This window comes from Collimonas sp. OK412, from assembly GCF_900112135.1.
In the GTDB taxonomy this organism is placed as follows: Bacteria; Pseudomonadota; Gammaproteobacteria; order Burkholderiales; family Burkholderiaceae_D; genus Collimonas; species Collimonas rhizosphaerae.
The window spans coordinates 167,232-224,113 of the sequence record NZ_FOLC01000002.1; the positions used below are offsets into that span (position 1 = coordinate 167,232).

The 56,882-nt window shown below is 58.5% G+C and carries 57 protein-coding genes and 1 pseudogene (2 of these 58 cut by a window edge); 31 read left to right on the forward strand and 27 right to left on the reverse strand.

Annotated features, from left to right (window positions below; genetic code table 11):
- Together BM062_RS03295 and BM062_RS03300 are read right to left on the reverse strand one after the other, a co-directional pair.
- Positions 1–298 carry the 5' portion of a DUF2848 domain-containing protein gene (locus BM062_RS03295; protein ID WP_092393094.1) on the reverse strand. It extends 389 nt beyond the left edge of the window, so the window shows 298 of its 687 coding nt (coding positions 1–298); the start codon lies at positions 296–298; its stop codon lies off the left edge, out of view.
- A gap of 58 nt (positions 299–356) precedes the next feature.
- Positions 357–1,643 (reverse strand): MFS transporter, encoded by a 1,287-nt coding sequence (locus BM062_RS03300; RefSeq protein WP_092393097.1) that lies wholly within the window; start codon positions 1,641–1,643, stop codon positions 357–359.
- Between the two features lie 594 nt (positions 1,644–2,237).
- Between BM062_RS03300 and BM062_RS03305 the strand changes: the two genes are divergently transcribed.
- From BM062_RS03305 to BM062_RS24925, 7 genes are all read left to right on the forward strand, one after another.
- Positions 2,238–4,724 (forward strand): type VI secretion system Vgr family protein, encoded by a 2,487-nt coding sequence (locus BM062_RS03305; protein WP_092393100.1) that lies wholly within the window; start codon positions 2,238–2,240, stop codon positions 4,722–4,724.
- Positions 4,721–5,506, forward strand: a complete 786-nt coding sequence (locus tag BM062_RS03310) for a DUF4123 domain-containing protein (RefSeq protein ID WP_092393102.1) — start codon at positions 4,721–4,723, stop codon at positions 5,504–5,506. The genes BM062_RS03305 and BM062_RS03310 overlap by 4 nt, the downstream gene beginning before the upstream one ends.
- A gap of 15 nt (positions 5,507–5,521) precedes the next feature.
- Positions 5,522–6,067: a DUF3304 domain-containing protein gene (locus BM062_RS03315; protein WP_175500864.1), complete on the forward strand. Its 546-nt coding sequence runs from the start codon at positions 5,522–5,524 to the stop codon at positions 6,065–6,067.
- Positions 6,068–6,190: 123 nt separating this feature from the next.
- The gene (locus BM062_RS03320; RefSeq protein WP_092393108.1) at positions 6,191–6,745 is read left to right on the forward strand and encodes a DUF3304 domain-containing protein; all 555 of its coding nucleotides are present in this window, start codon (positions 6,191–6,193) and stop codon (positions 6,743–6,745) included.
- A 118-nt stretch (positions 6,746–6,863) separates the two neighbouring features.
- A complete protein-coding gene (locus BM062_RS03325) occupies positions 6,864–7,412 on the forward strand; it encodes a DUF3304 domain-containing protein (protein ID WP_092393111.1) in 549 nt (182 codons plus the stop codon).
- A 104-nt stretch (positions 7,413–7,516) separates the two neighbouring features.
- On the forward strand, positions 7,517–8,059 hold the full coding sequence (locus BM062_RS03330; RefSeq protein WP_092393114.1) for a DUF3304 domain-containing protein: 543 nt from the start codon (positions 7,517–7,519) through the stop codon (positions 8,057–8,059).
- 2 nt (positions 8,060–8,061) lie between these two features.
- Positions 8,062–8,286, forward strand: coding sequence for a hypothetical protein (locus BM062_RS24925; protein ID WP_139219978.1), 225 nt, complete (start codon positions 8,062–8,064; stop codon positions 8,284–8,286).
- Here BM062_RS24925 and BM062_RS03335 read toward each other — a convergent pair.
- From BM062_RS03335 to BM062_RS03345, 3 genes are read right to left on the reverse strand one after another with little or no spacing between them, the layout of a single operon-like run.
- The gene (locus tag BM062_RS03335; protein ID WP_092393117.1) at positions 8,283–9,179 is read right to left on the reverse strand and encodes a hypothetical protein; all 897 of its coding nucleotides are present in this window, start codon (positions 9,177–9,179) and stop codon (positions 8,283–8,285) included. The genes BM062_RS24925 and BM062_RS03335 overlap by 4 nt on opposite strands.
- A complete protein-coding gene (locus BM062_RS03340; protein ID WP_092393120.1) occupies positions 9,176–10,126 on the reverse strand; it encodes a hypothetical protein in 951 nt (316 codons plus the stop codon). Before BM062_RS03340 ends, BM062_RS03335 begins: the two co-directional genes overlap by 4 nt.
- A complete protein-coding gene (locus BM062_RS03345; RefSeq protein WP_175500865.1) occupies positions 10,107–12,452 on the reverse strand; it encodes a type VI secretion system Vgr family protein in 2,346 nt (781 codons plus the stop codon). Before BM062_RS03345 ends, BM062_RS03340 begins: the two co-directional genes overlap by 20 nt.
- On the opposite strand from BM062_RS03345, the gene BM062_RS03350 reads away from it, so the two are divergent.
- A complete protein-coding gene (locus tag BM062_RS03350; protein WP_175500866.1) occupies positions 12,451–14,049 on the forward strand; it encodes a T6SS phospholipase effector Tle1-like catalytic domain-containing protein in 1,599 nt (532 codons plus the stop codon). The genes BM062_RS03345 and BM062_RS03350 overlap by 2 nt on opposite strands.
- Positions 14,050–14,061: 12 nt before the next feature.
- On the forward strand, positions 14,062–14,319 hold the full coding sequence (locus BM062_RS03355) for a PAAR domain-containing protein (protein ID WP_092393126.1): 258 nt from the start codon (positions 14,062–14,064) through the stop codon (positions 14,317–14,319).
- A gap of 90 nt (positions 14,320–14,409) precedes the next feature.
- On the opposite strand, the gene BM062_RS03360 is transcribed toward BM062_RS03355, so the two are convergent.
- The 4 genes from BM062_RS03360 to BM062_RS03375 all read right to left on the reverse strand — a co-directional run bounded on the left by BM062_RS03360 (position 14,410) and on the right by BM062_RS03375 (position 17,828).
- Positions 14,410–15,261 (reverse strand): IS3 family transposase, encoded by an 852-nt coding sequence (locus tag BM062_RS03360; protein WP_254784885.1) that lies wholly within the window; start codon positions 15,259–15,261, stop codon positions 14,410–14,412.
- A gap of 8 nt (positions 15,262–15,269) precedes the next feature.
- On the reverse strand, positions 15,270–15,623 hold the full coding sequence (locus BM062_RS03365; RefSeq protein ID WP_092393132.1) for a transposase: 354 nt from the start codon (positions 15,621–15,623) through the stop codon (positions 15,270–15,272).
- 199 nt (positions 15,624–15,822) lie between these two features.
- A complete protein-coding gene (locus BM062_RS03370) occupies positions 15,823–16,773 on the reverse strand; it encodes a LysR family transcriptional regulator (RefSeq protein WP_092393135.1) in 951 nt (316 codons plus the stop codon).
- 65 nt (positions 16,774–16,838) lie between these two features.
- Positions 16,839–17,828 (reverse strand): flavin reductase, encoded by a 990-nt coding sequence (locus BM062_RS03375; protein ID WP_092393138.1) that lies wholly within the window; start codon positions 17,826–17,828, stop codon positions 16,839–16,841.
- Positions 17,829–17,978: 150 nt separating this feature from the next.
- On the opposite strand from BM062_RS03375, the gene BM062_RS03380 reads away from it, so the two are divergent.
- From BM062_RS03380 to BM062_RS03400, 5 genes are all read left to right on the forward strand, one after another.
- Complete coding sequence (locus BM062_RS03380; RefSeq protein ID WP_092393141.1) at positions 17,979–18,782, forward strand: TatD family hydrolase; 804 nt, start codon at positions 17,979–17,981, stop codon at positions 18,780–18,782.
- Between the two features lie 22 nt (positions 18,783–18,804).
- Positions 18,805–21,216 carry a DNA internalization-related competence protein ComEC/Rec2 gene (locus BM062_RS03385; RefSeq protein WP_092393144.1) on the forward strand — a complete coding sequence of 804 codons (2,412 nt, stop codon included), beginning with the start codon at positions 18,805–18,807 and terminating at the stop codon, positions 21,214–21,216.
- Positions 21,217–21,535: 319 nt separating this feature from the next.
- Complete coding sequence (locus BM062_RS03390) at positions 21,536–22,894, forward strand: amidase (protein ID WP_371326545.1); 1,359 nt, start codon at positions 21,536–21,538, stop codon at positions 22,892–22,894.
- Positions 22,895–22,986: 92 nt separating this feature from the next.
- Positions 22,987–23,826, forward strand: a complete 840-nt coding sequence (locus BM062_RS03395; RefSeq protein ID WP_092393150.1) for an alpha/beta fold hydrolase — start codon at positions 22,987–22,989, stop codon at positions 23,824–23,826.
- A 62-nt stretch (positions 23,827–23,888) separates the two neighbouring features.
- On the forward strand, positions 23,889–26,324 hold the full coding sequence (locus BM062_RS03400; RefSeq protein ID WP_092393153.1) for a penicillin-binding protein 1A: 2,436 nt from the start codon (positions 23,889–23,891) through the stop codon (positions 26,322–26,324).
- A 75-nt stretch (positions 26,325–26,399) separates the two neighbouring features.
- Here BM062_RS03400 and BM062_RS03405 read toward each other — a convergent pair whose 3' ends face one another.
- Complete coding sequence (locus BM062_RS03405) at positions 26,400–28,046, reverse strand: isovaleryl-CoA dehydrogenase (RefSeq protein ID WP_092393156.1); 1,647 nt, start codon at positions 28,044–28,046, stop codon at positions 26,400–26,402.
- A gap of 210 nt (positions 28,047–28,256) precedes the next feature.
- On the opposite strand from BM062_RS03405, the gene BM062_RS03410 reads away from it, so the two are divergent.
- From BM062_RS03410 to BM062_RS03470, 13 genes are all read left to right on the forward strand, one after another.
- A complete protein-coding gene (locus BM062_RS03410) occupies positions 28,257–30,365 on the forward strand; it encodes a DNA polymerase III subunit gamma/tau (RefSeq protein WP_092393159.1) in 2,109 nt (702 codons plus the stop codon).
- Between the two features lie 86 nt (positions 30,366–30,451).
- Entirely contained in the window at positions 30,452–30,772 is a 321-nt protein-coding gene (locus tag BM062_RS03415) for a YbaB/EbfC family nucleoid-associated protein (protein WP_014006791.1), read from the forward strand.
- A gap of 106 nt (positions 30,773–30,878) precedes the next feature.
- Positions 30,879–31,475, forward strand: a complete 597-nt coding sequence (gene recR / locus BM062_RS03420; protein WP_175500867.1) for a recombination mediator RecR — start codon at positions 30,879–30,881, stop codon at positions 31,473–31,475.
- 180 nt (positions 31,476–31,655) lie between these two features.
- Positions 31,656–32,693, forward strand: coding sequence for an ABC transporter substrate-binding protein (locus BM062_RS03425; RefSeq protein WP_092393162.1), 1,038 nt, complete (start codon positions 31,656–31,658; stop codon positions 32,691–32,693).
- Between the two features lie 98 nt (positions 32,694–32,791).
- On the forward strand, positions 32,792–33,601 hold the full coding sequence (locus BM062_RS03430) for an ABC transporter ATP-binding protein (protein WP_092393165.1): 810 nt from the start codon (positions 32,792–32,794) through the stop codon (positions 33,599–33,601).
- 54 nt (positions 33,602–33,655) lie between these two features.
- Positions 33,656–34,507, forward strand: a complete 852-nt coding sequence (locus BM062_RS03435; RefSeq protein ID WP_092393168.1) for an ABC transporter permease — start codon at positions 33,656–33,658, stop codon at positions 34,505–34,507.
- Between the two features lie 563 nt (positions 34,508–35,070).
- A complete protein-coding gene (locus tag BM062_RS03440; RefSeq protein WP_092393171.1) occupies positions 35,071–37,899 on the forward strand; it encodes a xanthine dehydrogenase family protein molybdopterin-binding subunit in 2,829 nt (942 codons plus the stop codon).
- Positions 37,896–38,447 carry a (2Fe-2S)-binding protein gene (locus tag BM062_RS03445; protein WP_092393174.1) on the forward strand — a complete coding sequence of 184 codons (552 nt, stop codon included), beginning with the start codon at positions 37,896–37,898 and terminating at the stop codon, positions 38,445–38,447. The genes BM062_RS03440 and BM062_RS03445 overlap by 4 nt, the downstream gene beginning before the upstream one ends.
- Entirely contained in the window at positions 38,447–39,724 is a 1,278-nt protein-coding gene (locus BM062_RS03450; RefSeq protein WP_092393177.1) for a c-type cytochrome, read from the forward strand. The genes BM062_RS03445 and BM062_RS03450 overlap by 1 nt, the downstream gene beginning before the upstream one ends.
- Before the next feature lie 90 nt (positions 39,725–39,814).
- Entirely contained in the window at positions 39,815–40,816 is a 1,002-nt protein-coding gene (locus BM062_RS03455; RefSeq protein WP_092393180.1) for an XdhC family protein, read from the forward strand.
- A gap of 19 nt (positions 40,817–40,835) precedes the next feature.
- A complete protein-coding gene (locus tag BM062_RS03460) occupies positions 40,836–41,165 on the forward strand; it encodes a DHCW motif cupin fold protein (protein WP_092393183.1) in 330 nt (109 codons plus the stop codon).
- 130 nt (positions 41,166–41,295) lie between these two features.
- Positions 41,296–41,961, forward strand: a complete 666-nt coding sequence (locus tag BM062_RS03465) for an energy transducer TonB (protein WP_092393186.1) — start codon at positions 41,296–41,298, stop codon at positions 41,959–41,961.
- Between the two features lie 73 nt (positions 41,962–42,034).
- Complete coding sequence (locus tag BM062_RS03470) at positions 42,035–42,412, forward strand: VOC family protein (RefSeq protein ID WP_092393189.1); 378 nt, start codon at positions 42,035–42,037, stop codon at positions 42,410–42,412.
- 50 nt (positions 42,413–42,462) lie between these two features.
- On the opposite strand, the gene BM062_RS03475 is transcribed toward BM062_RS03470, so the two are convergent.
- Positions 42,463–43,383, reverse strand: coding sequence for a LysR substrate-binding domain-containing protein (locus tag BM062_RS03475; RefSeq protein ID WP_092393192.1), 921 nt, complete (start codon positions 43,381–43,383; stop codon positions 42,463–42,465).
- Between the two features lie 157 nt (positions 43,384–43,540).
- Between BM062_RS03475 and BM062_RS03480 the strand changes: the two genes are divergently transcribed.
- Positions 43,541–44,275 (forward strand): isochorismatase family protein, encoded by a 735-nt coding sequence (locus BM062_RS03480; protein ID WP_092393195.1) that lies wholly within the window; start codon positions 43,541–43,543, stop codon positions 44,273–44,275.
- Positions 44,276–44,308: 33 nt separating this feature from the next.
- A complete protein-coding gene (locus BM062_RS03485; protein WP_092393198.1) occupies positions 44,309–45,205 on the forward strand; it encodes a pirin family protein in 897 nt (298 codons plus the stop codon).
- A gap of 173 nt (positions 45,206–45,378) precedes the next feature.
- Here BM062_RS03485 and BM062_RS03490 read toward each other — a convergent pair whose 3' ends face one another.
- The 4 genes and pseudogenes from BM062_RS03490 to BM062_RS03505 form a co-directional block, all read right to left on the reverse strand.
- On the reverse strand, positions 45,379–45,651 hold the full coding sequence (locus BM062_RS03490) for a DUF4242 domain-containing protein (RefSeq protein WP_092393200.1): 273 nt from the start codon (positions 45,649–45,651) through the stop codon (positions 45,379–45,381).
- Positions 45,652–45,976: 325 nt separating this feature from the next.
- On the reverse strand, positions 45,977–46,609 hold the full coding sequence (locus tag BM062_RS03495; RefSeq protein ID WP_092393203.1) for a class I SAM-dependent methyltransferase: 633 nt from the start codon (positions 46,607–46,609) through the stop codon (positions 45,977–45,979).
- A 65-nt stretch (positions 46,610–46,674) separates the two neighbouring features.
- Positions 46,675–46,839, reverse strand: a pseudogene (locus tag BM062_RS25865) (NADP oxidoreductase coenzyme); the annotation flags it as partial.
- A 5-nt stretch (positions 46,840–46,844) separates the two neighbouring features.
- Positions 46,845–47,597 carry an SDR family NAD(P)-dependent oxidoreductase gene (locus BM062_RS03505; protein WP_092393206.1) on the reverse strand — a complete coding sequence of 251 codons (753 nt, stop codon included), beginning with the start codon at positions 47,595–47,597 and terminating at the stop codon, positions 46,845–46,847.
- A 157-nt stretch (positions 47,598–47,754) separates the two neighbouring features.
- Between BM062_RS03505 and BM062_RS03510 the strand changes: the two genes are divergently transcribed.
- On the forward strand, positions 47,755–48,333 hold the full coding sequence (locus BM062_RS03510; protein ID WP_092393209.1) for a TetR/AcrR family transcriptional regulator: 579 nt from the start codon (positions 47,755–47,757) through the stop codon (positions 48,331–48,333).
- 671 nt (positions 48,334–49,004) lie between these two features.
- On the opposite strand, the gene BM062_RS03520 is transcribed toward BM062_RS03510, so the two are convergent.
- The 4 genes from BM062_RS03520 to BM062_RS03535 form a co-directional block, all read right to left on the reverse strand.
- On the reverse strand, positions 49,005–49,511 hold the full coding sequence (locus BM062_RS03520; RefSeq protein WP_092393215.1) for a hypothetical protein: 507 nt from the start codon (positions 49,509–49,511) through the stop codon (positions 49,005–49,007).
- 300 nt (positions 49,512–49,811) lie between these two features.
- On the reverse strand, positions 49,812–50,213 hold the full coding sequence (locus BM062_RS03525) for a cupin domain-containing protein (protein ID WP_092393218.1): 402 nt from the start codon (positions 50,211–50,213) through the stop codon (positions 49,812–49,814).
- A gap of 78 nt (positions 50,214–50,291) precedes the next feature.
- Complete coding sequence (locus BM062_RS03530) at positions 50,292–51,119, reverse strand: AraC family transcriptional regulator (RefSeq protein ID WP_092393221.1); 828 nt, start codon at positions 51,117–51,119, stop codon at positions 50,292–50,294.
- 285 nt (positions 51,120–51,404) lie between these two features.
- Positions 51,405–51,830, reverse strand: coding sequence for an SgcJ/EcaC family oxidoreductase (locus tag BM062_RS03535; RefSeq protein ID WP_254784886.1), 426 nt, complete (start codon positions 51,828–51,830; stop codon positions 51,405–51,407).
- 220 nt (positions 51,831–52,050) lie between these two features.
- Here BM062_RS03535 and BM062_RS03540 point away from each other — a divergent pair, with 220 nt between their 5' ends.
- A complete protein-coding gene (locus BM062_RS03540; protein WP_092393227.1) occupies positions 52,051–53,481 on the forward strand; it encodes an IS1182 family transposase in 1,431 nt (476 codons plus the stop codon).
- A gap of 190 nt (positions 53,482–53,671) precedes the next feature.
- Here the strand turns inward: BM062_RS03540 and BM062_RS03545 are convergent, their stop codons facing one another.
- The 8 genes from BM062_RS03545 to BM062_RS03575 form a co-directional block, all read right to left on the reverse strand.
- Entirely contained in the window at positions 53,672–53,995 is a 324-nt protein-coding gene (locus BM062_RS03545) for a hypothetical protein (RefSeq protein ID WP_092393230.1), read from the reverse strand.
- Between the two features lie 198 nt (positions 53,996–54,193).
- Entirely contained in the window at positions 54,194–54,613 is a 420-nt protein-coding gene (locus BM062_RS03550; RefSeq protein ID WP_092393233.1) for a hypothetical protein, read from the reverse strand.
- A 98-nt stretch (positions 54,614–54,711) separates the two neighbouring features.
- Positions 54,712–55,086 carry a hypothetical protein gene (locus BM062_RS03555; protein ID WP_092393236.1) on the reverse strand — a complete coding sequence of 125 codons (375 nt, stop codon included), beginning with the start codon at positions 55,084–55,086 and terminating at the stop codon, positions 54,712–54,714.
- Between the two features lie 133 nt (positions 55,087–55,219).
- Positions 55,220–55,441, reverse strand: coding sequence for a DUF6678 family protein (locus BM062_RS26215; RefSeq protein ID WP_371326546.1), 222 nt, complete (start codon positions 55,439–55,441; stop codon positions 55,220–55,222).
- Complete coding sequence (locus BM062_RS26220; RefSeq protein WP_371326538.1) at positions 55,368–55,535, reverse strand: DUF6678 family protein; 168 nt, start codon at positions 55,533–55,535, stop codon at positions 55,368–55,370. The genes BM062_RS26215 and BM062_RS26220 overlap by 74 nt, the downstream gene beginning before the upstream one ends.
- Before the next feature lie 541 nt (positions 55,536–56,076).
- On the reverse strand, positions 56,077–56,337 hold the full coding sequence (locus tag BM062_RS24930) for a hypothetical protein (RefSeq protein ID WP_139219981.1): 261 nt from the start codon (positions 56,335–56,337) through the stop codon (positions 56,077–56,079).
- Positions 56,338–56,470: 133 nt separating this feature from the next.
- Complete coding sequence (locus tag BM062_RS03570) at positions 56,471–56,749, reverse strand: KTSC domain-containing protein (RefSeq protein ID WP_092393241.1); 279 nt, start codon at positions 56,747–56,749, stop codon at positions 56,471–56,473.
- Between the two features lie 41 nt (positions 56,750–56,790).
- Positions 56,791–56,882, reverse strand: partial view of a TAXI family TRAP transporter solute-binding subunit gene (locus tag BM062_RS03575; RefSeq protein WP_254784887.1) — the 3' end only. It continues 1,207 nt past the right edge of the window; 92 of the gene's 1,299 nt are visible here — the last part of the coding sequence; its start codon lies beyond the right edge, outside the window; its stop codon occupies positions 56,791–56,793.

The following is a 56,882-nucleotide window of genomic DNA, read 5'->3' on the forward strand; positions in this document are numbered from 1 at the left end:
CGGAAGCGATGCTGACATACAGCTCGCCGCCGGCGGCAAAAACAAAGGTTTCCACTTCGCCCGAGGAATCCGGGCCGACCACCTGCACCTGTTCCGCCTGGGTCAGCTGGTTGCTGGCGACGCGGTAATACAGCGGCACCGCGCTTGGGCGCGAGATGCCGAGCGCAGCCAGTTCCTCTATGTGGTGTTCGATGGCGGCATGGTCGCGCCCGGCCCAGCCGGCGACGATCAGGGTATGGATATCGGTGTCGAGCTGGCGCGCGCCTTGCGCGCTGTCGACTTGAAATGAGATGTGCATGAGATGGTTCCAGCTTTAAAGAAGGCAGCCGGCAGGAAAGCCGGCGCCAGTTAGAAAATCAGCGAACTTTTTTGATGAACAGCAAGACCAGGATCGTTGCGCAGAATTCCAGTGCGGCGACGAAGTACAAACCTGAAGCGACGCTGCCGGTAGAGGTTTTCAGCGAGCCGATCAGGTAGGGCGCGGCGAAGCCGGCCAGGTTGCCGATCGAATTGATCAGCGCGATGCCGCCGGCGGCCGCGGTGCCGGTCAGGAACGCAGCCGGGATCGACCAGAACACCGGGAACGCCGCCAGGATGCCGATAGCCGCCAGCGTCAGCGCACACAGCGCCAGCACCGCGCTGCCGATGAAGAAACCGGTCAGTATCAGGCCGATGCTGGCCACCAGCGTCGCCAGCGCGCAGTGCAGGCGCCGTTCACCGCTGCGGTCGGAATGGATGCCGTTCCAGATCATGGCGATGGTGCCGGCGAGGAATGGAATGGCGGAGATCAGGCCGATCTGCAGGTTGCCGACGATGCCGATTTCCTTGATGATCGACGGCGACCAGAAAGCGATCGTGGCATTGCCGCTGACCACGCAGAAATACACCGCGGCGCAGATCCAGACCCGGTAGTTGCGGCAGGCGTCGCGCAGGGAAGCATGTTTGTTGTCGTGGTTTTCGGCCGCCAGCGCGCCGCTCACTGCCTGCTGTTGAGCCGGGCTCAGCCAGCCGGCGTTGACCGGCTTTTCCGGCAGGTACAGCAGCACCATGATGCCGGCCAGCACCGACGGTATGCCTTCCAGCAAGAACAGCCATTGCCAGTTGGCGTAATGGCCGACGCCATCCATGGCGCTCATGATGAACCCGGCGATCGGCCCGCCGACCACGCCGGCGATGGCGAACGAAGTCATGAACAGGCCGTTGACGCGGGCCCGCTTGGCGGCCGGGAACCAATAGGTGAGGTACAGCACCACGCCGGGGAAAAAGCCGGCCTCGAACACGCCCAGGAAAAAACGGATGACATAAAACATGGCCGGCGTCTTGACGTACACCATGGCCATCGAAGTCAGGCCCCAGAGGATGGTGATGCGCGCCAGCGTCTTGCGGGCGCCGATCTTTTCCAGCAGCAGGTTGCTCGGCACCTCGAACAGGAAATAACCGATGAAAAAGATGCCGGCGCCGAGGCCGTAGATCGCTTCGCTGAACTGCAGGTCCTGCAGCATCTGCAGCTTGGCGAAACCGACGTTGACGCGGTCGATCCACGCCAGCACGAACAGGAATACCAGGAACGGAATCAGCCGCCAGGCGATTTTCTTGTAGGTCGCTTCCAGCGCGTCCGGCGCCAGGTTGAGGTTGTTGCGCATGTGATGTCATCCCGAAATGAATGTGCTCCGCCGTGGCTGGCGAAGGATGGCGCGGCGTTTCTTTGACGTCCGTCACCGGCGGCCAGGACCGGCTACCGGATGAGGCGAGTATGCGTACCGGGCTGGCGGCTGTCCAACAAGAAATTGTCAGCGCAATTGAATGGAAAATCTTATGAGCAAAAGTGGGGCGCTGCATTTGGCGTTTGCCGCATTTTGGCCGCGGTGCGCACTGCGGCGGTGCCTTATGGGTTTTCTTAAAAATAGGCCGGCAGTGTTTTAAGCAATTTTTTTGTTTTTGTGATGCTGGCTTCTGATTCCGTATTGCACCGGTTTTCAGGCAGCGGCTCTTGTCTGGCCGTATGAGACAACGTAGCGCAACAAACCAGCAGGTGGGCACGGCCGACCAAGCGGAAACCTCCGAGTCTGTTATTTTTATAACAGTTTCTTAATTGTAATTAGATGTTAGTTTGTCAATATTATTTCCTTGTGCCACAATCCTCCGCACTTCAATCAAGTGCGAGCCGCGCAACGGCGCAGCCCCGCTGATGTGGTCCGGCATGGGATTTCAGCAGCAGACAAAAAACAAGGACGACAATGACGCAAGAGTTCATTTCCTCGTGGAACAGGGGCCTCGGCCAACACAACCGCCTCCTGAAACTCGATACCCTGCTGGGACAGGACGTACTGCTGCCGCAGCGCCTGGTTGCCGAAGACCGTTTGGGGCGCGGGTATGAATATACCGTTGATGCTTTGTCCCTGGACCGCAACATCGCCCTCAAGCAATTGATCGCCCAGCCAGTCACCCTTTGGCTGCAGCAAGCGGACCAGCGCAGCTATCTGCCGGTCCACGGCTATGTGCAGCGCGTCCGCAAGCTCGGCTGCGACGGCTTGCTGACGACGTATCAATTGACCTTCCGCTGCTGGCTGCATTTTCTCAAGTACCGCAAAGACAGCCGCATCTGGCAAGACCGGGACGCGACCGACATCCTCTCCGAAGTGTTTAACCGCCATCCCCAGGGCCACGGCCGTTACCGTTTCAGGCTTAGCCGCCCGCCCGCGGCGCGTTCATATTGCACCCAGTACGAGACCGACTGGCATTTTGCGATGCGGCTGATGGAAGAAGAGGGCTGGTACTGCTATCACGAACAGCAAGAGGACGGCAAGGACCACATGCTGATCATCACCGACTCGGCGCGCCGCTTGCCTGCCCTGGATCCTGCCGTGGTCCGTTTTCACCGGGCCGGCAGCCGGGACGAGGCCGACAAGATCATCCGATGGAGCGGCGAGCGCCAGATGCGCAGCCGCAAGCTGGAAACGGTCACGACTGACTACAAGGCGCCGCGCCAGCCCAAAGGCAGCGCCAGGCGGATCACGCCGGAACACGGCAACATTCCCGAGCAGCTGGAAGTCTACGAATACACCGGCGCCTATACCCATGCTCAGCAGGCGCAGGGCGACCTGCAGGCGCAGAACACCGTCGAGGGCTGGGAGTCGCAAGCCAAGCGTTATTTCGCCTGGTCTGCCGTGCGGCGGATGGCGGTCGGGTCGTATTTCAGTTTCGAAGGCCATGCCGACCATGTCGAGGCCACAGACGAGCAACGGCAATTCATCGTCATCGGCCTGCATTGGTATGTCGAAAACAATCTGCCTTTGTCGGGCATGGCGGACGATGCGCCTGGCAGTTTGCGGGAACAGCTCGTCGCCATCAAGGAACGCGCCGGCGCCGGCCAGGCCGCAATCAACAGCGGATTTTGCATCAACCGGATCGAAGTGCAGCGCCGCAGCGTCGAATATCGCAGCCCAAGGGAGCATCACAAACCCGTCATGCATACCCAGACCGCCGTAGTGACAGGGCCGGAAGGGGAGGAGATCTTTACCGACGCGCTCAACCGGGTGAAGGTGAAGTTTGTGTGGGCGCATGGCGTCGCTTCTTGCTGGATGCGTGTCAGCTATCCAAACGCGGGCGATAACTACGGCGGCGTCTACACCCCGCGCATCAACATGGAAGTGATCGTCACTTTTTTGAACGGAGATGTGGACCGTCCGCTCATCACCGGCCGTCTCTATAACGGCGATCAAACGCCGCACTGGCATACCGACGGTAAATTGTCGGGATATAAATCCAAGGAGCATAAGGGGCAAGGATATAACCAGCTGGTGATGGACGACAATGCCCGGCAAAACCGCCTGCAGCTGTACAGCACAAATACCCACGCTCAGCTTAACCTCGGCTATCTGGTCGGTCAGCAAGGCAATACCCGCCAGGCATTCTACGGCAGCGGCTTTGCGCTGAACACCAATGCATACGGCGCCGTCGTCGCCGGCCAGGGCCTCTACCTGAGCACCTACGGCCGGCCCGGCGCCACCGGTTCCCAGCTGGATGTGCGGGAAGCGCACCAGCAGCTGACGACCGCCCGGCGCCTGACCAAAACCTTGTCGGACGCGGCTGCCAAAGCCGGCGCGCCCGCCCTGGAAGCGCAAGACGCGCTCGAACAATTCATCGACGCCACCCAGGAGCAATATGCCGGGCAAGGCCAGGAACAGGCCAACTGTTTCCGGCAACCCGTCTTGCTTGCGGCGTCTCCGGCCGGCATCGGCCTGGCCACGCCGAGCAGCACGCATCTGCACAGCGGCGACCACCTGACCGTGTCCAGCGGCCAGGACACCAACCTGGCGGCAGGCAACAACCTGGCTGCCAGCGTCAAGCAACAGATCAGCCTGTTTGCCAGTCAAGGCGACATCAGCCATATCGCTGGACGAGGCAAGGTGGCAATCGAAGCGCATGACAACGCCATCAGCCTCGTCGCCAAAAAGGTGATCGAGATGATCAGCGCGGAAGACTGGCTGCGCTTCAAGGCCAAGAAGGGCATCAGCTTCAATGTGGGCGGCACCGAATACACCATCCAGCCGGACGGCCACCGCTGGTTTACGCCGGGCGTGGTGGAGCATCATGCGATCAGCCACGGCACCTTCCCGCCGCAGAGCAGGTCGGCGGCTATGCCTGTCTTGCCAAAAGATGTGTGTCTGCCGTGCACGTTTAAGGCGGGCAGGCAGGCCAGGCTGGTTGCGCGGTTAACATGATGCGCCATTATTCCCTGATCGATGGCGGCTTGGTGTATGACGCGATATGCAATCACCCGTTGTTTACGGACCCCGCGGTCAACTGGTGTGCGCCGCTGCTGCCCACCGAGAAACGCTGCCTGGCCGGACCGATACTGATAGACATGGCGCTCGTGGACGCAGCAGGAGCGGAAGCTAGATCTGCGGTCGATGCCGTACTTGGCGGTTTCCCGGGGCGGCTGCATTGCTCAACGCTGCAAAGCCAGGCCGACCTCGCCACGTTGGCCGGCCATCTGCAACGGTTCACGTGTTTCTACGACCAGGATGCCGTACTGCTGGGGCTACGCTTCGCGGACGCGCGAATCCTGGTGCATCTGCCCGCCATCATGACGCCGCAGCAGTGGGGCGAGATGACCGGACCGATAGAGCAATGGAGCACGCTTGACCGGCGCGGTGAGGAAGTCGTCTTGATGTTGCCGGAAGATCGCGCCAGCCTGATCCCGGAAGACAAGCAGTTTGCCTTGAGCGGCGAACAAATGGCGACTTTTGCCGTTGGCGCCGAGCCCGATATGTTGCTTGAGCAGTTGGTAGGCACGAAGCACGCCACGAGAGGCCATTTGTATGACGATTGGCGTCTGGCGTGCGAGTGCGTCGCGATATGGCAAGAAAGCGGTTCCGATAATCAGGAGGTCTTATTAAGTTTCGCCCGCAAAATATTCAGCTCGAAAGGCCGGGCATTGCAGGAAAGAGACTGGGTGTCGTTTCTTGCGCATGCCGGACCGCAAGAGATTTCAGATTCGTGATCCGAGGATATGCACATGAAGAATAACCACATGAAATCCCTTTCATTGCGCTGGTTGTTATCGACGCTCATAGCCGTCCTTTCGAGCGGCTGCGCTGGCGCTGGATCAAACCGATTGGTGGCGGAAGGGAATATTGGCACCACCGTTTCGGCAGTGTCTCACTATGGCAAGGGTATTGGAATTGGAGACTTCTATATCAACGGCCAATGGGGCGGGGTTTTATATGATGGTTGGGGTGGTGGAGGTGCGACGGTATGTTGTGTCAGCCTGCCACGTACGACCAACGCGCCCACCATGGTGACGGTGAAATGGGAGACCTATCGCACGGCAGTCGCTGAGGAACGCTGGCATGAAGCTACTATACCAGTGCATTTTTCAGTTCCTCCCGGCGACGGCGACGGCTTGAAGGTCCATTTCCTGCCCGGACATCGAGTAGAAATTTGGTACGCACGAATTGGTCTATGGGACCCAGAATACCCTGGTCCTCCATATCCGCGCCCTCCAGCTCCAGATTATGTTCCGCTTCCTGATGAAAAACCTGAACCGGTCAAGGGGAAATAAACATGGCGAATGCAAAGTCCTGTCTCGAACCGGCCCAAGTAGTCTGTCCACGTCCGTTGCCGACCGATTGTGGAAAACATTGCGACTTCAATTTGAATGTCGGCATTTTTTAAGGGAAATTAGATGAAGAATCGTTTCTTTAAATCTGCATTATTACGATGGTTGCTGCCGACGTTCTTAGCCATCCTGCTCAGTGGCTGCGCTGGTGCCGGATCAAACAGATTGATGGCGGAAGGAAAGATTGCCACCTCCATTTCGGCAGTGTCGCACTATGGTAAGGGCATCGGAATTGGAGACTTCTATATCAACGGTAAATGGGGTGGGGTTTTATATGATGGTTGGGGCGGCGGCGGCGCGACGGTGTGTTGTATCAGTCTGCCGCATACGATCAACTCGCCCATCATGGTCACCGTGAAATGGGAGACCTATCGCACGAGAGTCGCAGAGGAGCGCTGGCACGAGGCGACTGTACCCCTGCATATTTCAGAAGCTAAACCAGGAACTGGTTACGACATGGTTGTACATTTCCTACCAGGTCACAACGTTGAAGTTTGGATCGCAGATGAGGGTACTGGTAGCCCTAACTATCCTGGACCAGCGTATCCGCGCGGCCCAGTCCCAGATTATGTTCCACTCTCCGACGAAAAACCTGAACCGGCAAAGGGAAAATCAATATGACGAATGCAAAGTCCTGCATCGAGCCTGCCCAAGTAGTCTCTCCATGTGCGTTGCCAATGGATTGCGAAAAACATTGTGATTTCAATTTAAACACTAGCATTTTTTCAAGGAAAACCGGGTGAAAAACAATTTCTCTAAATTTGCGTTATTGCGTTGGTTGTTGCCAGCACTCCTGGCATTGATGTTAAGCGCCTGTGCTGGCGCCGGTTCAAACCGGTTGGTGGCGGAAGGGAAGATTGGCACCACCATTTCGTCTGTGTCGCATTACGGCAAAGGGATAGGTATTGGTAACTTCTATGTCAACGGCAGCTGGGGTGGCGTGCAGTATAACGGTTGGGGCGGTGGTGGAAAGACGGTGTGCTGCGTAAGTCTGTCGCGCGCGACTAACCCCCCCATCATGGCGACCGTGAAATGGGAAACCTATCGCGTGGCGGTTAATGAGAAACGCTGGCATGAGGCTACCGTACCAGTACATTTTTCAGAGAATGAAGTGGGTTATTTATATATTCATTTTTTCCCTGGGCATCGAATTGAAGTCTGGTCATCGGCAAAATATGGGCCGGGCAATCCAAAATACCAAGGTCCAGCTTATCCAAGTGGTCCGGCTCCTGATTATGTGCCACTACCCGATGAAAAACCTGAACCGACCAAGGAAAAATCAATATGACGGATGCAACGTCCTGTATCGAGCCTGTTCATATGTGTTGCCGATGGATTGCGGAAAACATCGCGACTTCAATTTGAGCACTGACATTTTTTAAGGGAAATCAGATGACGAATAGTTTCTTTAAATTTGCATTATTGCGTTGGTTGTTGCCGACGCTCATAGCCATCCTTTTGAGCGGTTGCGCTACTAGGGGCGTCAACGGCATGGCGCCGGAGGGACAGACTCCAGTCTCAATATCTTCAGTCGTGCATTACGGAAAAGGCATCGGCATTGCGGAGTTTTATGTCAATGGCAGACGGAGCGGCTCTCAATATGACGGCTGGGGAAGCAGCGGTAATTCGTGTTGTCTTAATTTACCTGATAAGCCAAGTATGCCGTTGATGGTGACAGTCAGATGGAAAACTTATCGCACGAACTTCAAAGAAGAGCGTTGGCATGAGGCTACCGTACCGGTGCATTTTTCGGTTCCTCTCGGAGATGGGGATGGCATGAAGGTTCATTTTTTGCCGGGGCACCGAGTTGAAGTTTGGTACGCCCGAATTGGTCTATGGGATCCCGAATATCCAGGTCCGCCATACCCACGCCCTCCGGCGCCAGATTACGTTCCGCTTGCCGATGAAAAGCCAGAGCCAACGAGGAGAAAATAAACATGAGCAATGCCAAATCATGCTTAGAATCGGCCCAAGTAATCTGCCCACCTGCGTTACCGCTCGAATGTGGAACATATTGCGACTTCAATTTGAACATCGGAATTTTTTTTGATGGCACCGACAACAACAAAGAGCGGGATATGGAAGCATCGGCACAGAGCAATGTCGCACGCCTATCAGATGCATATCGTCATCTGCCGATAGAAGGTTTTTTTCGCTACTAGAGGCAATGCTCGTCAATAGCACGCATTGCATACCATTCTCTCTCGCTGGGCGGCCCGCCTAATACGTGTGCAAATACCCATAAACGCTCTCCAAAATTGCCGTCTTCATCCAGTTCAATACGTAAGGCGTTAGCAAAGGCGATGCGATGATGTGCTCCTTCTGAGAGTGCGGCTACGGGGCCACTTAGCCGCACGTGCGTGCCAAGAAAAACACGCTTCTTTTTTTGATCGACGATGAAGGCTTCACAGTTGGGGTAGGCATCAGCGTGGACGATGAGAATGACATCCATGCATTGGTGAATGCGATCGACTCTGATCCAATAGGTGGCTTGGGTGTCAAGGCTAGGGACGGGTGACCATCCGATGGCTTTTTGAAATGGAGCGGAAAGTGGAAAAGCGTGGTTCATGCCGGAAGATTGGCTTTTGAATTCGGCGATGACCTGGGCGTCGTGGGGTTTGGTGAGGGTGTCGTGTGTGACTTTACCTGTGGGTTTAAGCCTGGGATCGTCGTAGTTTTCTGTGTCCCACCCCCACCATCCGGGTAGCCAGTCTGCTGTGGAGGGATTGGCTTCCACTTTGTGGGAGTCTTTGTCCACAAACGGACGTGCTGCGCTCAAATCGATCTTGAATCTTTGCCAGATACGGGATGATGGAGCGCCATCAGGGCGGTCACCAAAAAAGCTCTCGCCCAACGAAAATGGACGGTTATCACCCTCGAAACGCATCCCTTCGAGCTCAAATTTTTTATTGGGATGAAAAACACGGATATTGATTTCATACTTGGACAGCTTGCTGCACGGAACATCCACGACACAACCCCGCTGGTCTTCATGCGGGGTACTCATACGCCGTGCCAGAAGTTTGGGCATAGCTTTTGACGCGCTGCCAGTCATGGTTTCTCTCCCTGTTTGAAATAGACTTTTTTACGGCGTAGCCTTTCGTCGGCTTCCCATTCGAGTTGTTCCACGGAGGCGTAATCTCCATCAGAGAACCCTTCGCGTTCTGGGAATATGATTTTGTCCTCGGCGCCTGGCGGAGGGGGATAGGTGGAATACTGCGGATACTTGCGCATCAAATACATCCATCGCGGCCATTTGTCTATTTGGTTGATAGGCCCCACCATAAATTGATAGGTCCTGGGAACATTAAGCGCCTCGGCACTTAATTCTCCTGAGCGGTATTCTTCCCATTTTGGATTGAATACATAGTCGCGATTAGGGCCCTGGTGACGGACAATCACTTTGTCGCCCAGAATTTCATGCAGGGCATCTCTTTCGTTAATTGGAATAAATTGCTTATTGCCCTCTTCTTCCAGCTTAATTTTATGGAGCACATAATTTTCGTCCCGGTATCCGGTAAACCATACTTTAACGCTGTCACCATTTGGCAGATCATTCCTCTCGGGAAAGCTATAGGATGTCATAACCGCTGGCGTCCGCTTTCCCTGCTGATCAAGCAAGAAAATCGTGATGTAGCTCTTCCCATACAAGAACTGTGGATGAGGGACAAAGGTATAAATTTCATCCTTCATCTTGAGAATCCCATTCTCAGGAATCGTAATAGCGTAATTGGTGTTTTCATCCGCCGGTTCAATGCCGTCTTTCTGATCGAACAAAATGACAACGGGGCCGAAGTAGTCATGGGGAACAAGTACAAACAAGGGTTTTTTCATAGGAAGTCCAATCATGCCGCGATATAAGTTGCTGTCATAAAAACGCCATACCAGGGCAGCCGTCACGATGATGCCCAACAGGATGTGCCATTTGCGCCATTTGGTGGGGTGTTTACCCACCGTGAGATGGGTGCTGTCGCTCTGTGTATTACCAACCGTGAGATTCATGTTCTAGCCCTGTGTATTCGAGATCGATTTGTTTTTCAGTATCGCCGGTTGAGTAGTGGTGGGTGAGTCCCGTTGCAGTACGGCCTTCTATCTCTCCTGCTTCACCTTTGATTCTGAAAGGGATTTTTTCCAGTTCGATACCGGCAGCTTGATCTTGGATATGGAAATATTCATTAAACATCCCCATTGGTGGCAATCTGCTTGGCTCGACATCCCCCGGCCCCTCCAACCCCACCGTCTCCCCCCGCACCCAAGCCCCCGTCGTTCCCTCCACCTCCACATTCACCCCCTTAAGTCGAATCGTCCCATCACTCTCCATCACCAGCGACGAGTAACCAGTTTTGATCTCCACCCGATCCCCCACATCAATCGTGTAAGTCTTCCCCACCATCGTCTTCTTACTCAACCCCACCTCCTCAAAGCTCGCTGCGCCAGCCAGCGTATTCATCGCCCCACCCACGTTCACCGCATACCCAGCCCCCACATTCAGCGCCTTGCCAAGTCCAATACTCTCCGACGAAGCCAACGTCACCACCACATTCTCCGTGCCGTGAATGGATTCTTGATGATGTCCACTGACTTCCTCCGAGCGATTGCCTTGGACAACTTCCGTATCGTTTCCTGTAATCATCGTTTGCCTGTTTTGTTCCACCGCAATGCTTTGGTTCGCTTTGACATTCAAGCGATGGTTTTGTTCCACCGTCGTCGTTTTATCGTTCTTCACCATACTGATTTGATCATGCTTCACCAGCAACGTGTAATCCCGCTCCGCCTGCATATTCAACAACTCACGTCCCGGTCGATCATGCATGGTCACTTCGTTGAAGCCGGTGCCTTTTAAGGTTTTTGACCGCATGCCACTGACTTCATTACCAAACGGGGGCATTTGGAGGGCGTTATAAACACGTCCTGTGATGATGGGTCGATCAGGATTGCCGTCTAGAAAATCTACGATGACTTCTTGCCCAATGCGGGGTGGTGAGACGCCGCCCATGTCACTCCCCGCCCAAGGACTGGCGACGCGAATCCAGCAGGAATCGGCGCCGTTTTTTGGTCCTGTTTGATCCCAATGAAAATGGACTTTGACTCGACCAAATTTATCGGCATGAATGGTTTCAGACGATGGACCGACGACGGTGGCGGTTTGTGGTCCGGGCATTTTTGGGCGGTGGGTTTTTTGTTCGGGTTGAAAGGGAATTTTGCGGCGAATGGCGGTGATTTCGGCGGAATAAGGCTGGGGGTTTTCTTTTTTTTCTTCATCAAAGAAAACATTTTGTGCGTGGTGTTTGACGGTGATGACGATGAATTTGGCTTCGTCGGGGTCTCGACGGCTGACGGGATGATCGGGGTGATCGACTAAATCAAAATATCGCCCTGCTTGGAATGAGCGGCAGGGGCCTGCGCCTTGAAAGAGTTTGGTGGGCCAATGGGCGGCCTGGGCGCGGCGTTCTGCGATCTTTGTGCCGACCTCGCTGATTTTGTAACTCGCAGCACCCTCATAACGATAGTGTTTGAGGACTGGCAAATTGCCGCGTGGGGTGTCGTTGGGACGGGTGACGTCGAGAAGGTTGGTCGGCTGTTTGAAATCGAAGGTGTTGAGACTGATGCGACTGGCGGCGACGGTGCGGCGTGGGTGCCATTGGGTGATGAGGTGGGAGGAGCGTCCGGTGGTGTGAGGGTGGTAGGGAACTTGGGGTGTGGCGATGGCGGCGCAATGCGTTGAGTTGTCGCTGAAGATTAAGGTGTGTCCGTCTTTGCTGTGCTCAAAATGATAGTAAATACCGGCTTCTTCACACAAATGGGAGATGAAGTGAAAGTCGGATTCGTTGTATTGGACGCAGTAGTTGAGTAGTGGATATTCACCACGAAAATTGAATTGGTATTTGGCGAGTTGCCCATAAGTGCTCAACACGGACTGAAGAATGATGGGAACGGATTCGTCTTGAAAGATGCGGCAATCGCTGGTGTGTTGGAGGAAGGTAAGCCAGGGGACGAGCTGGGCGCGGTAGGCGGTTAAAGAACGAGCGGCGGTGTGGGGAGGATTGATGCGGGCGATGTCTTGGATGACACCATGGAAATAACGAGGCTTGGCGTCATGGTGCTCATCGTCGCGTTCGGGTTGGAGGGTGATGAGAAGAGGCTGACCGATGAGTTGTTTGAGTTCGATTTCGGGGTCTTGGGAGAGGAGATCGAGGGTGAAATTGAAAGGTTGGCTGAGGGTTTCTTCACCGCTCATGCGCTGCAACAGGAGGGTGTCGTCGTCAAAGGGGGTGGTGATTTGGAGGGGGCGGTTGTGTTGGGTGAGGGGGAGTTGGGGGAGGTCCATGTTTGACGTCCTTAAAAAATTAAATTGCGTTGAGTTCGTAGCACACATCGCTATTGAAGGTGTTGGTACGCTCTCTCCCGATAAATTCGGCACCAGTGGCGAAGATGTGCGAGAGACTGCTGCAGGAAAAGGAGGTCAATCGCGAATCGTATGGGGACTGTTGGAAATATTGAATTCAGTACATAGTTTTGTGAATCGAGGTAAAACTATGTTTGATGAAAAACAAATGAAAGCACTGTCTAGTGACCACTGGGTAAAGCCTGAAAATCGGAGCGAATGGCCAGTACCCATTCCATCCGAGGAAGACAAGATACTCAAAGCGCTCGGCTTAAAATCCGGTCTGGTCGATTACGAAAAGACGCGAGAGGATTTCTTGAAACAATGTGCCCTCAAGCTCAGCATCCAACTCAAGGCGCCGAAGACCTTGCCGCGTCTGGCAGGCATTTATCTCGATGTATTCGGATTTTCTCGTGGCGCAGCCCAGGCGCGCGTGTTCACCAATTGGCTGCATCAATATTTCCTGATTGACGGCAAACTGTTTGGCATCCGCGCCTATGTCCGGATTTTGGGTCTTATGGATACGGTCGCATCGGTGGGCGTTACCAATGCGAACAATGGCGATGGTCACTGGGATTGGGCTACGGTGGAAAATTTGCGCATTCATCCAGAGGTCAGGAACTGCGTTCATTATGTGGCCTTGCATGAATTCCGCACTGTCTTTCCCCTCGACAGCATATGTCAAGGCGATGTCTTGCCGTCAAATTGTTACGAACATTATTATCCCGGCGCCCATGCCGATGTCGGCGGCGGTTATGCGCCCGGCGCTCAAGGCAAGGCGGTACGCATCGTTGATGGCGTGCCGGTCGCGGACGATAGCAAAAAGCTGTCGCAACTTCCGCTCAACGATATGTATCAGGCCGCAAGAAAAGCCTGCGAATATCATTCGGCCGGTCAGCCGTGGCTAGAGGTGAGGCCTGAGTCCGAGACTGACGAGAATCCATTGATTGCACAATTCGCGCTAGATCCCGCAGTCCGCAAGGCGGTAGCTGACTATTTCGCCAACTGCCGCATCGTCAAGAATCTCTCCATTGATCTGCAGTTACGTGCGCACGGCTTGATGTATCTGGCCTGGCGCCACATGGTAAATACGGCTGAAGGTTTTGAGCGCTTGTATAGCGTGAGATATGCGCGGGTAGTTGGAAGCATTAAATACCGCGACAATTTAGGCAATATGAAGGAGCAGGATAGCCTGTTCTATTATCGAAAGGGACAAGAAGTGTTCGCCAAGCAGATCGAATTGGTATCTCGATATCTCCCTATCATTGATCCAGAGGATCGGTCTGCGCGGCATAACTATAATAAAAATGTCACTGAGATTTATAATGTGACCAAGTCGATCAAAGTACCTCCAGAGGTGGGCGCATTTTACGATGAGATGGTGCATGATTCCTATGCCGGTTTCATCGAAAAATTAGGCAGCGAATTTATGCGCACGCAGGTTGAATTTGAAGGCTACCTGCGCTATCGAGCCGTCTATCTCGGTAATCAGACACGGGAAAATTCCATGCATGTCGCTCCCGAAGCGCGCCGTGCTTAACAAGGAGTTTCCATGAAAAATTCCCAAGGCCAAGGCGTCATCCGCCTCCGCGACAAGACCAGCCATGACGGCGAAGTGACCAGTGCTTTCGCGGGTTTCAACGCACAGGGCATCCCGGTGGCGGGAGAGGGTTGCATGACATACTGCCCACGATGTCAAGGCGAGTTCGAGATTCTCGCGAGAGGCAGCGGAAGGCGGCATAACGGGAAGTGGCTGGCATACGACACGGATGAAACAGCCTGTGGCGCGCGGCTGATTTCATCTCTCTGAATTATTGAGGGTTTCGTAAATCGTGACATCGCCACGGCAAGAGTCATCTGGGGTCAGAGTGAGGTGTCCCGGTTTTGGTGGACAGGTTAATTAAGCACTTTTGAATTGTGCCTCGACTTCGGTAGGGGTGCGGTAGCCCAATGTTTGATGTGGGCGCAGGCGATTGTAATACACCTCTATGTAATCGGAAATGGCAGCCTTGGTTTCATGCCGCGTGTTGTAAGTGACATGGTGAGTGATTTCGTTCTTGAGATTGGAGAAGAAACTTTCCGCCACGGCGTTGTCATGACAATTGCCTTTACGGCTCATGCTTGGGCGAGCGCCGTTCTGATCAAGTACTGCGCGATAAGTGGAAGCGCCGTAGACGGTACCTTGATCCGTGTGGCAAATCAGGCCGGCGGCTGGTTTGCGCTGGGCAATGGCCATCTTGAGGGCCGCAATCGGCAAGGTGGCCGCTTGCGTCGTATCCATTGACCAGCCGACAATGGACCTGGCATAGAGATCGAGTACGATCGCCAGGTACAGCCACCCTTCTCGAGTACGTAAGGTGGTGATATCGCTGACCCAGACCTTGTTCGGAGCGGCGACCGAGAAGGCTCGCTTAACCAGATCTGGTGCGGGTGGCTCGGCTTTCTGATAAGTGCGCATGACGCGAAAGCGCGCCTTCCGGCGGGCTTCAATCCCATCGATCTTGCGCAGTCTGGCAACCCGATGTTTGCCACACACAATACCTTCCCGGTTCAATAGACGCCAGGTCTTGACTGCGCCCAGCGCTTGGCGGTGACGTTGATGCATGCGACTAATCTGCTGGCGCAATGCCATGTCCATGGTGCTGCGCAGGCTAGGTGTGCGGTTGTGAGCGGCATAGTAGCTGCTCCTGCTGATCTTGAGAATGCGACACATCGGAGCCAGTCCGAATTGATGCCGATACTTGTCAATCAAGGCGTACTTTACCGCTTCAGGCGAGTCAAGTACGCATCGAACTTTTTTAGGATGGCCAGTTCCTCCTTGGCTCGCGCTAGTTCACGGCGCAGCTGAACAACTTCGCTTTCCTGTTCTTTCGGCAGCCGGCCAGCACCGTTGAAACTGGCATCCTGGCCACGCTCATCCAATGCCTTGGCCCATTTATAAAGCTGGTTTCGACGAACTCCCAATTCCAGGGCGAGTTCAGTTGGACTCTTTTCGCCTTGCCGCATGCGTTCGATGGCAAGAAGCTTGAAGGCCTTTGTAAACGTGGCACGCTTTGGCTGTTCAGGGACGACAGATTGAGTCCTTGATGACGGGGATGGTAGCTTTGCTTTCATGGGTTCCTCTCGAGGACATATTGTCCCCTATTTGAGATGTCCATCAAAGCCGGGCTACCTCAGAGTGAAGTTTCTGCAAAAGGCGCGCAGAAAGTTCACTCTGACCCCAGTTAGCTGCGTTTGTTAATCGCACAGGAAAACCGGGCAAGGGCATTGTCATGTTTTATGAAGCGCTCAACAGGCGCCGCTGTAGCGATTCTTAGATTGCCGCGAAGGGCAATTCCAGCGGTTCAGAAGGCAATCGGGCGATCTCCGGCCCCCAGTTCAGCGCGAATTCGGAAGCGGTTTCCTGGGCGATGCTGGCAATGGTTTCAGTCAATGCATTTTCCGGATCGTTGCGGAACGAAGCCATCAGCAGCAAGGCCGGGAAATCGGCATCCACGCGCAGCAGCTGCAGGCTGCCGTCGTTGAGCTCGCGCTGGATGATCGCCGGCGGCACCACGGCGACGCCGAAACCATCGCTGACCAGCCGTATCATGGTCGCCACCGAGGTGATGCAATTGATGTGCAGCGAACCGCGTTCGCTGTTGGAAAACAGCCGTTCGATGATGGTGTGCGGCCCCGAATTGCGGGCGAAGCTGACCAGCGGGAAAGCCGCCAGGTCCGACAGGCTCAGGGTTTCGCTGCCGATCTCCAGCTTGCTGCTGCCGACCCAGCGCATCGGCAGTTCGCACAGCTTGAGATTGCGGATGTTCGGCGCGATCACCGGTTCCGCCTGCAGCACCAGGTCGAGGTCGCCCTTGCTGAACTGCTCGCGCAGGTGGATGGTGGTGTCGCTGGCGATTTCGATTTCCAGTTGCGGAAACAGCTTGTGGATGCGGCCGATCAGGTCCGGGAACCAGCTGTGCACGATCGATTCGATCACGCCTATGCGCAACACGCCGGAATAATTGTCGCGCGCCGACATGTCGTCCTTCATTTCGCGCATCAGCTTGACGATGCGCTCGGCATACACCAGCGCCTTGCTGCCGTCGGTAGTCAAGGCCACCTCGCGCGCGCCGCGGTCGAACAGGCGCACGCCGAAATCCTGCTCCAGCGTAGCGATGCGGCTCGATACCGCGGCCTGGGTGGTGTGCAGTTTTTCCGCCGTCAGCCGGAAGTTCTTCAATTTCGCCAGCCAGACGAAAGTTTCGAGGAAGCGGATGTTCATCGGTGCCGTCGGCTATCCATCAGTGGGATTCCAGTGTAGCGCATCGGCGGGGCCCTGGCGGCGCCTTATTCGCCGGGAAGCTTGCCGTCGTCGGTCAGCGCAATGAAACGCCGCAGCAGGGTGCGCAGGGCGATGGTGTCTACCGCGCCCAGGCTGTCCAGCAACGCCAGTTCGGTTTGCTTGCCGGCATTGGCGATTTCCTGCGCCAGGGCCTGGCCCATGGCAGTCAGGTAAAACAGTCCGCGCTCGCTGCGTTCGCCCTGGTCCAGCACGACTTGCAGCAGGCCGCGCGCCGTCATGTCGTCCAGCACATTGATCAGCGGCGTGTGGCCGGCGTAGACGAACAGGCGGTTCAGTTCCGCCAGGCTGCGGCCGTTGCGCGCCGCCAGCGTGTTCAGTACGAAAAACTCGGCGTCGTTCAGGCCCTGCAGGGCGCCGAATTCGCGCAGTTTTCCATATAAGTGGAAATAGGCGCTGCCGAGCAGGTAGCTCATCGAATTCTCGTCGAAGCTGTCGGAGGCGGCGGTGGCCTTGATCAGCGCTTCGGCTTCATCGGCCAGTTCCTTGCGGGTGGCGACGGCGTAATTGCCGCGCTGGTATACCAGCGGCGCGATGTCGGAATGTTCGAAGTGCATGACTTCGCCGACCATGATGATGTGGTCGCCGCCGTCGTAGCGGTAGGCGGTCTTGCATTGCATGCGGGTGGTGCAGCCGTCCAGCAGCGGCGCGCCGCCCATGCCGGTTTCCAGGTCGAGGCCGGCGAACTTGTCGTGCGCGCGTTTGCTGAAATGGGTGGCCAGCTGGTCCTGGTCGTGCGAGAGGATGTGCACCGCCCAGTATTCGGCGGCTTCGAAAGCCGCCAGGCTGTTGGACGACTTGGACAAGCTCCACAGCACCAGCGGCGGATCGAGCGAGACCGAGTTGAAACTGTTGGCGGTCACGCCGACCAGCTTGCCGTCGGCCTGGCAAGCGGTAATGATGGTAACGCCGGTGGTGAAGGTTCCCAGCGCGTTGCGGAACTCGCGCTGGTCGAACGGGGTGGACGGTTTGGACATCTACATTGCTTTCTGACAAATACTTTTTGGCATCATGTTATCAGGCTCTGGCTCGGAGCGAGGGGGATTGTTTATCCCGTTGCTTATATTGGCCAAAGTCAGCCCATGCTAGGATGGCAATCTATCAATTCCTTTTGAAAAGACCTGCCGATGTGGATAGACACCCATTGCCATCTGGACGCCGCTGAATTCGGCGGGGAACAGGCGCAGGTGCAAGCCGCGACAGCGGCGGCGCAGCAGGGCGTCGATTGGATCGTGATCCCGGCAGTGGAGCGCGCCAATTTCGCCACGGTGGCAACGCTGGCCGCGCAGCTGCCCAATTGCACCTATGCGCTGGGCATCCATCCGCTGTACGTGCCGCAGGCCGAGGAGGCTGACCTGCTGGCGCTGCGCACGGCGATCGCCGGGGCAATCGCCGATCCGCGTTTTGTGGCGATAGGCGAAATCGGCCTCGATTTTTTTGTGCCCGGCATGGACAGCGGCCCCTTGCGCGAAAAGCAGGAGCATTTCTACGTCGAGCAATTGAAGATGGCGCGCGATTTCGACTTGCCGGTATTGCTTCATGTGCGGCGCTCGCAAGATATCCTGCTCAAGCATCTGCGCCGGATCAAGGTGCAGGGCGGCATTGCCCATGCATTCAACGGCAGTTTCCAGCAAGCCGAAGCCTTCATCGGGCTCGGCTTCCGGCTCGGTTTCGGCGGCGCCATGACGTTTACGCGCGCGCTGCAGATCCGCCGGCTGGCGGTCCAGCTGCCGCTGGCGGCGCTGGTGCTGGAGACCGACGCTCCCGACATGTCGCCGGCCTGGCTGCACCCGCAACCGAACCAGCCGCAGCAGATCCCGCGCATCGGCGCCGTGCTGGCCGAGTTGCGCGGCATGGCGCTGCCTGACCTGGCGCAGGCAACCGCCGCCAATGCCTGCGCGGCCTTGCCGCGCCTGGCAGCGCTGGCTTAAGTAGCGCCACGGCGCGGCGGGCATGCGCAGCGCCGTGGTTGGCCTTGTCCTCGGTGTTGGTTTTTTGCAAACCCAGGCGGCATTGCTTGCGGTCTGGCTGCTATGTTGCTTGTTGGTGTCGGCATGGTTGCCGGCTGCGGCTGCCCGTAAAACCCGCAATCCCTATCTCGGACCGGTTGCGAACCTGCTGGCCGGCATGCTGTTCGGTTTTGCCTGGGCCGGGCTGTTCGCGCAATATTATTTAAGGCATGAGCTGACGCCGGCATGGGAAGGGCGCGACATCACCGTGGTCGGCACGGTTGACAGCTTGCCTTCCTATTCCGAGAGCGGCGTCCGTTTTACTTTTGCCGTTGAAAAAGTGCTGGACCAGGACGGCGAAGCGCCGCTCGTTCCGCCGCGCCTGGCGCTGGGCTGGCATCAAGAGGAAAATGACGAAGTGGTCCGGCTCCAGGCGGGCGCACGCTGGCAGTTGACCGTGCGCCTGAAACGTCCGCACGGCAACGCAAATCCGCTCGGTTTCGACTATGAAGCGTGGCTGCTGGAGCGCAACCTGCGCGCCACCGGCTACGTCCGTTCCGGGCAACAGAACCGGCAGCTGCAGGCATTCGTGTTCAGCCCGGGCAACCTGGTTGAAGTACTGCGCAGCCGTTTGCGTGAACGGATCCTGCAAGCCTTGCCCGAGCACCGCTACGCCGGTGTGCTGGTGGCGCTGGCGGTGGGCGACCAGCGCGCCATCGAGCAGTCCGACTGGGAAGTCTTCAACCGCACCGGCGTCAGCCACCTGGTCGCCATTTCCGGCCTCCACATCACGATGATTGCCGGCATGTTCGCCGTCATTGTTTCAGCGCTGTGGCGTCGTTCCTTTTTCACTGGCGCGGCCTTGCCGCTGCTGCTGCCGGCGCAAAAAGCGGCAGCGTTGGGCGGCGCGCTGGCGGCCCTGTGCTACGTCGCGCTGGCCGGCTTCGGCATACCCGCGCAGCGTACCCTGTACATGCTGCTGGTGACTGCGCTGGCTTTGTGGAGCGGACGCATCGCCAGCGTGTCGCATGTGTTGTGCGCGGCGCTGGCGCTGGTCTTGCTGGCCGATCCCTGGGCGCTGCTGTGGCCGGGATTCTGGCTGTCCTTCTGCGCGGTCGGCGTGATCCTCTACGCCAGCGTCGGCCGCAGCGTGGCGGTTGCGGTCCAGGGACAATCGCTGCTGGCGCGTTGCCGGCACGGTTTGAAGGCTGCCGGCTCTACCCAATATGCGGTGACCATCGGTTTGCTGCCGCTGACGGCCTTGCTGTTCGGCCGTGTCTCGCTGATCGGTCCGCTTGCCAATGCGCTGGCGATTCCGCTGGTCGGCCTGGCCGTGACGCCGCTGACCCTGGTCGCCAGCGTGCTGCCGGCGCCGCTGTCGACCTGGCTGTGGCGCGGCGCGCATGCGCTGGTAGAACTGCTGGCGGTCTTCCTGGACTGGTTGAGCGGTTTGCCGTTCGCGGTATGGCAGGCGCCGTTGCCGCAGGCATGGACTTTTGTGCTGGCGCTGCTGGCTACCCTGTGGCTGCTGGCGCCGCGCGGCTGGCCGCTGCGCTGGCTGGCGCTGGGCGGCTGGCTGCCGCTGCTGCTGGACCAGGGCAGCCGTCCCGGTCCGGGGGAAATGTGGGTCACTGCGCTCGATGTCGGCCAGGGCATGGCGGTACTGGTGGAGACTGCCGAACATCGCCTGCTGTACGACAGCGGTCCGTATTATTCACCTGCATCGAATGCCGGCAGCCGCGTCGTCGTGCCTTACCTGAGGGCGCGCGGCATCGCGGCGCTGGATGCGCTGCTGGTGTCGCATGCCGACAATGACCATTCCGGCGGCGCATTGTCGCTCATGGGCAGCATCAAGGTGGGCACGGTGTATTCGTCGCTGACGCAAGATCATCCGATCGCCAGGGCGGCAACCGTTCACCAGCGCTGCCACAGCGGCCAGGCGTGGCAATGGGGCGGCGCCAGCTTCGAAATGCTGTACCCGGACCTGGAGCATTATCCGGCGCCGGCGAAGGCAGCAAAAACCAAGGCGAATACGCTCAGCTGCGTCCTCAAGATCAGCCACGGAAAACATGCCATCCTGCTGCCGGGCGATATCGAAGCAGCCCAGGAAAAGCAGTTGGCCGCCAGCCACGCGGGGCAGCTGAAATCGACGGTGCTGCTAGCGCCCCACCATGGCAGCGGCACGTCATCGACAGCCGCGTTCCTGGCGGAGGTCGAACCTCAAATCGCCTTGTTCCAGGTCGGCTACCGCAACCGTTTCCGTCATCCGAAACAGCAGGTGCTGGAGCGCTACCAGGACCTGGGCATCGCCGTCTTGCGTAATGATGCCGACGGCGCAATCATGCTGAAATTCGGCGAGACCGTGATTGCCGATACCTATCGTGAGCAGCACCGTCGCTATTGGTACGGCCGTTAACCCGGCGCGCCGTCACTTTTTCCAGACAACCGCCCCGATCGTGTGCGGATTTCCATCCGTTTCGATCCGTGCCTCGGTTTGCCAAGCCATGGAAAAACGCTATTTTTCATGTGCTTACCGTGTTATGCCGGGATGGCACAGCATGTGCTTGATGATCAAAGACGAGAATCTTCGCATCTCGTTCAATAAATTTAAAAAGGGGAGACAAATGGACAATCAGCGCCGCAATTTCTTACAGAAAGCCGGTGGGTATGCAGCCCTTGCAGGACTCGGTACGGTAGCGCCACAGGTGTTTGCGCGGACTACCGGCGGCATTTCCATGGGGAAATTATCCATGGTGGAAATGTCGCATCGGCTGGCGGCCGGCTCGCTGAGCAGCCGCCAGCTAGTGGAAGAAGCGCTTGCCGCCATCGGCGATCCACAAGGTGAAGGCGCGCGCGCTTTCATGACGGTGTATGCCGAACAGGCGCGCGCGGTTGCTGCCGAGATCGACGCCCAACGCCGCAAGGGAGTGATTGCCTCGCCGATCGCAGGCATCCCGATTTCGATCAAGGACCTGTTCGACGAAGCGGGCCAGACTACCTTGGGAGGCTCCACGGTCCTGGTCGGCCAGCCCGCCGCGCTCCGCGATTCGGTTGTCGTGGCAAGGCTGCGCAAGGCTGGCGCGGTCATCATCGGACGGACCAATACGGTCGAATTTGCCTATACAGGCCTTGGCATCAATCCGCACTACGGCACACCGAAAAACGTATACGACCGTGCCACCGGCCGCATCCCCGGCGGCTCGACATCGGGCGGCGGCATTTCGGTAGCCGACGGCATGGCTGCCGGCGCCATCGGTACCGATACCGGCGGCTCGCTGCGCATCCCGGCGGCGCTCAACGGCCTGGTCGGTTTCAAGCCGACCCAACGCCGCGTGCCGCTCGACGGCGTGATGCCGCTGTCGACCTCTCTGGATTCCGCCGGTCCGATCGCCTGGAGCGTCGCAGACTGCGCATTGCTTGATGCGGTGCTTGCCGCGGAAACGGTGCGCGCGCCTGACGCGCCGTCACTGCGCGGATTGCGTTTTGCGGTGCCGAAGACTTTCTTCCAGAACGATTTGTCCGAGCCTGTGGCGCGCGCGTTCTCGAGCGCTCTGGAGCGGCTGTCGGCGGCAGGAGCGACCATCGTTGAATTGCCGATGGCCGAATTTGCGCAGGCTCCGAACATCAACCCGCGCGGCATGATCACCGCGTCCGAGGCGTATGCCTGGCACCGGAAATATATCAAAGACGGCGCTGACAAATACGATCCGCGGGTGCTGGCGCGCATCAAGACCGGGGAGGCCATCAGTGCGCCCGACTATGTGCAACTGCTGGCGCTCCGGCGCGACTTCATCCGCTCGATCAATCAGGCTGCGGCAGGCTATGACGCGATGCTGATGCCGACCACTCCCGACATCGCGCCGCCCATCGCCGACGTGCTGAAAGACGATGAAAGTTACTACCGCATCAACGGACGGATGCTGCGCAACCCGTCGGTGGTCAACCTGTTCGACGGCTGCGCGCTCTCGGTGCCATGCCACCAGGCGGGAGACGCGCCGGTCGGCCTCATGATTGCCGGCATCCAGAATACGGACCACCGCATTCTCGCGGTAGGACACTCGATAGAGGCGGTTGTCGCGCCGCGCCGCAGCTGACTCCTGAGCGCCGGCTCTAATATTCCCTTTGGCGCGCGGCTGCTTTCGGTTTTAAATGAGACCCCATCGCAACAGGTTTTTTTGTCTTATTTATGATTGACGCTATTCGTCCGATTTTGCATTTCATCCACGGCAACAGTTTTCCGGCAGGGACTTACCGCCAGTTCCTTGACTTCCTGGGGTACGACTACGATGTCCGTTCGCTCGATATCCACGCCCATAATCCCAAATACCCGGTCACCGACGGCTGGCCGGCGCTGGTGCAGGAACTGATCGATGAACTGGCGGCGCGTTATGAACAGCCGGTAATCCTGGTCGGCCACTCGATGGGCGGCGGCCTGGCCCTGCTGGCGGCGCAACAGCGGCCGGACCTGGTCAGCTGCGTGGTGATGCTGGATACGCCGGTGGTGGTCGGCTGGCGCGCCAGCCTGCTGCGCGGCGCCAAGGCGCTGGGGCTGGACAAGCGGGTGTCGCAAGCCCGGTTTTCCGTCAAGCGGCGCAACCTGTGGCCGAGCGCGGAAGCCGCCTACCAGCATTTCGCCGGCAAGCAGGTGTTCGCCAACTGGGCGCCCGAAGTGCTGCGCGACTACATCACCTACGGACTGGAAGAGGAGCAGGGCAATGTGGTCCTGCGTTTCCGGCGCGATATCGAAACCGCCGTTTACCGCACTCTGCCGCACGACATGGGCAATGTGCTGAAACACGGTTTCCCGGTGCCTATCGGTTTTGTCGGCGGCGTCGATTCGGTCGAATGCCGGCAGGCCGGGCTGGACGCCACCAAACGCCTGGTCGGCAAATATTTCAGGCAAATCCCCGGCGGCCACCTGTTCCCGATGGAAACGCCGGAGCTGGCGGCGGCCACCACGCGTCAGATGATCCAGTCCCTGTTGGGGCAGCGGGATCCCGGGCCGTCGATTCGTAACAATTCGTAGCCATTCGAGGTCCGCTCCCCGGCATGTTGTAGGATACAGGGCTATTTCCATCGAATATTGCTATGTCATCAACAAAGAAAATCCAGCAAGACACAAACAAGTCCCACTCCAGCCCGGCCGGGAAAAACGGCAAGGGCAGCGTGGCCCATGCGCTGCTGCTCACCATCGGCGGCCTGGTGCTGGCGGGGGTGGTGATTGCCGGGTTGCTGGTGACATATGCGCTGGTGGTCATGACGCCGCAGCTGCCGGCGCTGGACGCAATCACCGACTACCGGCCCAAAGTGCCGTTACGCATCTACACCGCCGACCACGTCCTGATCGGCGAGTTCGGCGAAGAGCGGCGCAGCCTGGTCAAGCTGGACGACATCCCGGCCGACATGAAGAATGCGGTGCTGGCGATTGAAGACGCGCGCTTCTACCAGCACGGCGGCATCGACGTCATCGGCATCCTGCGCGCAGGCGTGGCCGACATCTTGCATGGCGGCGCTTCGCAAGGCGCCAGCACCATCACCATGCAGGTCGCGCGCAACGTTTTCCTGTCCAGCGAAAAAACCTACTCGCGCAAGATCTATGAAATCCTGCTGGCCTACAAGATCGAGACAGCGCTGAGCAAGGACCAGATCCTTGAGGTTTACATGAACCAGATCTACCTGGGCCAGCGCTCATTTGGTTTTGCCGCCGCTGCGCGCACTTATTTCGGCAAGGACCTGAAGGACATCACGCTGGCGCAGGCGGCGATGCTGGCCGGCCTGCCGAAAGCGCCTTCCGCCTACAACCCGGTGGTGAATCCGAAGCGCGCCAGGATCCGCCAGGAATACATCCTGAAACGCATGCGCGACCTGGAATTCATCACCCAGGAACAGTACGACCAGGCGCTGGCGGAAGATATCCAGGTCAAGACCAAGGGCAACAACTACAGCGTGCATGCCGAGTACGCCATCGAAATGGTGCGCCAGATGCTGTATGCGCAATTCAAGGAAGACACGTATACCCGCGGCTTGAGCGTCACCACCACTCTCAACGCCGCCGACCAGCAGGCAGCATATGACGCGGTACGCAAAGGCGTGATGGATTACGACCGCCGCCACGGCTACCGCGGACCGGAGGCCACTATCGAGCTGCCGGCCGGCGGCGACGAGCGCGACCAGGCGATCGAAGACGCGCTGCAGGACAAGCCCGACAATGACGACATCCTGCCCGCCGTGGTGCTGGGCGCCGATCCCAAGCAGGTGCAGGCGATGCTGCGCAACGATACCGTGGTCACCATCAGCGGCGAGGGATTGCGTCTTGCCGCCTCGGCCTTGGGTGCGAAAGCCGGCAAGAACCTGAAGATCCAGAAGGGCTCGGTGATCCGCGTCATCAATACCGCCAAAGGCTGGCAGATCACGCAGTTGCCGCAAGTCGAGGCCACCATGGTGTCGCTGACGCCGCAAACCGGCGCCATCCGTTCGCTGGTCGGCGGTTTCGATTTCAACCAGAACAAATTCAACCATGTCACCCAAGCATGGCGCCAGCCTGGTTCGACCTTCAAGCCGTTCATCTACTCGGCTGCGCTGGAAAAGGGTTTCGGACCGGCCTCCATCATCAACGACGCACCGGTGTCTTTCCCCGGCGCGCCTGGCCAGGGACCGTGGGAGCCGAAGGACGACGACCAGCCTGACGGCCCGATGCCGCTGCGCACCGCCTTGCAGCGCTCAAAGAACCTGGTGTCGATCCGCCTGCTGGATGCGATCGGCGTCAAGTACGCGCAGGAATTCGTCACCAGCCATTTCGGTTTCGATCTCGACAAGACCCCGCCTTACCTACCTTTGGCCCTGGGTGCCGGGCAGGTGACGCCGCTGCAGCTGGTCGGCGCCTATGCAGTACTGGCGAACGGCGGCTACCGTGTCAATCCCTACCTGATTTCGCAGGTGACCGATTCACGCGGCGCCGTATTGACCAAGGTCGAACCGCAGGTAGCAGGCCAGAACGCCACGCGCGTGCTCGATGCGCGCAACAGCTACATCATGACCAGCCTGTTGCAATCGGTGGCGCAGCGCGGCACCGGCGCCGGCACCAACATACTGCGCCGCAGCGACCTGGCCGGCAAGACCGGTACTACCAACGATGCCTTCGACGGCTGGTTCGCCGGTTACCAGAACAGCCTGGTGGCGGTGGCCTGGATGGGCTACGACCAGCCGAAGAGCCTGGGCAGCCGCGAATTCGGCGCGCAGCTGGCGCTGCCGATCTGGACCGAATACATGGGCCGCGCCCTGCGTGGCGTACCTGAATACCAGATGCCTGTGCCGGCCGGCGTCACCACCATCAACAATGAGTTTTATTTCGACAATTTCACGCCGGGCAACGGCTTCATCGCTTCGCTGGGGCTGGGCGCCGGCGCGAGCGGAGCGCCGGTCGAAATCGGCCCCGATGGGACGCCTTTGCCTGCCCCTGCGCCGCAAACCAATCCGCAGGAAGACGAGAAGCAGAATATCCTGAAGCTGTTCGGCGGCCATTGACCGCTTAGCGGCGGCCGAAAAAAAACCGTCAATGCCCGGCAAGGGCATTGGCGGTTTTTCTTTTGCGGACGGCGCCTACTGCAGCCAGGTCCGCTGCAGAATCTGCTGCTGCAGGTGCGGCGCTGCCAAGGTCCCGTAAACACGTCCGCCCATCGCCTCGCCGCGGCTGGCGATGAAGGCTTCGGCGATGATGGCCGGCGCGTGCTGCAGCATCAGTGCGCCCTGGACCGTCAGCACCAGGCGCTGCACGAAGCGGCGTCCCAGCATTTCGCGCTGCTCGGCCGGGGTCGCCAGGTCCTTTTGCAGTTCGTCCAGCATGTTGCGCAAGCCGGGGTGTTCGCGCGCCGTTTCGGCCAGCTGCGCCAGCAGCAAGCCGAATCCGGCCGGCTCGCGTTCGATCGCGCGCAGCACGTCCAGGCACATCACGTTGCCCGAACCTTCCCAGATTGAATTGACCGGCGCTTCCCGGTAAAAGCGCGCCATCGGACCGGTTTCAACGTAGCCGTTGCCGCCCCAGACTTCCATGCATTCGCCGGTGAATTCCAGCGCCCGCTTGCAGATCCAGAATTTGGCGGCGGGCGTGACGATGCGGCGCCAGGCGCGCTGCAGCGGATCGTCGGGCTGTTCGAAAGCGCTCGCCAGCTGCAGCATCAGCAGCGTCGCCGCCTCGCTTTCCAGGGCCAGGTCGGACAGCACGTTTTGCATCAGCGGCTGCTCCGCCAGGCGGCGGCCGAAAGCGCTGCGGTGGCGCGCGTGGTGCAGCGCCTGCACCAGCGCCTGGCGCATCAGGCCGGCGGAACCGATGACGCAGTCGAGGCGGGTGTGGTTGGCCATTTCGATGATGGTCGGGATGCCGCGGCCTTCGTCGCCGACCATGATGCCGAAGGCTTCCCGAAACTCCACCTCGCTGCTGGAATTGGAGCGGTTGCCGAGCTTGTCTTTCAGGCGCTGTATCTGCACCGGGTTCTTGCTGCCGTCGGGGCGCCAGCGCGGCACAAAAAAGCAGCTCAGGCCCATCTCGGTGCGCGCCAGCACCATATGGGCGTCGCACATGGGCGCCGAAAAAAACCATTTGTGGCCGGTCAGCTGGTAACCGGCGCCGCGTCCGCCGCCGCCTTCCAGCGGGATGGCGGTGGTGGTGTTGCTGCGGACGTCGGAACCGCCTTGTTTTTCCGTCATGCCCATGCCGACCAGGATGGAATTCTTGTGCTCCAGCGCCAGGTCGCGGCTGTCATGTTCGCATGACAACAGTTTTGCCTGCAGGGCGGCAAACAGGGCCGGTTCCTGCTGCAGGACCGGGATCGAGGCGAACGTCATGGTGGTCGGGCAGAGCGATCCGGCTTCCAGCTGGGCATGCAGGAAATAACCGGCGGCCCGCGCCACGTGGCTGCCGCCTTGCGGCTTGATCCAGGGCAGGGCGTGCAAGCCTTCGCGGCGCAGCATGCCTAGCAAGGCATGCCAGGCCGGATGGAATTCGACGGCGTCGATGCGGTTGCCGAGGCGGTCGAAGGTATTCAGTTCCGGCTGGTGGCGGTTGGCCAGTTCGGCCAGCTGCCAGCTTTCCTTGCTGCCGAGTTCGGCGCCGTAGCGCGCCAGCTGGTCAGCATGCCATTGGCCGTGCAGGCGCTGCACGCCGGCCTGCAGGATGGTATCGTCCAGGTACAGGTTGTTGCCATACAATTCAGGCGCCTGGTTGGTGACTTCGTGGGTTTGCCCTTGCATGAGCGGTCTCCTGGTTTTATGGGGCTGTTCTATCTGACTTTACCCCTTGTCTCAGCTCTCTGGAAGGTGTTGTCGAGCAATTATCTAGAGGCTGTCTTCAATCGGCTGGCCATGCGCCGGAATGGCGCCGAGTTTAAAAACTGTGCGGGCTGCGTCTGTCAGGTAAAATGCTGTTTGTATTTCACAACCTGCCGCCCCTATCCGCTGCCTATGTCCTACCAAGTTCTCGCCCGTAAATATCGCCCCAGAAGCTTCGATACGCTGGTCGGCCAGGAACACGTCGTAAGGGCCTTGACGCACGCTTTGGAGCAACAGCGCCTGCACCACGCCTACCTGTTCACCGGCACCCGCGGCGTCGGCAAGACCACGTTGTCGCGGATCCTGGCGAAATCGCTCAATTGCATCGGCGCCGACGGCAACGGCGGCATCACCGCGACGCCGTGCGGTGTGTGCGAAGCTTGCGTGGCGATCGACGCCGGACGTTTTGTCGACTATATCGAAATGGATGCGGCCTCGAACCGCGGCGTCGACGAAATGGCGCAGCTGCTGGAACAGGCTGTGTATGCGCCGTCCAACGCGCGCTTCAAGGTCTACATGATCGACGAAGTGCACATGCTGACCAACCACGCCTTCAACTCGATGCTGAAGACGCTGGAAGAGCCGCCCGAACATGTCAAGTTCATCCTGGCCACCACCGATCCGCAGAAAATCCCGGTAACGGTGCTGTCGCGCTGCCTGCAGTTCAACCTGAAACAGATGCCGCCCGGCCATATCATCAGCCACCTCGACAATATCCTGGGCCAGGAACAGATCGAATTCGAAACCCCGGCCTTGCGCCTGCTGGCGCAGGGCGCCCACGGTTCGATGCGCGATGCGCTGTCGCTGACCGACCAGGCGATCGCCTATGCCGCCGGCAAGGTGACGCTGGAAGCGGTGCAGGGCATGCTGGGCGCGCTTGACCAGTCCTACCTGATCCGCGTGCTGGATGCGCTGGCGCTGAAAGACGGCCCCGGCTTGCTGGCGGTGGCCGACGACATGGCCAGCCGCAGCTTGTCATATAGCGCGGCGCTGCAGGACCTGGGCACGTTGCTGCACCGGGTCGCGCTGGCGCAAAGCGTTCCCGCGGCCCTGGCCGAGGATTTGCCGGAACGGGAAGAAGTGATCCGCCTGTCGGCCTTGTTCGATGCCGAAGAAGTACAGCTGTTCTACCAGATCGCCGTGCACGGCCGCAATGAACTGGGCCTGGCGCCGGACGAATACGCCGGTTTCTCGATGACGCTGCTGCGCATGCTGGCCTTCCGCCCGCAAGCCGACGGCAGCACCGTGACGCCGCCGCCGGCCAGCCGCCCGCGGCCGCAGGTCAGCGCGGCGCCGGCAGCAGCGGCGCCCGCATCGAGGCCAGCGCCGCCGCCAGCCCAGGCAGCGCCGGCCGCCGCCCGCTTGAGCAGCGCTCCGCCCACGCTCAGCACCAGCGCGCCGGCAACGCCTCCCGCCGGCAGCGGCGCCATGAGCCCGGCCAGGGCGGCGTTGGAAGCAGCGCGCGCGGCGTCTTCCCGCAAAGGCGGCGCACCGGTGCGGCCGCAACCTAGCCAGTTACCTGCGGCGCAGGTCAGCCAGCCGGCCGTGGCGGCCGTGGCGGCCGTAGCGGACGCCAAACCGGCAGCGCCGATCTACGTTCCGCAAAATTCGTCGGTGCCGCCTTGGGAAGAAGAGATCCCGTTGCCCATGGATTTGCCGGATACCGAATTTTCCAGTTCGGCGGCTGAAAAAAAAACTGAATCGTACGCACCATCCGCTCCGCAGCGGCCATCTCCCGCCAACGGCGTAGCGGGCAACGGCCGCCAGGCTGCGCGCGCCGAAGCCGTGGCGCCGCAACCGGCCGCTCCGGCGGAACCGCTGCCGCCGCTGGTGCTGCAACCCGATCCGAACCTGAACTGGGACGGCAACTGGCCGCTGCTGGCCGCCACCCTGGCGGTGCGCGGCGTAGCGCATCAGCTGGCGCAGCAGAGCGAACTGATCAAGTCCGACAGCAGCGGTGCGGCGGCCCAGTTTTATCTGCGGATTCCGTTCGATACCTTGCGTTCGGCCGGCAGTGTTGATAAGTTGGAGGCTGCGCTGGCTGAACATTTCGGCCGGCCGGTCAAGGTGGAAACGGAGCTTGGCCAGGTCCGCCATACGGCCAATGCGCAGGCCATGGCGGCGCAGGCCGAACGGCAGCGCCTGGCGGAGCAGACCGCAAAAAACGATCCCTTCATCCAGAGTATGGTGCGCGAATTCGGCGCTTCCATCGTACCGGGATCGGTCAAGCCCCTGGGTTGAAACGGCAAGCAGCAGGGCGCGCCGGCATGACGCCGGGCGCCATTTGAAACACCGGTTAAATAATCTGTTTTTATAGGAGAAGCACCATGATGAAGGGCCAACTGGCAGGGCTGATGAAACAAGCCCAGGCAATGCAGGACAACATGAAGAAGATGCAAGACCAACTGGCCTTGATCGAAGTCGAAGGCGAGTCGGGCGCGGGCCTGGTGAAAGTCGTGATGACTTGCAAGAACGCGGTCAAGCGCGTGGCGATCGACGCTTCGCTGCTGGCTGACGACAAGGACATGCTGGAAGACCTGGTAGCCGCCGCTTTCAACGATGCAGTGCGCAAGGCGGAAGCGCTGTCGGCTGAAAAGATGTCGGGCCTGACCGCCGGCATGCCAGCCGGCTTCAAGCTGCCATTCTGACCAACCGCTGAGGTTGACCGGATTCATAAGCGCTGCACGGTTCAAGGTTCGTGCAGTGTTTCGCAGGTAATGAAACGCAGGTAATGAAACTTAATAACACCATTCTGTGAAAATTCCTTCCAGTCTTGCCTTGCTCACCGAAGCCTTGCGTCATCTGCCCGGCGTCGGTCCGAAGTCGGCTCAGCGCATGGCTTACCACTTGCTGCAGCATGACCGCGACGGCGCCGCGCTGCTGGGACGGGCGCTGACCCAGGCGGTCGAGCAGATCCATCATTGCGCGCTGTGCAATACCTTCACCGAGAACGAGGTGTGCGAAACCTGCCTCGATCCCGAGCGCGATCCAGCCTTGCTGTGCGTGGTGGAAACGCCGACCGACCAGCTGATGATCGAGCAGACCCTGACTTTCAAGGGGCTGTATTTTGTCCTGATGGGGCGCTTGTCGCCGCTGGATGGCATCGGTCCGAAAGACATCCAGCTGGAGAAACTGATCAGCCGCGCTACCGACGGCGTCGTCACCGAAGTGGTGCTGGCCACCAATTTCACCAACGAAGGCGAGGCCACCGCCCACTACATCAGTGAAACCATGAAAGCGCGCGGCCTGCAGGTCAGCCGCCTGGCGCGCGGCGTGCCGGTGGGCGGCGAGCTGGAGTATGTCGACGCCGGCACCATCGCGCGCGCCATGCTGGACCGGCGTGCGACCTGACAGACCGGAGCGCCATGCCAAAAAAACATAGCAGTAGTCCGAATTAATTCCGCTCGGGCAGTATTATCATAGACCGTAGAAGACATAACCAGTTTCGAGACAGCCGCGCCAAGACGGCAAAGAAAACAACCATTGCACACAAACAGCAGTGAAATAACCCTGGATATACGAGGAGACAATATGAAATTCAGCTGGAAGCAGTTCGGCATCGCCCTTTGCCTGTTCTTGGCGGGGTACTTTTCTTTCAATGGCAAACTGTTTGCGCAGACCCCCGAGAAAACCAAGGTGGCGATCGCGGTGGGTGGCAAGAACCTGTTTTATTACCTGCCGCTGACGATCGCCGAGCAGCTCGGTTATTTCAAGGATGAAGGACTGGACGTCACGATTTCCGATTTCGCCGGCGGCGCCAAGGCTTTGCAGGCGCTGGTCGGCGGTAGCGCCGACGTGGTTTCCGGCGCATTCGAGCACACCATCAGCATGCAGGCCAAGAACCAGCATATCGTCGCCTTCGTGTTGCAGGGCAGGGCGCCGCAAATCGTCATGGGCGTGTCCAACAAGACCATGCCTAACTACAAGTCGATCGCCGACCTGAAGGGCAAGAAGATCGGCGTCACCGCGCCGGGTTCCTCGACCAGCATGATGTCCAATTTCGTGCTGGCCAAGGGCGGCCTGAAACCGACCGATGTTTCCTATATCGGCGTCGGCGCTTCGGCCGGCGCCTTGTCGGCGCTGCGTTCCGGCTCCATCGACGTGATCGCCAACCTCGATCCGCTGATCACCATGATGCAGCAGAATAACGAGATCAGGATCATTGCCGACACCCGCACCCTGAAAGACACCAACGCCGTGTTCGGCGGCCCGATGCCGGCCGCGACGCTGTACGCCTCGGCCGACTTCATCAAGAAATATCCGAACACCACGCAAGCCCTGACCAACGCTATGGTGCGCGCGCTGAAATGGCTGCAGAAAGCCGGGCCGTCGGACATCGTCAAGACGGTGCCGGAAAGCTATCAGCTGGGCGACCGTGCGCTGTACATTGAAGCCTTCACGAAAATGCGCGAGGCGATTTCGCCGGACGGCACCATCCCTGAGGCCGGCCCGCAAGTCGCGCTGCGCACCTTGCAGGCATTCGATCCTGACCTGGCCGGCAAGAATATCGACCTGTCGCAAACTTATACCAACGAGTTTGTAAAGAAGGCCAACGCCAAGTACAAATAATCGGCGGGACGGCGCGCATGGGTCGCCTTGCGCGCGCTGTCCTTGATTTTCCAGTCCGGTGCCGAGGCTGCAGCCGTCACAAGCCCATCCATACTCCCATGACTCCAGCCCTCTTTCTCGATAACGTCAGTTGCACTTTCATCTCCAAGGATGACCGTTCCCAGCGCTACACCGCGGTAGCGGACACCAGCTTGTCGATCGCGCCGGGCGAATTCGTGTCCGTGGTGGGCCCGACCGGCTGCGGCAAATCGACTCTGCTCAATGTCGGCGCCGGTTTGCTGCAGCCTTCGTCCGGCAGCGTCCAGGTATTTGGCGAACCGCTGCGTGGCATCAACCGCCGCGCCGGCTACATGTTCCAGGCGGAAGCGCTGATGCCGTGGCGCAGTGCGCTGCAAAACGTCATCGCCGGCCTGCAGTACCGCGAAACCGATGAAGCCAGGGCGCGCCAGCTGGGCGAGGAATGGCTGGCGCGGGTCGGCCTGCAAGGCTTCGGCGACCGCTATCCGCACCAGCTGTCGGGCGGCATGCGCAAGCGCGTGGCGTTGGCGCAGACCTTGATCCTCGATCCCGACATCATCCTGATGGATGAGCCGTTTTCAGCGCTGGATATCCAGACCCGGCAACTGATGGAAAACGAAGTGCTGGAACTGTGGAGCGCCAAGCGCAAGGCGGTGCTGTTCATTACCCACGACCTGGACGAGGCGATCGCCATGTCGGACCGGGTAGTGGTGCTGTCGGCCGGGCCCGGCACCCATCCGATAGGCGAATTCGTGATCGACCTGCCGCGGCCGCGCGACGTGGCGGAAATCCGCAACGAACCGCGCTTTGTCGAATTGCACCAGCAGATCTGGAGCGTGCTGCGGGACGAGGTGCTGAAGGGTTACCAGCAACAGAAGAAAGTCGCCTAGCAGCAAGCCGGCAAGCAATTCGTGGAACCAGGAAAACAGGGATAAAACAGGATCATGTGGAAAGCCATCAAGCCCAATTATAAAAATCTGCGCGTCTATCAAGTGCTGGTGCTGCTGATATTTTTCTGCATCTGGCACCTGGCCACGCGCAATCCGCAGACCGCGTTTTTCTTTGGCGAGCCGCTCAAGGTGCTGCTGCGCATCTGGCAATGGTTTACGGTCGGCAGCGGTTCGGTGGAAGTCGGTTTCGGCGACCATACCTGGTTCACCCTGGTTTTCCCGGCGGAGATTTATTCGCACCTGCTGGTGACGCTGACCGAAACCATGCTGGCGTTCGGCATCGGCACGGTGTTCGGCCTCGGCGTCGGCCTGTGGCTGGCCTTGTCGCCGTTGACCTCGGCCATCCTCGATCCCTACATCAAGGCCTCGAACGCCATGCCGCGGGTAATCCTGGCGCCGATTTTTGCCATGTGGTTCGGGCTCGGCATCTGGTCCAAGGTGGCGCTGGCGGTGACGCTGGTGTTCTTCATCGTATTTTTCAACGTCTACCAGGGTGTGAAGGAAGTCAGCCCGGTGGTGCTGGCGAACGCCCGCATGCTGGGCGCCAACCAGCGCCAGCTGCTGCGTACGGTGTACCTGCCGTCGGCGACTTCCTGGGTATTTTCCAGCCTGCACACTTCGGTCGGCCTGGCTTTCGTCGGCGTCATTGTCGGCGAATACCTCGGTTCGGCGCGCGGCGTCGGCTACCTGATCCTGCAGGCCGAGGGCAGCTTTGACATCAACACCGTGTTTGCCGGCATCCTGGTGCTGACGGCGTTTGCTCTGGTGCTCGACACCGTGGTGGGGATGATCGAAAAACGCCTGATGAAGTGGCAGCCGAAGAGCGGCGAAACAGAGCGCTTGTAAAGACTGCCGCAGCGCGTCTTGCGCCATGGCAAGACCGGGCCTGCTATTGAGAGTTTCATAAAACGTGACAATGCCCTTGCCCGGTTTTTCTGCGTGATCAATTAGCGGGCCACGGAGCACCTGCCGCATCGCTAAAAAAACAAAACCGTGCTGTGCGCTCTGTCTTTCTCCGAATCCGTCATGAGGGGTCAGAGTCAAGTTTCGCGATGAAGCGCTGCGAAAGTTGACTCTGACCCCACATGACTCTTGCCGTGGCGATGTCATGAATGATGAAACTCTCAATAATTGCGGAAGCAGCTTGCCAGAGAAAATGGCATTCTTTCAAGCAAGCAGCCGGCTACCCCCATGCATTTGCCGCGATTAGCTACAAATCCGGTTGCGTATGCCATCCAATCGCCTATTCTCATCATGTCATAGTGCTTATGTTGCCAGTTCTCCAATGTAATAAAATGCCGACCCCCAGATGAATGCCCGGCAGGGGCTTTTGATGGATCCGATGAGCATCTGCAACAACCGCTAGCGAACGACGGTTGGGGTGCTCCTTGGCTTTTGAGGAGAAATACATGACAAAACTCGACCTTTCGCGTCGCAGTTTTCTGAAGGCCAGCGTAGTGGCCGGGGTCTCGGTCTACGTGGCGCCCATGGGCGGCAAAGCGTTCGCCGCCCTGTTTGAAGAAAAAATCCTGACGCCCATCCAGTGGGACAGCAGCAACGGCCAGGTCAAGTTTCGTATCGATGGCATCGCCAAGGTCACCGGCGCCAAGGTGTTCGCGCGCGACGTACGCGCCCGCGACATGCCGCACTGGCCGGACCGGCAGGCGCACGCCTTCATCCTGCGCGCCACCAAGGCTGACCGCAGTTTCCTCGGTGTCGACCTCGGTTTGCTGGGCGACGAACTGAAGCCGGACCGCGTGGTCACCGCCGCCGACCTGGCGCGCGACGGCGTGGCGTTCCCGGCGTTTTACGGGGAAGACATGCTGCTGCCGGCCGGCAAGACCGCGGCCTACCTGGGGCATGCCGTGGCGATCCTGATCTACAACGATTTCGCCAGCTTCCGTTTTGCCAAGGATAAATTGCAGTTCAAGGATGAAGTGATCCAGTACGGCCCCGTCACCGGGCCGCTGGAACGCGATCCCTGGGGCACTTTCCGTTTCGTGCGGGTTGGCGGCGCGACATCGTTCGACGAGGATGTCTTTTCCAGCCTGAAGAACGCGCCGGTATTCCCGAGCATGATGCGCAAGCACCAGCCGGTATGGCCGGACGGCCAGGAACACGGCAAGCTGGGCGAGCAGGGCATGTTCCATGCGGCCCAGATCCAGCAACAGCTGGACCATCCGCCGGCAAGCTGGCTGGTCATGGAGCGCGACTACAGCACGCAGTCGGTAGACACCGCCGCGCTGGAGCCGGACAACGCCAACTGCTGGTACGACAGCGTCAATCAGGCCCTGCACATGGTGGTGCCGACGCAGTCGCCGGGCGAAGTGGTGGACAGCGCCATCGAGATGATGAAAAAGGGCAAGTTCCCGCTCAAGCAGCTGTTCCTCCATCCTTGCTATACCGTCGGCTACGGCTCCAAGGACCACTACAATTTCCCGTTCTACGGCCTGCTGACTTCCCTGTATGCGGATGGCAAGCCGGTGCGCCTGGCCAACGACCGCTACGAACAGTTCCAGACCGCGATCAAGCGCCACGCCTTCAAGATGCGCTACCGCATCGCGGTCGACCGCGAAACCGGCCTTTTGCAATCGTTCAAGGGCGAGTTCGAAGCCAACGGCGGCGGCCGCGCCAATTTCTCGCCGTCGGTAGCGATGGTGGGCGCCACCGCCGCGCAATCGATTTATTATTTCCCGAAAAACGACCTGGCTGCGGTCGCCATCGCCAGCCGCGCGATCGATGCCGGCTCCGCGCGCGGCTATGGCACGCTGCAAAGCATGGCGGCGACCGAGATGATGATCGATGAAATGGCGGAAAAACTCGGCCTCGACGCCATCGATTTCCGCCTCAAGAATGCGCTGCGCTCGGGCATGAAAAACACCCAGGGTGCGATTCCCGCCGGCGCGATCCGGGTCGACGAAGTGCTGCAGAAAGCCAAGAACCATCCCCTGTGGATCAACCGCGGCAAGAAAAAAGCCGAATACGAGGCCGGCCATCCGGGCTATCGTTATGGCGTAGGGTTTGCCTGCGTGCAGAAGGATTTCGGCACCGGCGCCGAGACCTCGTTCGCCAAGGTCGAAATCAGCGCCGACGGCCAGATCCACCTGTCGCACAGCGCGGCCGAGATCGGCACCGGCATGTCGACCTCGCAAGCGATCGCCTGCGCCAAATGGCTGGGCAAGCCGGCCCATGAAGTGCGTACCTCGGTCACCGACTGGAGCGACCTGCCGGTGGTCACCAGCGGCGATCCTTACATCATGAGCCAGGCCGAGCAAGACAAGCTGTCCGCCAATCCACGCTGGTCGCCGGGTTATTCCTCGCCATCCAGCGCCACCAACTCAGCCTTTTACTTTACCCACAGCACGCGCGAAGCTGCGCGCGTGATCTTCATGCACGGCTTGTGGCCGGCAGCGATGGCGATCTGGAGCCAGGGCATCGGCGGCGGCCAGGCTGCGCCGCTGGTGGTGCGGGTCGAGGATGCGCGCTGGGTCGACGGCAAGCTGTCGGCCGCCGGGCTGGAAGGGCTGCCCTACGAACAGCTGGTGAAGAAAGCCCACGAGCTGGGGCTGGTGACCGGCGCCACCGTGCACGTGTTCAACCGTTGGCAATGGACGGAAGCCGAGTTCGAGATTCTCGGCAGCCTGGTCAGGATCCCGCTCGACGGTCTGTCGCTGCGTTACGGCGCGGGCGCCGACAAGGTGCGCAAGGCCAGGATGAGCACCGCCGGCGGGTACGAAGTGCTGAACCGCAAGAAGGTTTTCATCCCGCCGACCCAGCGCAACAACGCCGCCGTCACCTACTACAGCGCGGTCGGCACGCTGGTCGAACTGGCGGTGCACGAAGCTAGCGGCAAGGTCGAATTGCTGGCCCATCACTCGATCATGGAATGCGGCAACCAGATTTCGCCGCAGCTGGTTTCCGGCCAGCTGCAGGGCGGCCTGGCGATGGGCATCGGCCATGCCCTGCATGAGTATCTGCCGCTGTACGAGGACGGCCCCGGCAACGGCAGCTGGAACTTCAACCGCTACCAGCTGCCGCGCGCCAAGGATGTCGCGGTCTGGAGCCAGACCAGCGAAGTGCTGCCGCCGCTGACTGAAACCGACCCGCCCAAGGGCATCGCCGAAGTGGTGATGATCCCGGTGGTCGGCGCCATCGTCAACGGCATCGCCCACGCCGTCGGCCACCGTTTCACCGACCTGCCGGTAACCCCACAAAATATCCAGGAGGCTCTGGCATGAGCATGACTATCCACCCCATCACCATGCATATCAACGGCAAGCCGGTCGGCCCGGTGCCGGTGCCGGAAGGCATCATGATGATCGATTTCCTGCATGAATACCTGGACCTGACCGGTTCGCGCCTGGGTTGCGGCCAGGGTGTCTGCCGCGCCTGCGTGGTGATCCTCGACAAGCCCGACGGCACGAGCGAAGAAGTGCGTTCCTGCATCACCGGCGCCCATTTTTTCGAGGGCAAGAAAGTACGCACCGTCGAAGGCCACGCCCAGCGCAACGAAAAGGGCGAAGTGGTGGCGCTGTCGCCGATCCAGCAGAAATTCCTGGGACACTACAGTTTCCAGTGCGGCTACTGCACCCCGGGTTTCGTCAACGCGGCGACGGTGCTGCTGGAAAAACTGAAGCGCCAGCCGGTCGGCAAGGAGCAGCTCGACCAGGCCATCACTGATGGATTGAACGACCATATCTGCCGCTGCACCGGCTACGTCCGCTACTTCGAAGCGGTCAAGGAAGTGGCGCTGGCGACGCCGGGACTGGTAAAGGACGGCAAGTGATGACCAAGCTCCGATACCTGCGCAAGGTTTTGCGCGTGGCAGCCGCGCCGCTGCTGGCGACGGCCTTGCTGGCCGCCTGCGATAGCGGCAGCAGCCCGGCTGTGCCAGCCGCCGGCAATGCGGTCAAGCCGGGCAGCACCGACCAGCTGGCGCTTGGCCGCTACCTGGCCAAAGCCGCCGATTGCGCCGCCTGCCACACCACCGCCAGCGGTGCGCCGTTTGCCGGCGGCGTCGAGCTGGCTTCGCCGTTCGGCAAATTCTACGGCTCCAACATCACGCCGGACAAACAGCACGGCATCGGCAAATGGAGCGCCGACCAGTTCTACAAGGCGCTGCATGACGGCGTGACGCCGGACAAGCACTTGTACCCGGCCATGCCATACACCTCGTACCGCTCGATGACGCGCGCCGACAGCGACGCCATCTATGCCTACCTGATGCAGCAGAAGCCGGTCGCCGTGCCGAGCAAGGAAGCGGACCTGAAATTCCCGTACAACATGCGCTTCGGCATGATGTTCTGGAATGTGCCGTTCCTGAAGAATTCGCTGAGCGACGCTTCCGCCGGCCAGTCTCCTGCCTGGCTGCGCGGCCAGTACCTGAGCAATGCGCTCGGCCACTGCGCGGAATGCCATTCGCCGCGCGGCGCATTCGGCCAGCTCGATTTATCGAAACCGCTGGCCGGCGCCGCGCTGGGCCGCGTCGCCGCGCCGAATATCACGCCCGCCGGCCTGGCTGCGGTGGGCTGGACGGCGGCCGATCTGCAGACCTTCTTCGCCACCGGCATCGCGCCTCAGGGTTCGGCCTACGGCGAAATGTTCCCGGTGGTGCACCTGAGTACGCAATACCTGAGCAAGGATGACCTGAACGCTGTCACTACCTACCTGCTGGGCGACAAGCCGTTGCCGCCCGAAGCAGTCAAGGCCATCAACGCCGATGCCGCCGAACTGGATGCCGGCAAGCGTTTGTATACGGCGGTCTGCGCCGGTTGCCATGGTTTCCAGGGCGAAGGAAAGCCGCATGTGGCGGTAGCGATGAAGGGCAATTCGACGGTGCGCAACGCCGATCCGCATAACCTGATCGTGGCGATGCTGGACGGGATCGAAGCGCAGAAATTTCCCGGCACGGAAAGCCTCCAGGACATGCCGGGTTTCGCCGGCCAGCTGAGCGACAAGGAGCTGGCGCAACTGTCCAACTTCCTGCGCGCCGCCTGGGGCGGCCAGGCGGCGGACATCACCCCGGACCGCATCAAAGGCATGCGGCTGACGGCAGCGCACTGAAGCCCGGCCTCAGGAACAGGATCGGCCGTGCAAGCGGCCGGTCCTGTTTTTCATTACACTGGTAAAAACCTAAAAAAGATCAGGCACGCCATGAACGCAGTCGATTATCAAGTATTGAAAAGCGCCGTCAGCTGGCTCCAGCAGGGCAAGCGGGTGGCGCTGGTGACGGTAGTGCGCAACTGGGGCTCGGCCCCGCGGCCGCTCGGTTCGCTGTTTGCGATCACCGACGATGGCGACTTCACCGGTTCGGTTTCGGGCGGCTGTATCGAAGACGACTTGATGCAGCGTTTTGCCGCGGCATTCCCGGAGCGCATAGAGCTGGTGCGCTACGGCATCAGCGCCGAACAGATGCAGCGTTTCGGCTTGCCTTGCGGCGGCACGCTGGAACTGGTGATCGAACCCTTGTCCGACGCTGCCTCGCTGACGCCGCTGCTGGACGCCGTCGCCGGCCGCAAGCTGGTGCAGCGCCGCCTGGACATGCGCAGCGGCCAGGCCAGCATCGAAGCCAGCGAGGCCGATTTCGCCCTGCATTTCGACGAACAGGAATTGCTGCAGGTGTTCGGCCCGCGCTGGCGCTTGCTGATCATCGGCTGCGGCCAGGTGTCGGAATACCTGGCGCAGATGGCGCCGGCGCTCGATTTTTCGGTGTACCTGAACGACCCGCGCGAAGAACAGCGCCGCAACTGGCAGGTCGACGACGTGGTCTGGCTGGATGGCATGCCGGACGACGCCGTGCTGGCTTTCAAGCCGGACCGCCGCACCGTGATCGTCACCCTCAGCCACGACCCGAAAATCGACGACATGGCTCTGATGGAAGCACTCAAGACCGATGCTTTCTACGTCGGCGCCATCGGCTCGATGGCAAGCACCGAGGCACGCAAGGAAAGATTGCTGATGCTGGACCTGAGCCCGGAACAGATTAGCGACCTGCACGCACCCATCGGCTTGTCCATCCTGAGCCGTTCACCAGCCGAAATTGCGGTATCGGTGCTGGCAGAACTGGTGATGCTGCGCAACCGGGGACGGGTGGCGGTGTCGGCGTCCAGCTGTGCCGTCAATACCGACGGCCTGCGGATGGTCGAGCGGCCGTGAAACACGTGAAGGAAAATACATGAAGATGACGGATATTCCGTTTGGCACGACCGACTGGGAAACCGTCGAACGCACCGAACACAAGGGCGAGACCGGGATCGCCTATTGGCGCACCCGCCACTTCGGCGGCATTCGCGTGCGCATGGTCGAATACACGCCGGGCTACCTGGCCGACCACTGGTGCAGCAAAGGGCATATCCTGTTCTGCCTGGAAGGCGAATTGCATACCGAGCTCGAAGACGGCCGCAGGTTCTTGCTGGCGGCCGGCATGAGCTACCAGGTTGCCGACGGCGCCGAGCCGCACAAGTCGTTTACCGCGGCCGGGGCCAAGCTGTTCATCGTCGACTGAACCTCGCGCCAGGCAGGAAGTTTTGGCCTTGGCTCCTTTACTGTTGCCGCTAAGCTGCTAGTATGAAAGTAGGTAATCCGCCAAGTAAACGGGCAGGATTGCCGTCAGGCGGGCAGACAGGAGTCCTTCAATGGATTTCGCACTGGATGGGAGCAAACCCACCAGGAAACTGGTTGGTTTCACGGTAGTCTTGGTTCTGCATATAGCGGTCGTATATGCACTGGTGACAGGTTTGGCGCGCAAAGTCGTCGAGGTCGTCCAGGAACCGGTGATCACCAAGCTCATCGCAGAAATCAAGCCGCCGCCACCCCCGCCGCCGCCCGACAAGCCGGTGCCGCCACCGCCAAAATCGGCCGCGCCGCCGCCCCCCTACGTGCCGCCGCCAGAGGTCAAGGTCCAGCCGCAGCCGCAGGAAAACACGATTGCCGCGGTCACCAATGTCAAGCCGCCGAGCAACGAGCTGCCCACTTCCGTCGCGCAACCGGCGCCGGCCGCCACGGCCCAGGCCGCCGGCCCGCCGGCGCATACCAGCGCGAAAGTCGCAGGGCATTGCGAAAAGCCGGAGTATCCCAGGACTTCCTTGCGCAATGAAGAGCAGGGCACGGTAAACGTGAAGCTGGTGATCGGCACCGATGGCAGCGTGGTGGACGCCACGATTGAAAAAAGCAGCGGCTACAAGGACCTGGACCGGGCCACGCTGAAAGCCTGGAGCCTGTGCCATTTCACGCCCGCCATGGCGGATGGGCAGCCGGTACAATCGGCTGCGCGCATGCAGTATGTCTGGAAGCTGGAGTGAGTGAATTGGCTGACCCTGGGTCCGGGCATGTTGCGTCAAGCCTCGCGCGGGCCTACACACTTCAGGAGAATTCATGTTTGACCACGTCAAATTCGGCGTCAGCGACTATGCAGCGAGTAAAGCGTTCTTCCTCAAGGCGCTCGAACCGCTCGGCGTGACTGTTGCCGGGGAGGGGCAGCCGTCGTACGGTGTCGAGCTTATCAGCCCGAACAGCAAGGCTTCATTGTGCCTGCACCAGACTGAGGAGAGGCCGGCGCATCTTCACTTGGCGTTCATGGCCGAGAATCGCCGGCAGGTCGAAGCCTTCCATCGCGCGGCCCTGGAGGCGGGCGCCAAAGACAATGGTGCGCCCGGCCTGCGCCCGCACTACCACGCGAACTACTATGCAGCCTTTGTCATTGGCCCGGACGGGCACAACATCGAAGTGGTTTGCCACGAACCCGAGGCCTGATCCTGCCATCGAGGGGACGTCCGCAAGCTCGGCTTGCGCGCTTGGCGGCCCTAGGCCAGGGCGGCCGGCAATTCGTTTTTCAGGAAATCGACGAATGCCCTGACCGCCGGCGCCAGGCCGCGGCGCGATGGAAACAGCACCACAAGGTTGCCGGCCTTGGGCCGCCATTCCGGCAGCACCGTTTGCAACGTGCCGGCAGCCAGTTCGGCGCTGCACGCATAGCGTGGCAAGGTGGCGACGCCCATGCCGGCCAGCGCTGCCTGCATCAGGATGGATAAATTGTCGCTCTGCAGCCGGAGTTTGCCGATTGCCGCCTGATGCTGGGTATCGCCCGGTCCCAGCAATCGCCAAGCGATGTCGCCGTCGCTCAATGGTGCGTAATATAAGGCGTCGGCAGCAGCCAGTGCCGGCAGCTCGTCGATCGGGCCGTTAAGCGTGAGATATTGCGGGCTGGCTACCAGCACCCAGTGCACCGAGCAAAGACTGCTCTGCACCAGGCTCGATGATTCCAGCTGGGCGCCTATGCCACGCACCACCACATCAATGTTTTCTTCGATCAGGTCGATCTGGCGATTGCTGGCCTGGACCATCAGGCGCACCTTGGGGAATTGCTGCATGAAGCGCGGCAGCAGGCGCGGCAAGGCAATGTCCGCGATCGCCATCGGCAGGCTGACGCGCACGGTGCCGACGGGTTCGTCCAGGCGCTTGCGGACCGCATCTTCTCCGGCGTGGGCCTCGGCGATCATGGCGGCGCAATGGCGGTAGAGCTCCTGGCCGGCCTCGGTCAGGCTCATGCGGCGCGAAGTGCGTTGCAGCAGGCGCGTACCCAGGCGCGCTTCCAGTTGCGAAATGCGGCGCGAAATGCGCGATTTCGGGATCCCCAGCGCATCGCCGGCCGCGGTAAAGCCGTGCCGCTCCACCACCTGGGCAAACAGATAAAGGTCATTCAGGTCGATCGCTAGAGGATTCATGGAAGTGGGCGCTTTGCTATTTTTATCGTTCCGTCAGTGAAACGATAAGTTGTTATTTTGCGCCTTTAAGAACTATCGTTGCAAGCGCATTATGGATTCCAGGCGAGGAAAGTAACCCGCCTCTTACCAAAACCGTTTCCATCCACAGGAGAATCACATGAAACACAGCAAACTTATCCAGGCTGGCGCCATCGCTGCCTTGGCTTTCTCGCTATTCGCCGCTAACGTTGCCGCCGCCGCCCCAGTTGCTGCGGCCGCCACCAATATCCAGGGCGGCAATGCCTATCTCGACCCGCAATCGCGCGACGACACCGTGCTGCTGCTGGTCGATCACCAGGTCGGTTTGTTCACCGGCGTGCGCGACATGCCCGTCGCCGAGCTCAGGCACAATGTGGTGGCGCTGGCCAAGGCGGCGCAGGCATTGGGCGTGCCCGTGATCATGACGGCCACCATGCCGGATGGCATGTGGGGGCCGACCATTCCGGAACTGCGCGCAGCCTTGCCTGGCGTGCCGGTGATCAACCGCACGGTGGTCAATGCCTGGGAAGATCCGCAGGTGCAGGCTGCGATCCGTAAAACCGGACGCAAGCAAATCCTGATCGCCGGCGTTTCGCTGGAAGTCTGCGCAACCTTCCCGGCCTTGTCCGCCAAGGCTGCCGGCTACGATGCGCGCGTGGTGCTGGATGCATCAGGCACATTCAACGACGCCAAGCGCACGGTCGGTCTGCAACGGCTGGCTGGCGCCGGCGTGCCGGTGACCGACTATGCGACGGCGGCGGTGGAAATGCTGAGGGATAACACCGATCCGAAGGCGCAGGATGTCTACGCAGCGCTGGACATGCCGTTCGCCGGCCTGGTCTGGCAATTGCACAGTGCGTTCGGCAAGCAATAAGACAGCGGTCATTAATCCAACAGGAGAATTCACATGAACCAGAGAGCATCTGTCTCGCCGGCCGTGGCCGGACATGAAATGCGCATCGGCCAGGGTTTCAACGCCAGGCATTTTGCGGAGAACGATTTCCAGGGGATGATCGATCCGGTCATCATGCTGGATCACTTCCACATGACAACGCCTACCTTCGAACCGCATCCGCACGCCGGCATCTCGGCGGTGACTTACGTGTTTGAAGATTCCGCCAGCCCGCACCACAACTACGATTCGCTCGGCAACCGGGGGCCGATCCATGCCGGCGACCTGCACTGGTTCGTCGCCGGGCGCGGCGCAGTGCATACCGAGCAGCCGGAAGGCGAAAACCCGCATGTGCATGCCTTGCAGATTTTCGTGAATCTGCCTGCCGCCCAGAAAATGATCGATCCGCATGCAACGCATGTGGATGCGGCCGATGTGCCCGTGTTCCAGGCCCCGGGCGTACGGGTGAGGGTGGTGACCGGAGAGTCGCAGGGCTTGCGCTCACCGGCGCGGTTGCCACAGCCGTTCACGCTGCTGGATGGTTTTCTGGAAGCCGGCGGCACCTTTGAACATGCCATTCCGGCCGGCTGGAACGCCATGGTCTACGCGGTGCAGGGAACGCTCAGCCTGAGCGTGGACGCTTTTGCCTGCACCCAGCCGTTGGCGGAAGGCCGCGCGCTAGGGGCAACCGAGGCAAGCGCCATCAGGCTGGCTGCGCCGGATGCCGCCCACTTCGTGATTTTGTCGGGCCCGGCGCTGAGAGAGCCCATGGTCAAGCATGGGCCGCTGGTGATGAACAGCATTGAGCAGATGGACGATCGCTTGTCAGCGTATCGACGTGGTGAATTCGGCCAATTGGCAATGCCAGCCAGCCGTGCCGGCAATCCTTCTGTGGTAGACGATGCGCCGTGAGACGCATTGCAAAAAATCGACGAAGGAACGGACTTTGGCCAGCTGGTTGAGGCGCTCCGGGAGAGCGCGTAAATGCAGCCCATGCGGCTGCCGGTTAACGCGCAAGCTCAGCCGCGTCCCTGCCGGCGTGAAGCCGAGGCAGGGACGTCGGTGAAGCGCCTGGCTGGGCTGTACTACTCTGCCGTAGTCGGGTCAATTATCGAGGTGACTTCCGAGACACGGTTCGCAGGGAAGCCCCCTTGCTGCGCATGTTCCCGGACCAGCTCTTCATTCGCCGCGATGTAGACGCAGTAGATCTTGTCGCCGGTAACATAACTCTGGAGCCATTGAATCTGCGGCCCCATCTTGTTCAGCACACCGCACGACTTCTGCGAAATGGCCTGGAGTTCTTGTGACGACAACTTCCCGGCTCCAGGAATTTCACGCTCAATTACATACTTTGGCATAGCAGTCTCCTCAGGATGATTTCCGAGCGAGTACCACACTCGCGGGCCCCGCTCGTTACACGCGCCATGACACCTTATATTTATACACCACGCCGCCGGTCGGGATCGTTGAAATTTTCAGAACATGCCAATGAGCAATAACTGTTTGGTTCGTTGTGAAACCATTGGATTAAATGTCCGATTCGCGGATTGATTGGATGGTCGCTCCTGGACGATAACAGTCGCTGGCGATAGGCAGTTTACGACCCAAGGAGACGGTCACGGGTGTCCGCTTTCGGGAAGCGAAATCCGCAACCGGACCAGGCAGGGTCGGCGCCGGGACCTGTCAGGGCTTCACGAACCGATAGGCGAAGCGATCGGTCTCGCCCTTGATCGACGGATCGAACACCTTGATCGAGTGCAGATCGCCATTGTTCGCGAGCATGGAGCTCTCCGCGTCCAGTACGAAACCGGCCGCCTCCACCTCCTCGCGAACGGATGCAGGCTCAATCCGATGCAGCGACTGGGCGTCGCTCGTGCCCGCCCCGATGGCGGCGGCGTGGTCTACGATGACGTAGGACCCGCCGGGCTTCAGCCGCTCGTAGACGGCTCGATTGAAGTGGGCCGCCGTTGCGCCCCTGGCCTGCATCAGCTCGGTGTGGAGATCGTGGTAGAACAGGTGCAACCACAGGACGTCCGCAGGTTGCGTGGCCGTCGGCATCGCCACGAGGTCCGCGGAGACGGCTTCGACGTTCTCTCGGCCCGGCTCCTTCGCGAGCGTCCGCATGCGGCCTAGCGGATCGTTCTTGAAGTTGGCGACTTCGGCCGGCACGAAGCTATAGACCCGTCCTCGGGGTCCCACGATGTCGGAGAAGAGACGGGTCCAGTCGCCGTCGCCTGGGTAAACATCGATGACGGTAGAGCCCGCAACAACTCGTGCGAACTGGATCAACTCGGATAGTTTGGATTGTTCGTACATCGGGAATCTCCGTTACGGTTGGGTATAGTATAGGTAATTGCAGCGACATCTGCGATCGCGATCCATCAGTCGAACTTGACCAGGTCCTTAAAGATCAATTGACACCAGCTATTTCCGCGCCCCTGCACAAGCAGTCCACCTTCCGAAAGCCCGCCAAGTTTGATCGGCGAGAAACCGAGATTTTCCGCAAGCGCACCAATCTCCGTTGCTGCGCCGTCACGGGAGCGCGCCGGGGTCAGACCTGCGCCATGCCTCCATCGACGGCGAGATCCACACCGGTGATGTAAGAACTTTCATCGGAGGCGAGGAACGCGACTGCTGCCGCGATTTCCTCGGGCATGCCTCTGCGGCCCATTGGGATCTGCGTGGTGAACTGTGCGACTGCTTGCTCGGCCTGTTCAGCGGTAAGGCCCGTCGTCGTCGCCAAGGCCGGGGTGTCGATTGCTCCGGGACTCATACTATTTACGCGGATCTTGCGGTCTTTCAATTCCAAAGCCCAGCCGCGCGCGAAGTTGCGCACAGCCGCCTTACTCGCGGCGTAAGCAGTAAATCCTGGAAGCCCGAGGACGTTTGAGACCGAAGAGTTCAGGACAATCGAACCGCCGTCCTTGAAGAGGGGAAGGGCCTTCTGTACCGTAAAGAACATTCCCTTCACGTTCACGTCGAAGGTCTGGTCAAAATGGGCCTCAGTAGCTACCGCGAGCGGTGCGATTGTCCCTGCGCCCGCGTTCGCGAAGAGAACGTCGATGTGACCATGCTTCTCTTTCACGACGGCATAGAGCCGGTCCAGATCTTCCAAGCGCGACACGTCGCCCACGACCGTCGTAACGTTTCTCTTGATGGAGGCGGCGGCCTCCTTCAGCTCTTTCTCTCGTCGCCCAGTGATCACGACGTGTGCACCTTCTTCCACGAAGCGCTTGGCTGTGGCCAAGCCAATCCCGCTGCTTCCGCCCGTGATAACTGCAACCTTGCCTTCTAATTTTTTCATAATCTTTCACCTTTCGTTTGTGCTGTAAGGCAGCGCCGCTGTTCCCATTGGTACAAAGGCGCTGTATCATTTGGATCACAGATCCAGATCCTGATTCGCAGCATCCGAACCAGTGATCCAATTATACGGATCAGCGATCCGTTTGTCAAGGAACCCCATGCGAGCCGACGCCAAAAAAAATTACAGCCATCTACTTGCAGTCGCGCACGACGTTGTCGCCAAGCAGGGTGTCGACGCGTCCATGCGAGATATCGCCCGCCGGGCTGACGTCGGGTTGGCTACACTGCTGCGTCATTTCCCGACGCGAGAAGCCTTGTTTGAAGCGTTGTTGTGTACGAATCTGGACGAACTGACGCAGAAGGCAGACGAACTCGAAACGTCGAATTCACCTGCCGAAGCGCTCGTGTCTTGGTTTAGCGAATGGATGGCATTCGCCCAAAGCTATAGGGGCGTCGTCGCCCTGATGGCGGCCGCCCACGCGAACCCGGACTCCGCTCTTTATGCTTCATGCGCAGCGGTGCACTCAGCGAGCGCGCGACTACTGCTCCGCGCTCAGGCCGAAGGAACGGCGCGCACCGATATGAATGGGGACGACCTGTTCGGCCTGATGGCGGCGCTCGGCTGGCTCGTCGACCTACCGTCATTCGCGCCACGGGCCGATCATCTCGTTCACATTGTCACTAGCGCCATCCTGCCAAATCGGTCGAGCAGCAATGTCAAAAAGGGAACATGTTGAATCAGTTCGGCATCGGATGGCCATTGCCGAGACGTTGAGCGAGCGAGTGTGCAATGCAGGGCGATCAACGGGCCCGTTTGAGAATCGCGGAGACCAACAGCCCGTCCTACGTTTTGTCGCGCGCACGCGGCATTCAGGCGATTGGGGCCGTGTGGAAGACTGATCCCGAACCGTGGACAGAGCTGCGTGTTATCCAATTCCTGGCATACGTTGCCGCCCAATCTCCCAAGTCACCTCCGCCGCCGCGCACGATTGCGGCTAACTGCCGGTCCGGCCGAACTCTCGGTTTCAGGTATAGGCAGCAATCGACGAAACGCGCGCTCGTCGACTGGGATCAGCGCTTGACACTGAGCCTCGGGTTCCGTCGAACGGGTGCGCTGCCGGATTGAGCTTCAGCGCTCACTGCTGGTCGTCTTGATGTTGTTCTTCCTGACGGCGCGCTGCGCTTCAACAGGTGCCGGACTGAATAACAGTGAGCGGTGTTGCGGAGAGCCATTGGTCCTCGAGATCTTTCGGCGTTGATTCTGTTCCTAACGTCCGCTTTGAGGCAGCGAGCTTTAACAAGTGAACGGCGGGTCATGGCCGTTTTGAGCAGGCCGCAACAGGTCGATTTCGACCCAAAGCGGTCTATCAGATTTCTCCAAAGCGGACGTTCGAACCACAGCTATACGTCAAGACATCCAGGTCCGCATCTTGCCCACCTCAACGAAACCCTTACCGGTGTCCTCTAAAAAAACAATACAACCGGAACCAGCTCTACCATGCCATTGCCTTCCAAAATGAAGTATTGCTTGATTTCTCGACGGACTGAGGCCGACCCTAGAAAAGAAGAACCTACCAGCTGATTTCGGAAATTTTTCGTAAAATGACGTCCAGCCACCGCACTCACGAAAGATTCGCTTTGTTTCATCTTCGTCTAAAAGTGTCACCATTCTTGGCAAGGTAAACAAAGACTTGAATGTGTCGGGTTGCCTTTCTTTTTCGAGAAGACTCAGGATAGTTTCCGCCTCCAGTGATGGAAATCGGGCGAACACTCCAAACTCTTTATAGATCGAAATGGTGCTGAAATCACGTTCAATCATAGGCTCGGTCGCAATAACTATCTCTCCAGTGGCTTCTGGAGGAAGACGGGCGATGAGGACGTCCGAAATTATTTGATATTCAAGATTTGAAATCATGGCGAGATACGACCTGTGAAAATCATTGAGCGCCGTTTTATCGTAAATTCACGGCGTAAGGAATTGATAGGTATGCAACTTATCCCATGCTGCCACGCAGTAGTTGGTGAAGCAATATCAAATAGGGGGCAAAGTCGAAAGACTACTATTGGCCGTTTTGAGGCGGTCGTGATGGGTTGATTTCACCCCGCAAGCGACATTCGATCGCTTTATAGCGAACCGTCGGAAGGGGATGGCTGGGGCGCAATCCCAGCTATCATCGATCAAAATTTACAGCGATTTTGCCCCAGCCGACTGCGCTTAAATCCAAACATCATTGGTGGCAGTTCGCTCTCCGCCCTCATGCCCAGTATTTAACACGCCCCGTGGTTCAATCAAAAGAAGTTTGACCTCGCTCTCGGCAAACGTCTTGTGCTCGACGCCCTTATGCACCACGAACATCTCACCTTGAGACACCAGAACTTGGCCATCACGAAAATCGATGCGCAGCTGTCCGTCCAAGACGATAAAGGTTTCATCTGTATCGACATGGTCATGCCAAATAAAATCTCCTTGTAGCCTTACCAGTTTGAACTGGTAGTCATTCATTTCAGCGATGGTCTTGGGTGCCCATTGCTCATTAATTAAACTGAATTTCTCCGAAAAATTGATGCTCTGATATTTTCTTTCGGAGGTTGTTGCTGGCGTTTGATGCTGGCTCATCGGGTCGTCCTATTGGTTGATCAGGAACGCCAAGCATAACCAAAGAAAGGCATCGATTCTTGTACGATTGTGCGAGCATCAAGGAGCAATAGCGAAACCAACACGCTGCATTTTCAGCCAGCGTGAAGGCGATAAGCCGTAGGTTTTACTAAAGTGCCGGGTCATGTGGCTTTGATCAACAAACCCGGCGATTAGCGCCGCAGCGACTAGCGATTCGCCCTGAATCAGCATTGAGCGGACCAGATCAAGGCGGCGCATCGTCAGATACCGGTACGGGCTGGTTCCAAAAAGAAGCCGGAAGTCGCGTGACAGACTCCAGCGATCCCGTCCGCTCTGCTCTGCCAGTTCGTCGAGGGTGATGGTACGGTCAATTGCGCTATGGATGAATTCCCTCGCCTTCTCTGCCGCTCGATAATCGAAGGTTTTCCTGCTTTCCACAATACCGGATACCGCGCTCAAAGCATGCGCAAGATCGAACACAGCATCGTCCTCTTCTAGGGCATCAATCGGGCTGCCCATGCTTTGGAGTAATGCATTCGTAGCCGCGTAGAGCCTTGGATCAGCGGATATTCCGCTCTTGATGAAGGGTAATGGCTTGCCACCAAGAATCTGCTGTATCAGTGCTGGTTCGACGTAAATCATTCGATACTGAAAACCATCTACCGTTCCAGCCTGTCCGTCGTGTGCTTCATCGGGATGCAAAACAATGGTTCCGCCAGGAAGGCTGTGGCGTTCCTGGCCGCGATATTGAAAACTTTGAACTCCCGAGAGAGTTCTTCCTATCGCATAAGTATCGTGACGATGAAGATCGTAGCCGTAACCCGAGATGAATGCCTCGATGCGTTCTAGCTTGCTTGAGCACGGTGCGCGATGAATCCAGTCAGTAACATTTTTTCTATTAACCATTATGAATATATTGGCGGAGAGCGATTTGAAATATTTGATTGCGAATAAATTTACATAACACTACCAGATTGGTTGTTTTCCCGACTGACCGCTCATGGCCGTTTTGAGCCGGCCGCAACAGGTCGATCTCGACCCAAAGCGAGCTGTCGCGCCTATCAATAGCAGACATTCATGCAAGTAGACAACTAGCGACATCTGGTGTGTTTCAGTCGGCCCAATCTTGGTGATTCGGAATCATGACTGATGCTGCCCATACCGCTAAATCTTCATAAATAGTTGTTCCTGTCATGAATCCCATCCGTCTCTCAACACGGATTCTCCCGTGCGTGGATTCGTCAGAGTTACGTTCTCGAGCGCCTTGATTCGCCACTCGGCTGCCTGCCGCGTCAACACGGCAAGGATCGACGTGTCGACAACGTGTGACCCCGCCGGATGAGCCGCTCCGACCGTGAGGCGGCTCCAGAAGTGCACGACTGCCGCGTCGTCGCTGATAGCGACTACATCGATTAGCTCGTTCTCAAGCATCGAATCGCTGTAGATGGTTGCGTGGATGGGCGCATGCAGCTTGACGATCTCATCGACACCGCGCACATAGTGCCCGAACCGATTCACGAACGTCGCATCCTCATGGAACAGTGCTCCGAAGGATTGCATGTCGTGATTGTTCCAGGCGGTTTGAAACGCGTGAGGTGCGTCTTTGGGTTGCTTCATTTGAATCATATGGATCCTCATAAGTGTCTATATGAAAGTACCCAACGTCTGTTTTGGAGGCTTACGGTCGGGCGCTCAAGGAAAATCCTGTTCAACCACGGAATGTTCGCTCATGGCCGAGGCTGTGTAAAAACGCTGTCGAGCGCTAATTCTAATCGGAAGTAAACGATTTGCGGCGATCCATGTCACACGAACAGATGACTCTGTTCGAGGTACACCTATGAAACGCTTCATTGAAGGGCGGGATCGCAGTCAACGCATTTTGCTTCCCGAGCAACTGGACGACTACGTTGCCGATAGCAACCCAGTGCGGGTAGTCGATGTTTTCGTCGATGAACTGGACCTGGTGCAAATGGGTTTCGAAGGAACAATGCCTGCACAAACAGGACGCCCGGCCTATCACCCATCGGTTCTTCTCAAGATTTACATCTACGGCTATCTCAATCGACTCCAATCAAGCCGTCGCCTGGAACGAGAGGCGCAGCGTAACGTTGAACTGATGTGGTTGACAGGGCATTTGACGCCAGACTTCAAGACTATCGCCAACTTCCGCAAAGACAACGGCCGTGCCATCTCCAATGTATGCAAGCAGTTCGTCGTGCTGTGTCAGCGACTTGGCCTGTTCTCTGAAGCGCTGGTCGCTATTGACGGCAGCAAATTCAAAGCCGTCAACAACCGCGACCGCAACTTCACCAGCGCCAAGCTGCAACGGCGCATGGAAGAGATCGCAGCGAGCATCGATCGCTATCTGACAGCCCTCGACACGGCGGATCGCCAAGAGCCGGACCGCAAGCAACTCACGACAGCTCGACTGCATGAGAATATCGCAGCGCTCAAGGCGCAGATGCGAGAGCTTGAAGACATCCAATTAAAACTCCAGAAGACGCCGGATCAACAGGTCTCCCAAACCGATCCTGATGCACGGTCGATGAAGACGCGTGGTACAGGCGTCGTTGGCTACAACGTACAAACGGTGGTCGACGCAAAGCATCATCTGATTGTGGCGCACGAGGTGACCAACATCGGGAGCGACAGGGATCAACTGCACTCGATGAGCCGGCAAGCGCAAGAAGCGATTGGCACCGCATCGCTGACCGTAGTTGCTGATCGTGGTTACTTCAAAGGAGAAGAGATCCTGGCGTGCACACAAGCCGGCATCAACGTGATCGTCCCGAAGAACCTGACCTCCAATGCCTCTGCTGAAGGTCGGTTTGGCAAAGCGGATTTTATTTACGACGCACGCGCCAATGAATATCAGTGTCCCGCCGGAGAGCGATTGATCTGGCGTTTCAAGAGCAAAGAGAAAGGCTTGAATTTGCACCGCTATTGGAGCTCGAATTGCCAGCAGTGCTCACTCAAATCCGCATGCACGCCAAGTCCTCAACGACGCGTGACACGATGGGAGCATGAGTCTGTACTGGAGGCCATGCAGGAGCGGTTGGAACGAACGCCGAAGGCGATGCGAATACGCCGGCAAACGGTTGAGCATCCATTCGGCACCATCAAGGCATGGATGGGCGCTACGCACTTCCTCACCAAAACCAAGGCTCGAGTGAGCACCGAGATGAGCTTGCATGTCCTGGCTTACAACATGAAGCGGATGATCAACGTGCTGGGCGTGGGAACCTTGATAAAGGTGATGAGCGCATAGGCGCTTTTAGCGTCAAGAGATATGTTTGGAGACGGCTATTTCCTCAGCCAAGGGAAATAGCCGCCGCGTTTGCAGGGCTCTCTATTATCAACAATGTCGCGTTAAAATGACGTGGATCTCGGCTCCCTTGATGGATTCAGCGTTTTTACACGGCCTCGGCCGGGTGCCGACTATTTAAGGGAGTAAAAAATCACACTTTATTCACGCCGAAATGCATCGCAAGCGTCCAAACTATGCCGAACAATATTAGCATCGCAATAAGTCCGTATAGGATGCGCAGTGACGAGAACGCCTTGCCTTGTGATTTTTCCAAAATGGCTTGCGCTACGCGATTTCTAAAAGTGAATTCCCCTATCAAGTCACCGACAAGTGTTACAGGCAGTGCCAAAACAAAAAACCACAACCAGCCAGATTGCGTATTCGGATAGTCAGGAAATGCAAGAACTAGCATTCCCAATATTGCTGCAACTGAGAGTGCGATATACCAGCCAATGAATTTAATAATACGGTACATCTGCGCCTTAGTAATGCCACGAAAAATGTCAATTTTACGCGGAAGTTTTCCAATATCAGCGACACCAATGTCAGCTTTGGAGCAGACTTTCGACTGGCAGATTCTGGCCGAACTCGGCCGAATAGCTCGTGTTCACATCCAACGCACTACGAGCAAGCAAGTCGGCGTCGCCTTCATAACTACCAAAATTGGCCGATATTAACTGAGGTACTCCACGATTTCTTTATCATCCTGAACCATATGGTCAGTGATGTGGAATACGTCATTAATCCACTTATGTGCCAGCGCTTCTTTGCGGTCAAGTATCCGGCCTAAGAAGGTCACGTGGCTCCAGGGGGAGCCTACCGCATCAACCAAGCCAACTTGGAAATCGTCGTCATTCACCCAAATCTGGAATGGGAACGCCAACCTGGCTTCAGGGCCGACCTCGTCGCTGCCCCACTCGCCTAAGCTGATAATGCCGCTGAGACGCTTCTCGCTGTGCCCATGCGTATATTGTGCATAGTAGACTGCGAACGCATCGTCATCTTTGTATACAAATCGTGTCAGTCTGACTGTCGTACTTTGGCAGCAATTACAGACTGACTCAGTCGGCTCCTCAAATTCAATTCTTAGCATCGATGTATTCTCAACGTGGTGGCATATTCAAAAATGTCATACTCGATAAATGACCAAACAAAGAATGAACAATAACTACTGGCTGATTGCAGGCTTAATTAGCGCGACCATTTGCCAAGCATTGGGGAACCTATCCTTGGTCCCGTTTCTTGGCCAGTTTCGATGAAATTAAGTACGTACTGCAGCGCCATCTCAAGTTCATCTTGGTTGCACCAATATTCATCTATCGTGCCAAAACTGGTGTAACGAGAACGATTAAACCCGTCTTCAATATCGTTGTACCAAATCACCGTAGCGCCGATAATAGCGACTATCCAGAATCCGCTGCCAAGCTTTCCGTAGGATTCTTCTTCCCACTTATGTGGCGCGATACGTATAGCTTCCCACAATCTCGCTTGCTGTGGATTCATGCGAGTTTCGGCGGCGTTGATTTTGTCCCATAGTGATGCTTCTGAAATTGGTTCCCAGTCCATATTTTTTCTATACGTTGTCCAATAGAGATGATGTCACATAGATGAAGGTAAATGCGCAACAAATCACAGGTGATCATTGTTGTTGAATGGCGGTCAATTGCATCGGCCGATCATGGGCGAGTGCCGTCGTGGACTATAGATATTCGACATGCGTTCCAAGAGGTACGTAGCCGAAGATTTTGAATCCTGCCTCTGTTATGACGCCAGGCACATGCACTGAGCGGAGCACCCGCAGAACAGCCTCACGCTGGGCCGCGGACGTCACGGAAATCTCAACCCACTCATCCTCTTCGTGGTGTCCATAGAAGTGGTGGAACCACTCCCCATCCCACGCACTGACGTATCCACTGTGCACAATTGCGTACACGAAACTGCGGTGATAGCGTGTCGAGCCCGCTCATGCCGAATCGCAGTTCTGCCCACTTCGTGTTGTTCATGACAGGGAACATATAGAGCGCCTAATTGATGGCGGACACGAATGTCCGCCGCCGGTTCCAGCCAATCGTCTGGTCGGCTGATCAAAATTTGATCCACACCTCGCATCAGGTGTCAGTGTTGGCATTTGGGCGACATTAATGCGCGGTTTATCAGCAATTGCGCACCGTCAGGCCATTCCTCCGGATGAGCGTCGACGTAGGTGAGTACCGCTAGCAATTCGTCCTCAGTTGAGCGAAGCCCCGATTCGTCACAGACCAGCCCCAGCGTACGTCCATATTCAGCACTTCCATGAACGTATCCGGTTACGTATGTGGCGAGCGCTGTAGTAGAGACTTTACTGGCGCGTGCTTGATCAAGGCCGCGCTTCAATTCGTCGACAGTAAGCGCAAAACAGTTTTGCGCCACAATCAGTGCACAAAAAACGAATATTGATCTTTTATGCATCTCGGACATTCATATTTGAATTAATTAAGTCTGAGGACCTATTAAATTTTCGTCGGAATAGACTAACTGAGTGATGGTGCATTTCTCGTGTCTCGCTTCATTTCACTGCTAGAGCTGAAAAACACTTTCAATCCAAATTCTCTCTTTTGGATGATGCTCTGCAATGGTGGCCAAAGCATCGGAAAATGTTTCATCGCCGGCGCCAATCAATGCAAAATTGAACCGCGTCACATTTCGACCAGCGAGACTAGAAAATTCGTGTTCGGTGATAACGTCACATCCACACCATATCGCTCCACCCGTGCGTTCATTTAACGCGATAGCTTCGTCGAGACCGCTTCGTGTAAGTGCAACGAAAACCATCTTCATTGGCCGGATTCTTAAAAAAATAGTGTGCCCCATGCTGCCACATTGGAGTTGGCAAAGCAACATCAGGTTGGCCGGTTATTTGAATATCTCATCCTGGCCGAACTGAGCCAGTCACAATAGACCCAATTCGCCCCTATTCCGCATCATCACCGGGCGGTTTGAACAGATCGTCAAGGGGATTCGGTTTCTTTTCGGTGCGCGCGACACCGCGACGGCTTGTGAATTCTTCTTCTATGTTATCGCGGTAATAGCTCCAGGCCGAACCCGATGTCGACAGCCGGCGCCAGACCTCGTTTCCAACGCCTGAATAATCTATTGCGCTCCCATCTTCGAACTCAACCCGCAGCGTACGCTCTCGCGGGTCATATCCGATAGCACGCAGTTTGCCGGCATTGATGCGTTTCATCTCCATGACTGCCTCCTGTACATAGCGGTTGTTTTTAGCGGTTAAATTCACTGCTCAACTTTCTGAGCCACCTGGACAATCCGTTCCCGCACCACCCCGATCGCCTGCTTGAGGGCATAGACGTCCTGGAAATACCGCT

Coding starts and splice junctions, on each gene's coding strand:
- BM062_RS03300 (WP_092393097.1), bottom strand. CDS start 1,643: ATGCGCAACAACCTCAACCTGGCGCCGGACGCGCTGGAAGCGACCTAC.
- BM062_RS03305 (WP_092393100.1), top strand. CDS start 2,238: ATGACGCAAGAGTTCATTTCCTCGTGGAACAGGGGCCTCGGCCAACAC.
- BM062_RS03310 (WP_092393102.1), top strand. CDS start 4,721: ATGATGCGCCATTATTCCCTGATCGATGGCGGCTTGGTGTATGACGCG.
- BM062_RS03315 (WP_175500864.1), top strand. CDS start 5,522: ATGAAGAATAACCACATGAAATCCCTTTCATTGCGCTGGTTGTTATCG.
- BM062_RS03320 (WP_092393108.1), top strand. CDS start 6,191: ATGAAGAATCGTTTCTTTAAATCTGCATTATTACGATGGTTGCTGCCG.
- BM062_RS03330 (WP_092393114.1), top strand. CDS start 7,517: ATGACGAATAGTTTCTTTAAATTTGCATTATTGCGTTGGTTGTTGCCG.
- BM062_RS24925 (WP_139219978.1), top strand. CDS start 8,062: ATGAGCAATGCCAAATCATGCTTAGAATCGGCCCAAGTAATCTGCCCA.
- BM062_RS03335 (WP_092393117.1), bottom strand. CDS start 9,179: ATGACTGGCAGCGCGTCAAAAGCTATGCCCAAACTTCTGGCACGGCGT.
- BM062_RS03340 (WP_092393120.1), bottom strand. CDS start 10,126: ATGAATCTCACGGTTGGTAATACACAGAGCGACAGCACCCATCTCACG.
- BM062_RS03350 (WP_175500866.1), top strand. CDS start 12,451: ATGTTTGACGTCCTTAAAAAATTAAATTGCGTTGAGTTCGTAGCACAC.
- BM062_RS03345 (WP_175500865.1), bottom strand. CDS start 12,452: ATGGACCTCCCCCAACTCCCCCTCACCCAACACAACCGCCCCCTCCAA.
- BM062_RS03355 (WP_092393126.1), top strand. CDS start 14,062: ATGAAAAATTCCCAAGGCCAAGGCGTCATCCGCCTCCGCGACAAGACC.
- BM062_RS03365 (WP_092393132.1), bottom strand. CDS start 15,623: ATGAAAGCAAAGCTACCATCCCCGTCATCAAGGACTCAATCTGTCGTC.
- BM062_RS03370 (WP_092393135.1), bottom strand. CDS start 16,773: ATGAACATCCGCTTCCTCGAAACTTTCGTCTGGCTGGCGAAATTGAAG.
- BM062_RS03375 (WP_092393138.1), bottom strand. CDS start 17,828: ATGTCCAAACCGTCCACCCCGTTCGACCAGCGCGAGTTCCGCAACGCG.
- BM062_RS03380 (WP_092393141.1), top strand. CDS start 17,979: ATGTGGATAGACACCCATTGCCATCTGGACGCCGCTGAATTCGGCGGG.
- BM062_RS03385 (WP_092393144.1), top strand. CDS start 18,805: ATGCGCAGCGCCGTGGTTGGCCTTGTCCTCGGTGTTGGTTTTTTGCAA.
- BM062_RS03390 (WP_371326545.1), top strand. CDS start 21,536: ATGGGGAAATTATCCATGGTGGAAATGTCGCATCGGCTGGCGGCCGGC.
- BM062_RS03395 (WP_092393150.1), top strand. CDS start 22,987: ATGATTGACGCTATTCGTCCGATTTTGCATTTCATCCACGGCAACAGT.
- BM062_RS03400 (WP_092393153.1), top strand. CDS start 23,889: ATGTCATCAACAAAGAAAATCCAGCAAGACACAAACAAGTCCCACTCC.
- BM062_RS03405 (WP_092393156.1), bottom strand. CDS start 28,046: ATGCAAGGGCAAACCCACGAAGTCACCAACCAGGCGCCTGAATTGTAT.
- BM062_RS03410 (WP_092393159.1), top strand. CDS start 28,257: ATGTCCTACCAAGTTCTCGCCCGTAAATATCGCCCCAGAAGCTTCGAT.
- BM062_RS03415 (WP_014006791.1), top strand. CDS start 30,452: ATGATGAAGGGCCAACTGGCAGGGCTGATGAAACAAGCCCAGGCAATG.
- BM062_RS03425 (WP_092393162.1), top strand. CDS start 31,656: ATGAAATTCAGCTGGAAGCAGTTCGGCATCGCCCTTTGCCTGTTCTTG.
- BM062_RS03430 (WP_092393165.1), top strand. CDS start 32,792: ATGACTCCAGCCCTCTTTCTCGATAACGTCAGTTGCACTTTCATCTCC.
- BM062_RS03435 (WP_092393168.1), top strand. CDS start 33,656: ATGTGGAAAGCCATCAAGCCCAATTATAAAAATCTGCGCGTCTATCAA.
- BM062_RS03440 (WP_092393171.1), top strand. CDS start 35,071: ATGACAAAACTCGACCTTTCGCGTCGCAGTTTTCTGAAGGCCAGCGTA.
- BM062_RS03445 (WP_092393174.1), top strand. CDS start 37,896: ATGAGCATGACTATCCACCCCATCACCATGCATATCAACGGCAAGCCG.
- BM062_RS03450 (WP_092393177.1), top strand. CDS start 38,447: ATGACCAAGCTCCGATACCTGCGCAAGGTTTTGCGCGTGGCAGCCGCG.
- BM062_RS03455 (WP_092393180.1), top strand. CDS start 39,815: ATGAACGCAGTCGATTATCAAGTATTGAAAAGCGCCGTCAGCTGGCTC.
- BM062_RS03460 (WP_092393183.1), top strand. CDS start 40,836: ATGAAGATGACGGATATTCCGTTTGGCACGACCGACTGGGAAACCGTC.
- BM062_RS03465 (WP_092393186.1), top strand. CDS start 41,296: ATGGATTTCGCACTGGATGGGAGCAAACCCACCAGGAAACTGGTTGGT.
- BM062_RS03470 (WP_092393189.1), top strand. CDS start 42,035: ATGTTTGACCACGTCAAATTCGGCGTCAGCGACTATGCAGCGAGTAAA.
- BM062_RS03475 (WP_092393192.1), bottom strand. CDS start 43,383: ATGAATCCTCTAGCGATCGACCTGAATGACCTTTATCTGTTTGCCCAG.
- BM062_RS03480 (WP_092393195.1), top strand. CDS start 43,541: ATGAAACACAGCAAACTTATCCAGGCTGGCGCCATCGCTGCCTTGGCT.
- BM062_RS03485 (WP_092393198.1), top strand. CDS start 44,309: ATGAACCAGAGAGCATCTGTCTCGCCGGCCGTGGCCGGACATGAAATG.
- BM062_RS03490 (WP_092393200.1), bottom strand. CDS start 45,651: ATGCCAAAGTATGTAATTGAGCGTGAAATTCCTGGAGCCGGGAAGTTG.
- BM062_RS03495 (WP_092393203.1), bottom strand. CDS start 46,609: ATGTACGAACAATCCAAACTATCCGAGTTGATCCAGTTCGCACGAGTT.
- BM062_RS03505 (WP_092393206.1), bottom strand. CDS start 47,597: ATGAAAAAATTAGAAGGCAAGGTTGCAGTTATCACGGGCGGAAGCAGC.
- BM062_RS03510 (WP_092393209.1), top strand. CDS start 47,755: ATGCGAGCCGACGCCAAAAAAAATTACAGCCATCTACTTGCAGTCGCG.
- BM062_RS03520 (WP_092393215.1), bottom strand. CDS start 49,511: ATGATTTCAAATCTTGAATATCAAATAATTTCGGACGTCCTCATCGCC.
- BM062_RS03525 (WP_092393218.1), bottom strand. CDS start 50,213: ATGAGCCAGCATCAAACGCCAGCAACAACCTCCGAAAGAAAATATCAG.
- BM062_RS03530 (WP_092393221.1), bottom strand. CDS start 51,119: ATGGTTAATAGAAAAAATGTTACTGACTGGATTCATCGCGCACCGTGC.
- BM062_RS03535 (WP_254784886.1), bottom strand. CDS start 51,830: ATGAAGCAACCCAAAGACGCACCTCACGCGTTTCAAACCGCCTGGAAC.
- BM062_RS03540 (WP_092393227.1), top strand. CDS start 52,051: ATGAAACGCTTCATTGAAGGGCGGGATCGCAGTCAACGCATTTTGCTT.
- BM062_RS03545 (WP_092393230.1), bottom strand. CDS start 53,995: ATGTACCGTATTATTAAATTCATTGGCTGGTATATCGCACTCTCAGTT.
- BM062_RS03550 (WP_092393233.1), bottom strand. CDS start 54,613: ATGCTAAGAATTGAATTTGAGGAGCCGACTGAGTCAGTCTGTAATTGC.
- BM062_RS03555 (WP_092393236.1), bottom strand. CDS start 55,086: ATGGACTGGGAACCAATTTCAGAAGCATCACTATGGGACAAAATCAAC.
- BM062_RS26220 (WP_371326538.1), bottom strand. CDS start 55,535: ATGTTCCCTGTCATGAACAACACGAAGTGGGCAGAACTGCGATTCGGC.
- BM062_RS24930 (WP_139219981.1), bottom strand. CDS start 56,337: ATGAAGATGGTTTTCGTTGCACTTACACGAAGCGGTCTCGACGAAGCT.
- BM062_RS03570 (WP_092393241.1), bottom strand. CDS start 56,749: ATGGAGATGAAACGCATCAATGCCGGCAAACTGCGTGCTATCGGATAT.